The 55,233-nt window shown below is 65.5% G+C and carries 59 protein-coding genes and 1 pseudogene (2 of these 60 running past the window's edge); 30 read left to right on the top strand and 30 right to left on the bottom strand.

Features of this window, described 5'->3' with window-relative positions:
- The 6 genes from TVD_RS01600 to TVD_RS01575 form a co-directional block, all read left to right on the top strand.
- On the top strand, positions 1–94 hold the 3' portion of the coding sequence (locus TVD_RS01600) for an ISL3 family transposase (protein WP_047250638.1). It extends 1,127 nt beyond the left edge of the window; only the last 94 of its 1,221 coding nucleotides appear in the window; the start codon falls outside the window, past its left edge; its stop codon occupies positions 92–94.
- A gap of 336 nt (positions 95–430) precedes the next feature.
- Positions 431–2,647: a primosomal protein N' gene (locus TVD_RS01595; RefSeq protein WP_047250637.1), complete on the top strand. Its 2,217-nt coding sequence runs from the start codon at positions 431–433 to the stop codon at positions 2,645–2,647.
- A 99-nt stretch (positions 2,648–2,746) separates the two neighbouring features.
- Positions 2,747–4,510, top strand: coding sequence for an arginine--tRNA ligase (gene argS / locus TVD_RS01590; RefSeq protein ID WP_047250636.1), 1,764 nt, complete (start codon positions 2,747–2,749; stop codon positions 4,508–4,510).
- Positions 4,511–4,513: 3 nt separating this feature from the next.
- Positions 4,514–5,104: an SPOR domain-containing protein gene (locus TVD_RS01585; protein ID WP_047250635.1), complete on the top strand. Its 591-nt coding sequence runs from the start codon at positions 4,514–4,516 to the stop codon at positions 5,102–5,104.
- Positions 5,105–5,106: 2 nt separating this feature from the next.
- Positions 5,107–9,051 (top strand): ATP-dependent RNA helicase HrpA, encoded by a 3,945-nt coding sequence (gene hrpA, locus TVD_RS01580; RefSeq protein ID WP_047250634.1) that lies wholly within the window; start codon positions 5,107–5,109, stop codon positions 9,049–9,051.
- Between the two features lie 25 nt (positions 9,052–9,076).
- Complete coding sequence (locus TVD_RS01575; protein WP_047250633.1) at positions 9,077–10,333, top strand: FAD-dependent oxidoreductase; 1,257 nt, start codon at positions 9,077–9,079, stop codon at positions 10,331–10,333.
- A 194-nt stretch (positions 10,334–10,527) separates the two neighbouring features.
- Here TVD_RS01575 and TVD_RS01570 read toward each other — a convergent pair whose 3' ends face one another.
- Genes TVD_RS01570 through TVD_RS01560 form a run of 3 tightly spaced genes read right to left on the bottom strand, consistent with a single transcriptional unit; the run spans position 10,528 to position 12,930 of the window.
- Positions 10,528–11,862 (bottom strand): ATP-binding protein, encoded by a 1,335-nt coding sequence (locus tag TVD_RS01570; protein WP_047250632.1) that lies wholly within the window; start codon positions 11,860–11,862, stop codon positions 10,528–10,530.
- 25 nt (positions 11,863–11,887) lie between these two features.
- The gene (locus tag TVD_RS01565; protein WP_047250631.1) at positions 11,888–12,604 is read right to left on the bottom strand and encodes a response regulator transcription factor; all 717 of its coding nucleotides are present in this window, start codon (positions 12,602–12,604) and stop codon (positions 11,888–11,890) included.
- A complete protein-coding gene (locus TVD_RS01560) occupies positions 12,601–12,930 on the bottom strand; it encodes a PepSY domain-containing protein (protein ID WP_018938253.1) in 330 nt (109 codons plus the stop codon). Before TVD_RS01560 ends, TVD_RS01565 begins: the two co-directional genes overlap by 4 nt.
- A 95-nt stretch (positions 12,931–13,025) precedes the next feature.
- Here TVD_RS01560 and TVD_RS01555 point away from each other — a divergent pair, with 95 nt between their 5' ends.
- Both TVD_RS01555 and TVD_RS01550 read left to right on the top strand, forming a co-directional pair.
- Positions 13,026–13,337 carry a DUF2288 family protein gene (locus TVD_RS01555; protein WP_019593424.1) on the top strand — a complete coding sequence of 104 codons (312 nt, stop codon included), beginning with the start codon at positions 13,026–13,028 and terminating at the stop codon, positions 13,335–13,337.
- A complete protein-coding gene (locus TVD_RS01550) occupies positions 13,338–13,730 on the top strand; it encodes a DUF3775 domain-containing protein (RefSeq protein ID WP_047250630.1) in 393 nt (130 codons plus the stop codon).
- A gap of 16 nt (positions 13,731–13,746) precedes the next feature.
- Here the strand turns inward: TVD_RS01550 and TVD_RS01545 are convergent, their stop codons facing one another.
- A complete protein-coding gene (locus TVD_RS01545; RefSeq protein ID WP_019593426.1) occupies positions 13,747–14,019 on the bottom strand; it encodes a PilZ domain-containing protein in 273 nt (90 codons plus the stop codon).
- Positions 14,020–14,279: 260 nt separating this feature from the next.
- Between TVD_RS01545 and TVD_RS01540 the strand changes: the two genes are divergently transcribed.
- Entirely contained in the window at positions 14,280–14,591 is a 312-nt protein-coding gene (locus TVD_RS01540; protein ID WP_047250629.1) for a c-type cytochrome, read from the top strand.
- Between the two features lie 17 nt (positions 14,592–14,608).
- Complete coding sequence (locus tag TVD_RS01535) at positions 14,609–15,904, top strand: FCSD flavin-binding domain-containing protein (protein ID WP_047250628.1); 1,296 nt, start codon at positions 14,609–14,611, stop codon at positions 15,902–15,904.
- Positions 15,905–16,204: 300 nt separating this feature from the next.
- On the opposite strand, the gene TVD_RS01530 is transcribed toward TVD_RS01535, so the two are convergent.
- A complete protein-coding gene (locus tag TVD_RS01530) occupies positions 16,205–16,405 on the bottom strand; it encodes a YdcH family protein (RefSeq protein WP_018168326.1) in 201 nt (66 codons plus the stop codon).
- Between the two features lie 139 nt (positions 16,406–16,544).
- Here TVD_RS01530 and TVD_RS01525 point away from each other — a divergent pair, with 139 nt between their 5' ends.
- The gene (locus TVD_RS01525) at positions 16,545–17,315 is read left to right on the top strand and encodes an alpha/beta hydrolase family protein (RefSeq protein ID WP_047250627.1); all 771 of its coding nucleotides are present in this window, start codon (positions 16,545–16,547) and stop codon (positions 17,313–17,315) included.
- 115 nt (positions 17,316–17,430) lie between these two features.
- Here TVD_RS01525 and TVD_RS01520 read toward each other — a convergent pair whose 3' ends face one another.
- Positions 17,431–18,171 (bottom strand): ferredoxin--NADP reductase, encoded by a 741-nt coding sequence (locus tag TVD_RS01520; protein ID WP_018168328.1) that lies wholly within the window; start codon positions 18,169–18,171, stop codon positions 17,431–17,433.
- 115 nt (positions 18,172–18,286) lie between these two features.
- Between TVD_RS01520 and TVD_RS01515 the strand changes: the two genes are divergently transcribed.
- Both TVD_RS01515 and TVD_RS01510 read left to right on the top strand, forming a co-directional pair.
- Positions 18,287–18,868 (top strand): thioredoxin family protein, encoded by a 582-nt coding sequence (locus tag TVD_RS01515; RefSeq protein WP_047250626.1) that lies wholly within the window; start codon positions 18,287–18,289, stop codon positions 18,866–18,868.
- A gap of 175 nt (positions 18,869–19,043) precedes the next feature.
- Complete coding sequence (locus TVD_RS01510) at positions 19,044–19,574, top strand: hypothetical protein (RefSeq protein WP_018168330.1); 531 nt, start codon at positions 19,044–19,046, stop codon at positions 19,572–19,574.
- 303 nt (positions 19,575–19,877) lie between these two features.
- Here the strand turns inward: TVD_RS01510 and TVD_RS01505 are convergent, their stop codons facing one another.
- Complete coding sequence (locus tag TVD_RS01505) at positions 19,878–20,234, bottom strand: hypothetical protein (RefSeq protein ID WP_047250625.1); 357 nt, start codon at positions 20,232–20,234, stop codon at positions 19,878–19,880.
- A gap of 98 nt (positions 20,235–20,332) precedes the next feature.
- On the opposite strand from TVD_RS01505, the gene TVD_RS01500 reads away from it, so the two are divergent.
- The gene (locus TVD_RS01500; RefSeq protein WP_047250624.1) at positions 20,333–20,539 is read left to right on the top strand and encodes a hypothetical protein; all 207 of its coding nucleotides are present in this window, start codon (positions 20,333–20,335) and stop codon (positions 20,537–20,539) included.
- A gap of 76 nt (positions 20,540–20,615) precedes the next feature.
- Here TVD_RS01500 and TVD_RS01495 read toward each other — a convergent pair whose 3' ends face one another.
- From TVD_RS01495 to nadA, 3 genes are read right to left on the bottom strand one after another with little or no spacing between them, the layout of a single operon-like run.
- The gene (locus tag TVD_RS01495; protein ID WP_047251879.1) at positions 20,616–20,957 is read right to left on the bottom strand and encodes a HepT-like ribonuclease domain-containing protein; all 342 of its coding nucleotides are present in this window, start codon (positions 20,955–20,957) and stop codon (positions 20,616–20,618) included.
- A gap of 4 nt (positions 20,958–20,961) precedes the next feature.
- Positions 20,962–21,273: a nucleotidyltransferase family protein gene (locus tag TVD_RS01490; RefSeq protein ID WP_018144604.1), complete on the bottom strand. Its 312-nt coding sequence runs from the start codon at positions 21,271–21,273 to the stop codon at positions 20,962–20,964.
- Between the two features lie 43 nt (positions 21,274–21,316).
- Positions 21,317–22,399, bottom strand: coding sequence for a quinolinate synthase NadA (gene nadA / locus TVD_RS01485; RefSeq protein WP_047250623.1), 1,083 nt, complete (start codon positions 22,397–22,399; stop codon positions 21,317–21,319).
- A gap of 134 nt (positions 22,400–22,533) precedes the next feature.
- Here nadA and TVD_RS01480 point away from each other — a divergent pair, with 134 nt between their 5' ends.
- Positions 22,534–22,965 carry a hypothetical protein gene (locus tag TVD_RS01480; RefSeq protein ID WP_047250622.1) on the top strand — a complete coding sequence of 144 codons (432 nt, stop codon included), beginning with the start codon at positions 22,534–22,536 and terminating at the stop codon, positions 22,963–22,965.
- On the top strand, positions 22,962–23,501 hold the full coding sequence (locus tag TVD_RS01475) for a protein disulfide oxidoreductase (protein WP_047250621.1): 540 nt from the start codon (positions 22,962–22,964) through the stop codon (positions 23,499–23,501). Before TVD_RS01480 ends, TVD_RS01475 begins: the two co-directional genes overlap by 4 nt.
- A 58-nt stretch (positions 23,502–23,559) precedes the next feature.
- Here the strand turns inward: TVD_RS01475 and TVD_RS01470 are convergent, their stop codons facing one another.
- Positions 23,560–23,859: a HigA family addiction module antitoxin gene (locus tag TVD_RS01470; RefSeq protein ID WP_018144608.1), complete on the bottom strand. Its 300-nt coding sequence runs from the start codon at positions 23,857–23,859 to the stop codon at positions 23,560–23,562.
- A 24-nt stretch (positions 23,860–23,883) separates the two neighbouring features.
- Positions 23,884–24,162 carry a type II toxin-antitoxin system RelE/ParE family toxin gene (locus TVD_RS01465; protein WP_082119055.1) on the bottom strand — a complete coding sequence of 93 codons (279 nt, stop codon included), beginning with the start codon at positions 24,160–24,162 and terminating at the stop codon, positions 23,884–23,886.
- Between the two features lie 203 nt (positions 24,163–24,365).
- Here TVD_RS01465 and TVD_RS01460 point away from each other — a divergent pair, with 203 nt between their 5' ends.
- On the top strand, positions 24,366–24,608 hold the full coding sequence (locus tag TVD_RS01460; protein WP_047250620.1) for a type II toxin-antitoxin system Phd/YefM family antitoxin: 243 nt from the start codon (positions 24,366–24,368) through the stop codon (positions 24,606–24,608).
- Positions 24,608–24,988: a type II toxin-antitoxin system VapC family toxin gene (locus TVD_RS01455; protein WP_047250619.1), complete on the top strand. Its 381-nt coding sequence runs from the start codon at positions 24,608–24,610 to the stop codon at positions 24,986–24,988. The genes TVD_RS01460 and TVD_RS01455 overlap by 1 nt, the downstream gene beginning before the upstream one ends.
- Before the next feature lie 106 nt (positions 24,989–25,094).
- On the opposite strand, the gene TVD_RS01450 is transcribed toward TVD_RS01455, so the two are convergent.
- Positions 25,095–25,961, bottom strand: a complete 867-nt coding sequence (locus TVD_RS01450; protein ID WP_047250618.1) for a formylglycine-generating enzyme family protein — start codon at positions 25,959–25,961, stop codon at positions 25,095–25,097.
- A 305-nt stretch (positions 25,962–26,266) separates the two neighbouring features.
- Here TVD_RS01450 and TVD_RS01445 point away from each other — a divergent pair, with 305 nt between their 5' ends.
- From TVD_RS01445 to TVD_RS01415, 8 genes are all read left to right on the top strand, one after another.
- Complete coding sequence (locus TVD_RS01445) at positions 26,267–26,791, top strand: GspH/FimT family pseudopilin (protein ID WP_047250617.1); 525 nt, start codon at positions 26,267–26,269, stop codon at positions 26,789–26,791.
- Between the two features lie 141 nt (positions 26,792–26,932).
- Positions 26,933–27,427 (top strand): GspH/FimT family pseudopilin, encoded by a 495-nt coding sequence (locus TVD_RS13890; RefSeq protein WP_082119054.1) that lies wholly within the window; start codon positions 26,933–26,935, stop codon positions 27,425–27,427.
- Between the two features lie 111 nt (positions 27,428–27,538).
- On the top strand, positions 27,539–27,925 hold the full coding sequence (gene pilV / locus TVD_RS01440) for a type IV pilus modification protein PilV (protein WP_240472284.1): 387 nt from the start codon (positions 27,539–27,541) through the stop codon (positions 27,923–27,925).
- Between the two features lie 9 nt (positions 27,926–27,934).
- The gene (locus TVD_RS01435) at positions 27,935–29,005 is read left to right on the top strand and encodes a PilW family protein (RefSeq protein ID WP_047251878.1); all 1,071 of its coding nucleotides are present in this window, start codon (positions 27,935–27,937) and stop codon (positions 29,003–29,005) included.
- Positions 29,006–29,011: 6 nt separating this feature from the next.
- Entirely contained in the window at positions 29,012–29,578 is a 567-nt protein-coding gene (locus tag TVD_RS01430) for a pilus assembly PilX family protein (RefSeq protein ID WP_052772668.1), read from the top strand.
- Positions 29,579–29,681: 103 nt separating this feature from the next.
- Positions 29,682–30,050, top strand: a complete 369-nt coding sequence (locus TVD_RS01425) for a hypothetical protein (protein ID WP_047250615.1) — start codon at positions 29,682–29,684, stop codon at positions 30,048–30,050.
- A gap of 47 nt (positions 30,051–30,097) precedes the next feature.
- On the top strand, positions 30,098–33,601 hold the full coding sequence (locus tag TVD_RS14865; RefSeq protein ID WP_052772667.1) for a pilus assembly protein: 3,504 nt from the start codon (positions 30,098–30,100) through the stop codon (positions 33,599–33,601).
- Positions 33,602–33,643: 42 nt separating this feature from the next.
- Entirely contained in the window at positions 33,644–34,051 is a 408-nt protein-coding gene (locus tag TVD_RS01415) for a type IV pilin protein (protein ID WP_047250614.1), read from the top strand.
- Between the two features lie 265 nt (positions 34,052–34,316).
- On the opposite strand, the pseudogene TVD_RS13810 reads toward TVD_RS01415, so the two are convergent.
- A pseudogene (locus TVD_RS13810) lies at positions 34,317–34,592 on the bottom strand (translational GTPase TypA); the annotation flags it as partial.
- A gap of 339 nt (positions 34,593–34,931) precedes the next feature.
- Here TVD_RS13810 and TVD_RS01405 point away from each other — a divergent pair.
- Positions 34,932–35,738, top strand: a complete 807-nt coding sequence (locus TVD_RS01405; RefSeq protein WP_019568124.1) for an NF038132 family protein — start codon at positions 34,932–34,934, stop codon at positions 35,736–35,738.
- Between the two features lie 380 nt (positions 35,739–36,118).
- Here TVD_RS01405 and typA read toward each other — a convergent pair whose 3' ends face one another.
- The 3 genes from typA to speA all read right to left on the bottom strand — a co-directional run bounded on the left by typA (position 36,119) and on the right by speA (position 40,540).
- Positions 36,119–37,936: a translational GTPase TypA gene (gene typA, locus TVD_RS01400; protein ID WP_018650563.1), complete on the bottom strand. Its 1,818-nt coding sequence runs from the start codon at positions 37,934–37,936 to the stop codon at positions 36,119–36,121.
- A 452-nt stretch (positions 37,937–38,388) separates the two neighbouring features.
- Entirely contained in the window at positions 38,389–38,631 is a 243-nt protein-coding gene (locus tag TVD_RS01395) for a YcgL domain-containing protein (RefSeq protein ID WP_018144623.1), read from the bottom strand.
- A 4-nt stretch (positions 38,632–38,635) separates the two neighbouring features.
- Complete coding sequence (gene speA / locus TVD_RS01390) at positions 38,636–40,540, bottom strand: biosynthetic arginine decarboxylase (RefSeq protein ID WP_047250612.1); 1,905 nt, start codon at positions 40,538–40,540, stop codon at positions 38,636–38,638.
- Positions 40,541–40,857: 317 nt separating this feature from the next.
- Between speA and speE the strand changes: the two genes are divergently transcribed.
- The gene (gene speE, locus TVD_RS01385; protein WP_047250611.1) at positions 40,858–41,709 is read left to right on the top strand and encodes a polyamine aminopropyltransferase; all 852 of its coding nucleotides are present in this window, start codon (positions 40,858–40,860) and stop codon (positions 41,707–41,709) included.
- A 157-nt stretch (positions 41,710–41,866) separates the two neighbouring features.
- Here the strand turns inward: speE and TVD_RS01380 are convergent, their stop codons facing one another.
- From TVD_RS01380 to folB, 6 genes are all read right to left on the bottom strand, one after another.
- Entirely contained in the window at positions 41,867–42,673 is an 807-nt protein-coding gene (locus tag TVD_RS01380) for an ABC transporter permease (protein ID WP_018168345.1), read from the bottom strand.
- Positions 42,664–43,284, bottom strand: coding sequence for an ABC transporter ATP-binding protein (locus tag TVD_RS01375; protein WP_018144630.1), 621 nt, complete (start codon positions 43,282–43,284; stop codon positions 42,664–42,666). The genes TVD_RS01380 and TVD_RS01375 overlap by 10 nt, the downstream gene beginning before the upstream one ends.
- A gap of 333 nt (positions 43,285–43,617) precedes the next feature.
- Positions 43,618–44,871 carry an ammonium transporter gene (locus TVD_RS01370; protein WP_018938931.1) on the bottom strand — a complete coding sequence of 418 codons (1,254 nt, stop codon included), beginning with the start codon at positions 44,869–44,871 and terminating at the stop codon, positions 43,618–43,620.
- Positions 44,872–44,905: 34 nt separating this feature from the next.
- On the bottom strand, positions 44,906–45,244 hold the full coding sequence (locus TVD_RS01365; RefSeq protein WP_012981610.1) for a P-II family nitrogen regulator: 339 nt from the start codon (positions 45,242–45,244) through the stop codon (positions 44,906–44,908).
- A gap of 68 nt (positions 45,245–45,312) precedes the next feature.
- Positions 45,313–46,053 (bottom strand): TorF family putative porin, encoded by a 741-nt coding sequence (locus TVD_RS01360; RefSeq protein ID WP_047251875.1) that lies wholly within the window; start codon positions 46,051–46,053, stop codon positions 45,313–45,315.
- Positions 46,054–46,333: 280 nt separating this feature from the next.
- Positions 46,334–46,699, bottom strand: a complete 366-nt coding sequence (gene folB, locus TVD_RS01355) for a dihydroneopterin aldolase (protein WP_019627534.1) — start codon at positions 46,697–46,699, stop codon at positions 46,334–46,336.
- Positions 46,700–46,772: 73 nt separating this feature from the next.
- Here folB and TVD_RS01350 point away from each other — a divergent pair, with 73 nt between their 5' ends.
- Both TVD_RS01350 and TVD_RS01345 read left to right on the top strand, forming a co-directional pair.
- Positions 46,773–47,798 (top strand): amidoligase family protein, encoded by a 1,026-nt coding sequence (locus TVD_RS01350; protein ID WP_018650569.1) that lies wholly within the window; start codon positions 46,773–46,775, stop codon positions 47,796–47,798.
- 49 nt (positions 47,799–47,847) lie between these two features.
- Entirely contained in the window at positions 47,848–48,615 is a 768-nt protein-coding gene (locus tag TVD_RS01345) for a gamma-glutamyl-gamma-aminobutyrate hydrolase family protein (protein WP_205622092.1), read from the top strand.
- Between the two features lie 39 nt (positions 48,616–48,654).
- Here the strand turns inward: TVD_RS01345 and msrA are convergent, their stop codons facing one another.
- The 7 genes from msrA to trkA form a co-directional block, all read right to left on the bottom strand.
- The gene (gene msrA / locus TVD_RS01340; protein ID WP_047250609.1) at positions 48,655–49,287 is read right to left on the bottom strand and encodes a peptide-methionine (S)-S-oxide reductase MsrA; all 633 of its coding nucleotides are present in this window, start codon (positions 49,285–49,287) and stop codon (positions 48,655–48,657) included.
- A gap of 11 nt (positions 49,288–49,298) precedes the next feature.
- On the bottom strand, positions 49,299–50,459 hold the full coding sequence (locus TVD_RS01335; RefSeq protein ID WP_047250608.1) for a PQQ-dependent sugar dehydrogenase: 1,161 nt from the start codon (positions 50,457–50,459) through the stop codon (positions 49,299–49,301).
- Positions 50,460–50,501: 42 nt separating this feature from the next.
- Positions 50,502–51,329 (bottom strand): DNA-formamidopyrimidine glycosylase family protein, encoded by an 828-nt coding sequence (locus tag TVD_RS01330; RefSeq protein ID WP_047250607.1) that lies wholly within the window; start codon positions 51,327–51,329, stop codon positions 50,502–50,504.
- Positions 51,330–51,339: 10 nt separating this feature from the next.
- On the bottom strand, positions 51,340–52,317 hold the full coding sequence (locus TVD_RS01325) for an LpxL/LpxP family acyltransferase (protein ID WP_047250606.1): 978 nt from the start codon (positions 52,315–52,317) through the stop codon (positions 51,340–51,342).
- Positions 52,314–52,673: a tetratricopeptide repeat protein gene (locus TVD_RS01320; RefSeq protein ID WP_047250605.1), complete on the bottom strand. Its 360-nt coding sequence runs from the start codon at positions 52,671–52,673 to the stop codon at positions 52,314–52,316. Before TVD_RS01320 ends, TVD_RS01325 begins: the two co-directional genes overlap by 4 nt.
- Positions 52,674–52,713: 40 nt before the next feature.
- Positions 52,714–54,168 carry a TrkH family potassium uptake protein gene (locus TVD_RS01315; protein ID WP_018168356.1) on the bottom strand — a complete coding sequence of 485 codons (1,455 nt, stop codon included), beginning with the start codon at positions 54,166–54,168 and terminating at the stop codon, positions 52,714–52,716.
- 282 nt (positions 54,169–54,450) lie between these two features.
- A protein-coding gene (gene trkA, locus TVD_RS01310; RefSeq protein ID WP_018144642.1) for a Trk system potassium transporter TrkA crosses the window boundary here: on the bottom strand, positions 54,451–55,233 show its 3' portion. 597 nt of this gene lie beyond the right edge of the window; the window shows 783 of its 1,380 coding nt (coding positions 598–1,380); its start codon lies beyond the right edge, outside the window; its stop codon occupies positions 54,451–54,453.

Below are 55,233 nucleotides of genomic sequence, written 5' to 3'. Positions count from 1 at the left end.
GATCAAGGTCATCAAGCGTCGGGCCTATGGCTATCGCGACCAGGAATACTTCTTCCTCAAAATCCGCGCAGCCTTCCCCGGTAATGCTCGATGAACCTTTTTTTTGTTGCTCACCCACCGGGCCAGGATTGAAACCCGAAATCTGTACGTTTCCTGTACAAACTACCCACAAGGGCCGGGGTCAAACCCCGGTTAGCACACACAGCGCGCACTCGGTTTCACATAGCGATCATAACTCGCTGTTTTCCCTATATTAAATGGATATGGTCGATTTTTGCCCAATCCAAGTAGCCCTTAGCAGTAACAAGCATTTAGGGATGTTCATACCGATTCACCCACAGAGTTATCCACAGCTTTTGTGGATAACCCCCCCTCCCGAAGTGCGGCGGCCACTCCCCCTCCTCGGGGTCCGACACAGTAGACTGTGCGCATGCCTGCCGCGCCCCGAATCGCCTGCATCGCGCTGGATCGCCCTCTGGACCGGCTGTTCGACTACAGCATCCCCGAGGACCTGACGCTTGCACCCGGCCAGCGGGTGCGCGTGCCCTTCGGGCGCGGGTCGACCATCGGGGTCGTGGTCGAGCTGGCATCCACCAGCGAGGTTGCACCCGGCCGCCTGCGTGCGATCCAGGAAGCACCCGAGGCAGAACCGATCCTGGGGCCCCGCCTGCTGGAGTTGCTGCAGTTCGGAGCCCGGTACTACCACCACCCCCTGGGCGAAGCCCTGCTGGGGGCACTTCCCCCGGCCCTGCGCCATGGCGACCCGCTCCCCGCCCTGACCCCGGAGACCCTGTGGCGGATGACACCCGCGGGCAGCCAGGCGCTGGCCGACGGTGACGCCCGCGGGCGACGCCAGCAGGCCGTCCTCCGCGCGCTGGCCCACCCGGGTTCCACACCGCATGACTCACCGGCCCTGGATCGCGCCACCCTGGCCGCCGCCACCGGGCTGCAACTCGCCCCGCGCGAACTGCGCGCGTTTGCGGAACGCGGCTGGCTGGAGGCGATCACGCCCGACCCGAAACAGCCACCGCCCCCGAACACCAGCGACCACACCCTGACCGCCGAACAACGCGCCGCCGTCGACGCCCTGACCCCGGATACCGGCGTACCCCTCCTGCTGGAGGGTGTCACCGGCAGCGGCAAGACCGAGGTCTACCTGCAAATGGCCGAACGCGTGCTGGCACGCGGGCGCCAGGTCCTGTTCCTGATCCCCGAGATCGCCCTGACGCCACAGCTGAGCGCGCGCATCCAGCAGCGCTTCCCCGGGCAGGTCGCCCTCCTCCACTCCGGGCTGTCCGAGGGCGAGCGCCTGCGCGCCTGGGAGTCGGCCCGTCAGGGGCAGCGACGCATCGTCGTCGGCACCCGTTCGGCGCTGTTCACGCCCCTGCCCGATCTCGGCCTGATCATCGTTGACGAGGAGCACGACAGCGCCTTCAAGCAGCAGGACGGCTTTCGCTACAACGCCCGCGACCTGGCCATCAAGCGCGGCCAGCTGGAACAGGCCGCGGTGGTCCTGGGCTCGGCCACGCCGACCCTGGAGACCCTGCATGCGGCGACCACTGGCCGCTACGCCCATGCCCGACTGGCGACGCGCCCGGACGGCTCTCAACCGCCCGCCGTCGAGGCCATCGACACGCGTGTGCACACCCCGGACGAGGGCCTCACCGCCCCGCTTCTGGATGCCATGCAACAGACCCTCGCCGCCGGCCACCAGTGCTTCCTGTTACTGAACCGGCGCGGCTTCGCCCGCGTGCTGGCCTGCGACGCCTGCGGCTGGGTCGCCGAATGCCCGGACTGCGATGCGCGCCTGACCATCCACGCGCACAACCCGCGTGCCGTCTGCCACCTCTGCGGTCACCAGGAACCGCGCCCCCAGCGCTGCCCGCAATGCGGCGAGGCCCTGGCCCAGCGCGGTCTCGGCACCCAGCGCCTGGAACAGGCCCTGGCCCGCCACTACCCGACCACTCCGCTGATCCGCCTGGACCGCGACAGCATCCGCCACAAGGGGGCGCTCGAGGAGGCGCTGGACCGTATCCGCCAGCTGGATGCCGCCATCGTCGTCGGGACCCAGATGCTGGCCAAGGGCCACGACTTCCCGCAGGTCGGACTGGTCGGCGTGATTGACGTCGACCAGGGCCTGTTCAGCGTCGACCTGCGCGCGACCGAAACCACCCTGCAGCTGATCGTGCAGGCCGCCGGGCGCGCCGGACGCGGTTCCGGCGGCGGCCGCGTCCTGCTGCAGACTGGCCACCCGGACCATCCCCTGATCCGCGGCCTGAACGCCGCGAACTACCCGGCAATGGTCGCGCCCCTGCTGGAGGAGCGCGCTGCCGCCGAGATGCCGCCCCACGGCCACCTGGCCCTGGTCCGCGTCGAGGCGGGCGATGCCGAGACCACCCGCCGCCACGCCGAGCGCGTCGCCACCCACCTGCGCAACGCGGCTGCCGAAGGCCTGCGCGTGCTCGGCCCGGCCCCCGCACCGCGCCACCGCGTCAATCGCCGCTTCCGCGAACAGATCCTGCTGCAGTCCACCCAGCGCGGCCCACTCCATCGGGCCCTGACCCGCGCCCGCCACGCCTGGCAGACCGACGACCTTCCGCGCGGCACCCGCATCGCCATCGACATCGACCCGGTCTCGCTGGCGTAAACCGCCGCCCGGTTCCCTTCGAGCGCCCCGTCCGGGGCGGCACGACCAGCGCTTCCGGGTTAGAATGCGGCCCTTTTTACCCGACGGATCGAGCTTCCCTTGAAAGACACCCTGACCGAGGCCCTGGCGGCCGCACTGGAGACCCTGGTGGCCGAAGGCCGCGTACCCGCCGACCACGGTGTCGAGGTACAGGTCACGCGTGCGCGCGACCGCGAACACGGCGACTTCGCTGCCAACCTGGCGATGCAGCTCGCGCGCCCGGCGAAATCCAAGCCGCGCGATCTGGCCGAGGCCCTGTGCGCCGCCATGCCCGAGGTGCCCGGCCTCGCCGGCACCGAGATCGCCGGCCCCGGTTTCATCAACTTCCGCCTGGCCGCGGATGCCCGCACGCTGGTGCTGGGCCGCGTCGCGACCCAAGGTGACGACTTCGGCCGCTCCAGCGTAGGCGGCGGACGCCCGGTGCAGGTGGAATTCGTCTCCGCCAATCCCACCGGGCCGCTGCATGTCGGCCATGGCCGCGGCGCGGCCTTTGGCGCCACAGTAGCCGACCTGCTGGATTTCTGCGGCTTCGATGTCACCCGCGAGTACTACGTGAACGACGCCGGGCGGCAGATGAACATCCTCGCTGCCAGTGTGTGGCTACGCTACCTGGAGCAGCACGGTGTCCAGGTGCCGTTCCCGGCCAATGGCTACAAGGGCGACTACATCCACCCGGTCGCCGAGACCCTGACCGCGCAGATCGGCGAACAGGGCGTGCACCCGGCCGAGGCCGTCACCCGCGACCTTCCGGCGGACGAACCGGACGGCGGCGACAAGGAAACCTTCATCGACGCGGTGATCGCCCGCGCCCGCGAGCTCCTGGGCGAGACGCTCTACCGCAAGGTGTTCGACTGCGGCCTGAACGCAATCCTCGACGACATCCGCGATGACCTGCGCGCATTCGGCGTGGAGTACCAGTGCTGGTTCTCCGAACGCAGCCTGGCCGACTCCGGCGCGATCGACGCCGCGGTGGAGGATCTTCAGGCGCGCGGGGCGCTATACGAGCAGGACGGGGCCCTGTGGTTCCGCTCCACCGACTACGGCGACGACAAGGACCGTGTGGTGCGCCGCGAGAACGGCGACTACACCTACTTCGCCTCCGACATCGCCTACCACCGCGAGAAATTCCAGCGCGGCTTCGAGCGTGTCATCAACATCTGGGGCGCCGACCACCACGGCTACGTCCCGCGCGTGCGCGCCGCCCTGCAGGCCCTGGGCCTGGACCCCGGCCGCCTCGACGTGCTGCTGGTGCAGTTCGCGATCCTCTACCGCGGTGGCGAGCGCCTGCCCATGTCCACCCGCGCCGGACAGTTCGTCACCCTGCGCGAACTGCGCGACGAGGTCGGCTCGGATGCCGCGCGCTTCTTCTACGTGCAGCGCCGCTGCGACCAGCACCTGGACTTCGACCTCGACCTCGCCAAGTCGCAGTCCAACGACAACCCGATGTACTACATCCAGTACGCGCACGCGCGCATCGCCAGCGTGCTGCGCACCGCTGCCGAGCGCGGGCATGCCCCGGCCGCCGCCGACGCCGCAGGCCTCAGCACGCGCCTGACCGAACCGCAGGAGGATGACCTGCTGGACCGCCTGGACCGTTTCCCGGAGGTGATCGCGGCGGCCGCCGAGGCCTGCGAACCGCATCAGATCGCCCAGTACCTGCGCGAGCTGGCCGCCGGCTTCCACGCCTACTACAACGCGGTACCCTTCCTCAACGCGGACGACCCCGACGTGATCGGTGCGCGTCTCGCGCTGCTGACCGGCGCCAGGCAGGTGCTGCACAACGGCCTGCGCCTGCTGGGCGTGACCGCCCCGGAACGGATGTAGACCATGGCCCAGGCGCGCAAGACCCGTCGCAAGTCCGCCCCACAGAAGGCCTCGCGGCCGATCCCCGGCTGGGTATGGATGTTGCTCGGCCTGCTGATCGGCCTGGGGCTTGCCGCCGTGCTGTACCTGCAGGGTGCCGACCGATCGCCGGATCTGGGCGCGTTGTTCGGTGACCCGGATCCCGCGACCGAGACGGCCGCCCCGACCCCGGCACCGGTGGAGCGGGACACCGTTCCCTCGGACGACGAGCCCCGCTTCCGCTACTACGAGCTGCTGCCCGAGGACGAGATCCGGGTGCCGGAGTCCGAGCGCGACGCGCCCGCCCCGGCTGTGCCACCGGCCGCATCGCCCAGTGAAGGCGATCCGGTCGTCCTGCAGACCGGCTCGTTCCGCCGCTTTGCCCAGGCCGACGAGATGAAGGCACGACTGACCCTGCTCGGTCTGGACCCGAAAGTGCACGAGGTCAAGATCCAGGGCGAGACCTGGTACCGCGTCTACCTCGGCCCGTTCAGTGACGAGGACCGCGTGCGCCAGGCGCTGGAGCGCCTGCGCACGGAGAATATCGAGGCCCTGCGTCTGCGCTACCAGGGCTGAGCGTGAAACCGGCCCCCGCACCGGATCTCGACGCCCTCGCGGCCCGCATCGAGGCGTTGCCCTCCGGCGGCGAACGCAAGGATCTCACGGACCTGCTGCGCCGGGCCCTCCAGCGCCAGCGGCGCGGACAGCCGTGCGACCGCATGGCCCGCACCCTCGCCGAACGCCTGGCCACCACCGAGGGGGCCGCCCCCCAGGTAGGCAGCGACGAGCGCGCCCGCCTGCGCCCGCAACCCGTCTACGCCGGCGACCTGCCGATCCACGCCGAGCGCGAACGCATCGTCGCCGCCATCCGCGAGCACCCGGTGCTCGTGCTGTGCGGCGAGACCGGCTCCGGCAAGACCACTCAGCTGCCCAAGCTGTGCCTGGAGGCCGGGCGCGGCGAGGCCGGGCTGATCGGTCACACCCAGCCGCGCCGGATCGCCGCGCGCTCGGTGGCCAGCCGCATCGCCGAGGAACTGGGCACCACCCTGGGCGGCAACCGGGACTCCACGGTCGGCTTCAAGGTGCGTTTCTCCGACCAGACCGGGCCAAACAACTGGATCAAGCTGATGACCGACGGGATCCTGCTGGCGGAAATGGCGCATGACCCAGAACTACGCGCCTACGACACCATCATCGTCGACGAGGCGCACGAACGCAGCCTGAACATCGACTTCCTGATGGGCGTGCTCAAACGCCTGTCGCACAAGCGCCCCGAGCTGCGCATCATCATCACCTCGGCCACCCTCGACCCCGAACGGCTGTCGGCGTTCTTCGACGACGCCCCAATCCTGACGGTGGCCGGACGCACCTATCCGGTGGAGGTCCGCTACCGACCGATCGAGCCGGAAGATACTGGAGACGAGAGCGACGAACAGGGACGTGGTGAACGCGACCTGTTCGACGGCATCCGCGACGCGGTGGCCGAGTGCGAGCGCGCTGGACCCGGCGACGTACTGGTATTCCTGCCCGGCGAACGCGAGATCCGCGACGCCCACCAGGCCCTGCGCGGCCAGGTCCGCGCCGACACCGAGATCCTGGCGCTGTACGCGCGGCTGTCCGCGCGCGAGCAATCGCGGGTATTCCAGTCACACAGCGGCCGTCGCATCGTGCTCGCGACCAACGTCGCCGAGACTGCGCTGACCGTGCCCGGCATCCGCTTCGTGATCGACTCGGGGCTCGCGCGCATCTCGCGCTACTCCTGGCGCTCGCGGGTGCAGCGCCTGAGCCTGGAGGCCATCTCGCAGGCCGCCTGTAACCAGCGCGCCGGGCGCTGCGGCCGGCTGGGCCCCGGCATCTGCATCCGGCTGTTCGCGGAAGACGACTTCAACCTGCGCCCGCCCTTCACCGACCCGGAGATCCAGCGCTCTAACCTCGCCTCGGTAATCCTGCAGATGGCCGCGCTCAAGCTCGGCCAGCCGCGCCAGTTCCCGTTCCTCGACCCGCCCGACCCGCGCCTGGTCAAGGATGGCTACCACCTGCTGGACGAATTGGGCGCAGTAGACGACCGTGGCCGGATCACCCGGCGCGGGCGGCAGCTCGCGCGCATGCCCATCGACCCGCGCCACGCGGCGATGCTGCTGGCCGGCACCGAGCACGACTGTGTCACCGAAACCGCCACCATCGCCGCGTCCCTGTCGCTGCAGGACCCGCGCGAGCGCCCGGCCGAGGCCACCCAGGCGGCGGACCAGGCCCACCGCGAGTTCCAGGTCGAGGGCTCCGACTTCATGGGCATGCTGCGGCTGTGGGACGCCTGGCACACCGCCCGCGAGGACCTCGGGTCCAGTGCCCTGAAGCGCTGGTGCCGCGAACACTTCCTGAATTTCCTGCGCATGCGCGAATGGCAGGAGCTGCGCGTACAACTCCTGCGCCTGGCGCGCGAGATGGACCTGCACCCGAACCACCAACCGGCGGACGCCGAGGCGGTGCACCGGGCGCTGCTGACCGGGCTGGTCAGTCAGGTCGGGCAGAAGACCGAGCGCGGCGACTACCTGGGCGCGCGCAACCGCCGCTTCCAGATCCACCCCGGCTCGGTGCTGGCGAAGAAGAAGCCGGCCTGGGTGATGAGCGCGGAGATCGCCGAGACCACGCGTGTCTACGCCCGCGACAACGCACGCATCGAGCCCGACTGGATCCTGACCGCCGCCCCGCATCTGCTTAAGCACCACATCTTCGAGCCGCACTTCCAGGGCCGCAGCGGGCGCGTCGGGGCCTTCGACCGCATCACCCTGTACGGCCTGGTCGTGGCACCGAAAAAGCCAGTGGACTTCGCCAAGCACGACCCGGCCGAGGCACGGCGCATCCTGATCCGCGAGGGCCTGGTCGGTGGCGAGCTGCGCTCGCGCTCCAACGGCGTGCGCGCCAACCGCGAGGCGGTGGCCGAAATCGCCGAACAGGAGGCGCGCGGGCGCCGCCGCGATCTGCTGGTGGAAGAGGAGCGCCTGTTCGACTTCTACGACGCCCGTCTGCCGGCCGAGATCACAGACGGCACGACCTTCGAGACCTGGGCGCGCAAGACCGAAAAACACGATCCGGAGGCGCTGAAGATCGACCGCGCCGAGCTCCTGAACGAGCCAGAGGCCACGCTCCCGGAAGGCGCCTATCCCGACCATCTGGAGCTCGAGGGGCTACGCCTGCCACTGGCCTACCGCTTCGAACCCGGCCAACCGGACGACGGCGTGACCGTCACCATCCCCATCGCCGCGCTGAACGCGGTGCCCGACTGGCTGGGCGACTGGCTGGTGCCGGGGCTGCTGGAGGATCGCGTGACCGCCCTGCTGCGGAGCCTGCCGAAGGCCCTGCGCCGCCAGTTCGTGCCCGCCCCGGACTTCGCCCAGGCCGCCCTGGCCCGCATCGAACACCGCCAGGGCCCATTGATTCCCGCACTGGCCGCAGCCCTGCGCGCCATGACCGGCACCGACATCCCGCTGGATGCCTGGCGCCCGGAGACCCTGGAGCCGCACCTGGTGATGCGCTTTCGCATCCTCGACCCGGAAGGGAAGGAAGAGACCAGCGGCCGCGACCTGCCCGCGCTCAAGGCACGGCTGGGCGGGAGCGCCGAGGCCCACTTCGACGCCAGCCGCCCGGACGAGATCACCCGCGAGGGCATCACCGAATGGGATTTCGGTGCGCTGCCCGTGAGTGTCGAATTCGACCACCAGGGGGCACAGCTGCGAGCCTTCCCGATCCTGGTCGATCGCGGCGATTCGGTCTCGCTGGAGCTGGAACCCGACCCGGCCAAGGCCGAACGCGCCCACCGCGCGGGCCTGCGCCGGCTGTTCCTGCTCGGCGCCCGCAAGACCGCGCGCAATCTGCGCCGCCAGCTCCCGGAGATCGAACGCGCCTGCCTGAATTACTCGACGCTGGGCAGCTGCGAGGCCCTGCGCGACCAGATCCTGGAGGCCGCTGCGGACCGCGTGTTCCTGGCCGAGCCCTGGCCACGCGCCGCCGAGGCGTTCGCCCAACGACTCAACGAGTCCCTGCCGGCGTTCTCGCCCACCGTAATGGAGCTCTCGCGCCTGACCGCCGAGATCCTGCGCCGCTGGCACGACCTGCGCACCCGGCTGCAGGGCGACCTGCCGCTGTCCTGGATCGAGGCCGCGCGCGACATCCGCGGGCAGCTGGACGCGCTGGTCCCGGCGGATTTCCTGCTGCGCATCCCGCATGATGTCCTGCCGGAACTGCCGCGCTACCTCGAGGCGATCGACAAGCGCCTGGAGCGCCTGAGCCAGGCCCCGGACAAGGACCGCGCCCGCCGCGTCGCCGTGGAGCCGCTGTGGCAGCAGGCGCAGGAACTGATCGCCCGCGCCCCGGACCACCCGGACGTCCTGGCCTTTCGCTACCGCATCGAGGAATTCCGCGTCTCGCAGTTCGCCCAGGAACTGGGCACCCGCGAGAAGGTTTCGCCCAAACGCCTGGAACGCGAATACGCGACACTGATCCAACGACTGGCCAGTGGCACATGAGCCACGACAACGGAAGGACCAACGGATGCGCGTAGTGGTCATCGGCGCCGGGGTGATCGGTGTCACCACAGCCTGGTACCTGCAGGAGGCCGGAGCCGAGGTCGTGCTGCTGGACGCCGCTGCGGCGCCGGCCAGCGGATCCAGTTTCGCCAATGGCGGCATGCTGCATGCCAGCCATGCCGAACCCTGGAACGCCCCGGGCGTGGGTCTCGACCTGCTGCGCTATCTCGGGCGGCGCGATTCCCCACTGCTGGTGCGCCCGTACGCCATACCGGGACTGATCGGCTGGGGCCTGCGCTTTCTCGGCAACAGCCGCCGCGGGCGCTTCGAGGAACACACCCGGCTCAATGCGCGCCTGGCGGCCTTCTCCCTGAAGGAGATCGACCGCCTGCAGCGCGAGCTGGCACCCGAGGGGCTGGACTTCGACTTCCGCCGCAGCGGCATCCTCAAGCTATTCCAGGACCCGGCCAGCCAGGCCCGCAATCGCACCGCCAGCGAGGACATGGCGGATGCCGGCGTGCGCTTCGAGGACTGGACCGTGGAACGCATCATCGCCGAAGAGCCGGCGCTGGCCCCCGTGCGCGATCAATTGTGCGGCGGGCTCTACTTTCCCGACGATGCCATCGGCGATGCCGCCCGCTTTACCGCGGGCCTGCTGGCCATCGCCCGCCGCCGCGGACTGACCTATTGCCCGGGCGTGGCGGTGCGCCGCCTGCGCACCTTCCGCGGCCGCCTCGATGCGCTGGAGACCTCGGAAGGCCCGATCGCCGCGGATGCCTGTGTCGTTGCCAACGGCTACCACGCGCCCGATCTGCTGCGCCCACTCGGGATCCGGCTGCCCGTGGCACCGGTCAAGGGCTACTCGCTGACCCTGCCGATGAACGCCGGAACCCGGATTCACCTGCCGCTGATCGACGACGCCAACAAGGTCGTGATGACCCCGCTGGGCGATCGCCTGCGCCTGGCCGGCACCGCGGAGTTCGCGGGTCGCGACGGCAGCCTGAACCCGCAACGGGCCGCCAGCGTACTGGATCATTGCCGGCGCACCCTGGCCAGCCTGCCCGAGCAAATGGATGCCGAGACCATGGCCCCGTGGACCGGCCTGCGTCCGATGAGCGCACGCGGCACCCCGATCCTCGGGGCGACCGCGGTACCCGGCCTTTATCTCAACACCGGCTCCGGCCACCTCGGCTGGACCTTCGCCTGCGGCGCGGCCGCGCTGGTGCGCGACAGCGTGCTGGGCGACCCCCCGGCGTTGCCGATGGACGGCCTGACACTCTGACTTCGAAGGGTTTGGGGCGCGACACGACCTGGTTGATGCGTTTCGCGGTGCTCAACGCATCCTACGGGGGCGATGTCCAGCCGCGCTACGGTGCACGATGCCAAGCGGCGGGGTGCCATTAGGGATCCTCGTAGGATGCGTTGAGCACCGCGAAACGCATCATGGAGCAACCCCCGACCCCGCCCGCACCGGTTTCAGGACGCGGAAAACACCATGCGGATGCGCGCGCCGTGGAGCTCCGGGGCCTGCTCGATGAACAGCGTCCCGCCGTGGTCGGTCACCAGGGTGTGGATGATGCTGAGCCCCAGCCCCTGCCCCTCGGCGCGACCATCATCCTGGTCGCCGCGGGTATCCGCGCGCTGGCCGCGTTCCAGCACCCGGGCGCGGTCGGCCGGCGGGATGCCAGGCCCATCATCGTCGATGATTAGCATCACCTCGCCGGGCTGGCAGCGAGTGGTAATGCGCACCCGCGTGGTCGCATGGCGGATGGCATTGTCCAGGGTATTGCCGAGGAGCTCGAAGATCGCCCCGCTGTCCATGCGCAGGACGCAGCCCGCAGCCAGATCGGTCTCCAGCGCCACCCCTTCCTGGGCCGCAAGCCGTCCCAATGCCTGTCCGGTACGCTCGATGATCGGCCCCAGCGGCTCGGCAGCCTGGAACGGGGCCGGCCCAAGCCGCTGGGCCTGATTGAGCTGATGCTGGACGATGCCCTGCAGCCGGTCGACCTGGCGCTGCATGTCGTCATTATCCGGTCGCGCGCTCTCGAGGTTCAGGCGCAGGGCGGAGATCGGGGTCTTCAGGCTGTGAGCCAGATCCGCGAGGGCATTTTGCTGGCGCGCCAGGCGGGCGCGTTCGAACTCGACCAGGTCGTTGATGCTGCCGGTCAGGGCGCGGACCTCGGTGGGATAATCGCCCGCCAGATGCGCATGGTCGCCGTGGCGCAGGGCATCGAGGTCACGCCGGACCTGGCGCAGCGGGCGCAAGCCCCAGAACCACAACGCCAGCGAGAGGACCAGGATCATGGAGAGGGTCATGGTCATCAGCCCCTGCCAGAGGCTGGTGCGGTACTGCTCGACCTGTTCGCTGAAGGCCTCGCGGTCCTCCAGCATCTGGAAGGTCAGGCCGACCTGACCGCCGTCCAGCTCCCACTGCACCGGCAGGCTGAAGCTGAAGTACTCGTCTTCCGTCCAGCCGCGCAGGGAGACGCCGACCGCCGACGGCGAGCGCCACAGGGTCTGCCCCTCCTCGCCCAGGATGCGCGCGTAGAGCCCGCTGACTGGCAACTGCAAACGGCTCTCGGGAAGCATCTCGGGGACGCGCACATCGGCCGGGCCGACCACCTCGGCCAGCCCCATCAGCAGCAGGACTTGCGCCTCGAGGCGGGTTTCTACCGCATCCGCCGCATTGTCGCGGAAGGCGGCCTCCAGCACCCAGGCGGTCAGCAACGAGAAGATCAGCACGGTGATCGCCGTGACCCCCGCCAGGCGCAGGACCAGACTCCCACGCAGCTTGCGCAGGGCCGCTGTCATGCGGACCCGGCAGCCTCGCGGCAGGTCATCGGGTGCTTTCCGACTCGTTTTCGGGCGCAGCGTCAGGTTCGCGGGCGAAGCGGTAGCCGCGTCCGCGCAGGGTCTCGATCAAGCCCAGGCTGCCGTCGGCATCCAGCTTGCGCCGCAGGCGCCCGATCAGGACCTCGATCACGTTGCTTTCGCGGTCCTCGTCGTGATCGTAGAGGTAATCCGCCAGCGCATCCTTGCTAAGCACCCGGCCCGGCTGGCGGACCAATGTCATCAGCAGGCGGTATTCGAATGTGGTCAGGGTGACCGGCTCGTCATTCAGCCAGACCTCGTCACCCGCGGTGTCGATCACCAGCGGCCCGAACGCCAGCCGCTCCTGGCCCGACTGCAGGCTGCGGCGTGCCAGGGCGCGCAGCCGCGCCAGCAATTCCTCGATGTGGAACGGCTTGGCCAGGTAGTCGTCAGCCCCGGCCTCCAGGCCCTCGACCTTGTCCTGCCAGCGGTCGCGCGCGGTCAGGATCAGGATCGGCAGGCGCGGCTTGGACTCGCGCGCCTTGCGGATCACATCCAGCCCATCCATGCCCGGCAGGCCCAGATCCACCACCGCGATGTCGCAGTGGTACTCGGTCAGCAGGTAAAGCCCGGTCTCGCCGTCCGAGGCGGTATCCACGCGGCAGCCACTGCGGTCCAGCTCCTCGCCAATCTGGTTGCGCAGCGCGACGTCGTCTTCAATCAGTACCACGCGCAGGTTCATTCCGGGAGCTCCACTTCGGTGCCTTCCTCGATCCGGAGGGTACGCACTTGTTGATCGTTGGTCAGGATACGGATGATGAACAGACGCGCCCCGAACTGGCTCACATCCTCGCGCGCGTGGAGCACCCGGCCCGGGTAGTGCGCCTCGATCTGGGCAACGGCCTCGTCGAGATCCCAGACGGCGGCCTCGGGGTCATCCGTGTTGAACTGGCCTTGCGCCGGAAGCGCCACGAACAGCAGCGTCGCCAGCACCAGTGCGTGGCCCGCGCGGGGCCGCGTCAGGTCCCGCCCGCGGTGTCCGGGCTGGAGATCCGGCGTGGGTCGCATATCGGTGCATTCTCCGGACGCGTGCGTGGGCAGATGTTGAAGATACAAGGGTATCGGCCTAGCCTGAACGATATCTGAAACCGACTGGAACCGTCATGCACGAGGCCTCTGCCGAACAACCCGAAGTCCCACTGGAAGAACAGGCCGGCCCGCTGCCGTGGAAAGACCTGATGCCGCATTTCGCGCGCGGCGTGGTGATCCGCGTGGCGCCGGAGCTGGATCTGATCGAGGTCGCCCGCGCCATCCGCGACGATGCGACCCATCAGGTCAGCGAATGGCTGGCCAACGACCAGGTCGCGCGGGCCTCGGATGACGATGCCCGCCGCTGGGCCGCGAACGACCCGATCTTCACTGCGATCGTGGCCGCCCCCTGGGTCCTGGCCCAGGAACGGACGCCGGCCCACTAGATGGCCATCTCCCTCGGCATCACCGGCGAGACGATGGAGCGGTTAATCCAGGCCGCACGGGAATTCCATGCCAAAGAGGATGTGGTCTTCCCGGATACCGGAAGCGAGGGTAGCGACAACGACTGGGCGATGCAGATCCTGGCTGATCACGCCAGCGACCTGACCCTGCAGGAACTGGAGGGCACGCTGCGCGACCTGGGTCCGGACCAACAGGCGGAGCTGCAGGCCCTCAGCACCCTTGGGCGCGGGGATTACACGGCAGCAGACTGGGAGATCGCCCTGCAGGACGCGCAGGATGACTGGAGCCCGGACACCGTGAACTGGCTGCTGACCAACCCGCTGATCGCCGACGAATGGGCCGCGGGGCTGGAACAGATCGAGCGCGAGGCGTAACGCCGGTTCCCGGTGGCTATTCCAGCTCTTCGGGGTCAAAGCGCACCGCAATACCCCCATCCATCACCCGCACCACCTGGGCCTTGACCCGCGGCGCCTCGCCGCCGTCCCCCAGCATGCCGAATACCTGCAGCATCAGTTCGTCGTCCGAGGCGAGCTTCATCAGGTGCCCCACGCAGGCATTTTCCGGGTCTTCCCACTCGAGGAAGGCCCCCCCGCCGGAGATATCGTTCGTGGTCAGGGTGACCGTATCCCCGCTCTCGCACTCGGCCACGACCTCGACCGTCATCGGGATCCTTGGATGACGACGTCGTTCTCCTGTCATGGCACTCCTCCTGGCGGCATATGCCTTTGCAATGCATCGAAAAGGCGTTTTTTCTGTGCTATACGAGGTTCATGATCGTTGGTTTTCGCGATCAGGCGCAACTACCGGGCTCGAACCCGGTGGCGCAACCACAACCCGGATCTTCACACCGGGCCAAAGGATGAAGGCAGTACGTCACAGCTGTCGCTCGCTAAAAGCCACTTCTTACGGAGGAGTCCGTTTCAATGAAGAAATCGCACTTGTACCTGGTGGGGCTTGCCGCCTCGCTGGCGATGGCGGGCACTGCTACCCAGGCCCTTGCCGACGACGAAATCACCCGGGGCCAGCTGATGGCCGCGTCCTGCAAGGCCTGCCACAACGCAGCCGCTGCAGGCGACGGCGTACCGGAACTGAACCGCATTCCCGCTGAAGTCATCGAGAGCCAAATGAAGGCATTCCGCGACGGTGACCGCGACGCGACGATCATGGATCGTCACGCCAAGGGCTACACCGACGAGGAAATCGAATCGATGGCCGGCTACTTCAGCCGCTTCTGATCAGGGGGAAACGAATCATGCATGACTTTAATCGACGTAATTTCCTGAAGGTCGCGGGCATCAGCAGCGCTGCGGCCCTCACCGGTATCGGCTGTGCCGCCAATGGCATGCGCGGGGCCGAAAAGGCCCACATCGTGGTCGTCGGCGGCGGCTCTGGCGGCGCGACCACCGCGAAATACATCAAGCAGTTCTCGCCCGACATGCGCGTAACGCTGATCGAGCCCAACGCCACCTACTACACCTGCTACGGCAGTAACTGGGTGATCGGCGGCTTCGCCGGCATGGACGACATCGCCCAGGGCTACGACACCCTGCGCGATGAATACGGCATCGAGATCATCGAGGACCGCGTCACCGCGGTGGACGCCGATGCGCGCAGCGTGCGCCTGAGCGGAGGCGACCGCGTGAGCTACGACAAGCTCGTGATGTCACCGGGCATCGACTTCCGCTACGACGACATGCCGGGCATCTCCGAGTCCGATGCCGAGCGCATCCCGCATGCCTGGAAGGCCGGTTCGCAGACCGAACTGCTGCGCTCCCAGCTGCAGGACATGCCGAACGGCGGCGTATTCGTCATGGTCGCCCCGCCCAACCCGTTCCGCTGCCCGCCGGGGCCGTACGAACGGGTATCCCTGGTCGCGAACTACTTCAAGCAGGAGAAGCCACGTTCCAAGATCATCATCCTCGACCCGAAGGATGGCTTCTCCAAGCAGGGCCTGTTCGAGGAAGGCTGGGCCGAGCATTATGGCGACATGATCGAGTGGCGGGCCGGCTCATCGGGCGGGCGCGCCGAGGAGATCGACGTCTCCAACATGACCGTACTGGCCGACAGCGGCTTCGAACGCGTCCGCGCCGACGTACTGAACTTCATCCCGGCCCAGCGCGCCGGTCAGATCGCCCATGACGTCGGCCTGACCAACGACGCCGGTTGGGTGCCAGTAGACCAGCTGACCTTCAAGTCGGAGATGGACGACAACATCTACGTCCTGGGGGATGCCAGCGTGGCGGGCGCCATGCCGAAGTCCGGCCACTCGGCCAACAACCAGGGCAAGATCGTGGCGGCCGCCATCGTCCGCGAACTGGCGGGGCAGGAGCCCATCAACCCCTCGTCCGCCAACACCTGCTACAGCCTGGTGACCCCCGATTACGCGGTCAGCGTAGCGGCGGTCTACCAGTACCAGGACGGTGCGATGGCCGGGGTATCCGGTGCCGGTGGGGTCAGCCCGTCGGGTGCCAGCACCAGCTTCCGTCGCCGCGAGGCGGAATACACCCGCGCCTGGTACAACGGCATCACCCACGACATCTGGGGCTAAACCCCGGCGTTCCACTATGGAACACACTTAAACGGCGCCTCCGGGCGCCGTTTTTTGTTGGCCACCGCGAAGTACACGAAGAAGGCCAAGAGCGTGTGCACCACAGAGGTCAGCAATGAAACCGGGGATAACATACAGGAAGGGTAGGATGCCGATGAGCACAGCGAATCGCATCGGTTCCGCGGAACTGCCGCCCCCCGGATGCGTTTCGCAACGCTCAACGCATCCTACTCGCCTGACAACCGCCGGATCCCCCCCCTTCTCCGTGCCTTCATCCGCTTCGTGGTGAATACACCCGGGTCAGGCGTTGAGGTCGGGGATCAGGCGGCTGCGCAGGCGCTGGATAGAGTCCTTCAACTGCAGCTTGCGCTTCTTCAGGCGCTGAATGGCGAAGATGTCCGGTGCGGCCTGCTCGTGCATCACGCCGATCGCGGAATCCAGAGCCCGGTGCTCGGCCTCCAGCTCGGCCAGGCGTGCGCGAATCTGACTCTCGGTTTCCAAGCCGTCCCCCAGTGGTCCCGTGAAGTGGTGGCCGTATACCGGGAGACACCCCGCGTGGCCATTCGGATCATCAAACCCGTATGATCGCAGACCGTCCCCGGTGGGACCATAGCGAATACCCTTCATCCGGAGCCCCCCGATGGCGACCCACAACACGCCGCTGACCATTCAGACCCCGCGCGGCGTCCGCCTCGGCGGCGTGATCGTCGCGCCCGAGGCGGATGCCATCCGCGGCCAGGCCTGCATTGCCCACTGTTTCGCCTGCTCCAAGGACTTCCCCGCCACGGTGCGCCTGGCGCGCGCCCTGGCCGCGGAAGGCATCGCCACCCTGCGCTTCGACTTCATGGGGCTGGGCGACTCCGAAGGGGAGTTTCGCGACAGCACGCTTGCGACCTACTGCGAGGATCTGCACTCCGCCATCGAGGCGCTGGAGACCTACACGGGGCGGCATACCAACCTGCTTATCGGCCATAGCTTCGGCGGCGCCATGGCGATCTATGTGGGGGCGCAGCGCGAGTCACTGGATGGCATCGTGACCATCGCCGCCCCCAGCCGCCCCGGCCATGTCGCCCACCTGTTCGGCGATACCGCGGAGGAGATTCGGCGCGAGGGTTCGGCCCGCATCAGCATCGGCGGGCGCCCGGTGGAAATCGGCCACGCCTTTATCGAGTCGATCGAGGAGCCGACCCTGGATGTCACGCTGGAGACCCTGGAACAGCCACTCCTGCTGCTGCATGCACCGGGCGACACCGTGGTCAGCGTCGACCACGCCCGCAAGATTTTTCAGCAGGCCCATCACCCGAAGAGCTTCGTCGCCCTGCACCAGACCGACCACCTGCTCTCGCGCCCGGAACACACCCGCTATGTCGCCGGCCTGATCCGCGCCTGGTCGGCGAACCTGCTGGACTAGACCCGGAACGGCAGAAGCTCCCCCGTAGGAGCCTGCTTGCAGGCGAACGCCCCTGCCCCATATCGAGCGTTGGCAGGCGCTTCGCCTGCAAGCAGGCTCCTACATATTCCTGGGCCTACCAGTAGTTCTCGGTCGTGATCTGCCCCGGCTTGCGTCGGCGGTTCTTCTCCAGCCCGCGCTCGCGCAGGATCGCGGCGGTATCCTTCACCATGTCCGGGTTGCCGCACAGCATGACCTGGGAGTGCTCCGGCGTGATCTTCAGGCCCGCGTGATGCTCCAGGCGGCCCTCGGCAATCGCGGCCGGTACCCGGCCCTCGAGCCCACCCGGGAACGGCTCGCGGCTGACAAACGGGATGTACTGGAACCGCTTCGCGTCACGTTCCTGGAACTGCCGGATCGTGTCCTGATAGGTCAGTTCTTCGGCCTTGCGCGCCGCGTGGATCAGGCGGATGTTCTCGAAGCGTTCCCAGGGGGTATCGGTCTTCAGCATGGACAGGAACGGCCCCAGCGCAGTGCCCGTGGAAAGCAGCCACAGGTCGCGGCTGTCCGGTAGCTCATCCAGGGTAAAAAAGCCGGTCGCGCGCGGCATCAGCTCCACCGTGTCGCCCGGCCCCAGTTGCGCCAGACGATTGGACAGCGGTCCATCCGGAACGGTGATCAAATAGAAGTCCAGCGGCGTTTCGCCCGGCGCATTCACATAGGAATACGGCCGCGCCACCGGCTCGCCGTCGATCTCCAGACGCAGGCGGTTGAACTGCCCGGCCTTGAACAGCTCAACCTCGGCATCCACCCGCAGCGAGAACAGTCGATCCGTCCACTGCTTGCGCTCCTGTACGACACCGGTCACCCAGCCCATATTCCTTACTCCATTGCTCGGGTATTATCTCGAAGAGTGCTGGCGGGGCCGGAAGGTTTCAAGCACCCCCGGCCAACGCCGTATAATTGTCGCAAATCCGAACACTGGAGCAGTCATGGCCCGCACCCCCTCGCAGATGATCGAACTCGGCACCGAGGCACCCAGCTTTTCCCTTCCGGACGTCGTCTCCGGCGAGACCATCAGCCTCGACAGCTTCCCCGACGCGAAAGGCTACATCATCGCCTTTATCTGCAATCACTGCCCGTTCGTGCAGCTCATCCGTCACGAATTCGCCCGCTACGGCCGCGAGTATACGAACAAGGGCATCGCGGTCATCGCGATCAACTCCAACGACATCCAGGCCGTACCGGACGACGCACCGGACAAAATGAAGGACGATGCCCGCCGCTTCGGCTACAACTTCCCCTACTGCCTGGACGAGGACCAGTCCGTCGCCAAGGCCTATCACGCCGCCTGCACCCCGGACTTCTATCTGTTCGACGCCGAACGCAAGCTCTACTATCGCGGCCAGTTCGACGAGACCCGCCCGGGATCCGACGTCCCGGTGACCGGACGTGACCTGCGCGCCGCCAGCGACGCACTCCTGGCCGGCAAGCCGGCACCCGAGCCCCAGCACCCGAGCCTCGGCTGCAACATCAAGTGGCGCCCGGGAAACGAGCCCGACTACTTCGGCTGAACCGGGCACTCCTGTTCAAACAAGGCTTTGTGGAAACAGCCCTGTGGGAGCGAGCCTGCCCGCGAATGCCCCTGCCCGCGCCCGATCCTGGCCGGGGCATTCGCCCGCGGGCCATCCCCAACAAGCCCCTCGCCGCGCCGTATACTGACCCCATCTATTTTCCGGGGAGCGCCGCATGCCGCCCAATAACGTAATCGACGGCCCGCGAGTCTCAACATGGCGCTGCCCCTCCTGCCAGGAGTCGGTCCCGCGCCTGCTTCCGAACGGCAAGACCAACCGCATCCCGGTCGCCCCGGAGCGCATGGCGCTGCCAGACGGAACGGTGCGTCAAGCCTGTGCGCGCGTGCAGGGCCTGCGTGCACCGGAAATCTGCTATGCCTGTGACCAGGCCTATCAGGAGCTGTTGGGCACACTGGTGCGCCCCCCCGCCGAGCTGGGCGATGCCCGCGGCGACCCCGGGCTGAACGACACCGGCCTCATCGGCGCCCTGCTGCCCATCGCCGACCAGGGTACGCAGATCCTCATCTTCAACGTGATCAACGAGGAACTGCGCTGCACCGAGATCGAGCGCCTGATCAGCTTCAACCCCGACCGCCTCACCTACCCCGGCTCGCGCGGCGCCATCGCCCCACGCATCTGGGCGCTCTACGAAGACCACCTGGCCCAGCTCCACGCCCGCGCACCCGTCCCCTACCACCCCGAGTAGAAGCACCTCAGCCCCCGGTGGAGCCTCCCCACTACGGATTGATGAGCACGTCATCGCGAGACGTGCGGCGCCGTGGCGACCTCCGCAGACAGCCCGAACGCCACCCCCTCACCCGCGAGGCAAGCATCGGGATTTCGGATGGATATTGCCACGCCCCCTCGCGGGCCTCGCAATGACGGAGGATATCGTCATCCCGGCCGAAGCGAAGCGTAGAGCCGGGATCTCGCCGGAACGGTGACAGGGTCAGGAGATCCCGGATAACCGCTACCCGGTTTCCGGGATGACGAACGTGGAGAGGATGCGTCAGGCGTCGTCTTCAGCGTCCGCGCGCGCGAGCATGCGCATCCCCCCAACCATGCAACGCAGCGCCTCCAGGGTCTGCAGGTCGAGCGCCGCCCCGGTCTCGCCCGGCAGCGTCCAGTACTTCGGACGGCAGGTGGCCGGGCGTTCGGCGGGCATCGCGCGGGCGGCCGCCGCGTCGACCGCCACGAGCAGATCGGCCCACGCCAAATCCTCGGCAGTGACCCCGCCCATGATCCGCGCCGGGCGCACCTCGATCCAGTCCTCGAACTCCGCCGCTGCGCCCAGCTCCGCCACGCGCGCGGCCCGCCCGTCGGCCCGCTCGGCCGCCACCAGCAGGCGCGCCCGCCGCTTAAACATGTCCGATACCCCGCAAGCCCATTTGTCCAGCCACCGAGGTCAACGCCAAGCTATATTCAGAGACACGAATTACCCACCCCATATGGAGAACGGACACCATGGCCCACCTCGACTGGTCGCATTATCCGGTGAATGAACTGAAGCTCGTCTACAGCACGCTGCACGCGCAACTGACGCTGGAGCCCGAGCTGATGGATTCCGAACTGATGTCCGACCTGCAGACCCACCTGCAGCAGGCGGCCAAGGCTGCCGGCGTGGACGCCTCCACCCACTCGCAGTGGGCCGCGTGGCTTAACGACCGATAGAAACCTATGGAACACATGTCCCACGCAGCTAGCGGCGGACGTCGAAGCCCGACAGGCGGCCAAAAAACCCTAGCCCCTACAACTCCTGGCGCATTTTCTCGAGACCGCTGACCAAATCTGGAAGGTGCTCGTCCACCAAATTCCAGATTGTGTCGCTGTCGATACCCAGATAGGCGTGGATCAGCCGATTGCGGGTAGCAACGATCATGCGCCAGGGAATATCCGGATGTGCCTCCCGGACCTCGGAGGGCACATGACTGGCAGCCTCGCCGATTAGCTCGAGGTTACGGAGTACGGCGTCGAAGACGAGCTCATTCTGTACGAACATGTCGCGATCAAGACCATCCGTATAGGCCATCGCCTTGCGAGCGAACCGAACCATGTCGTCCAGATAGAAACGCCACTCGCGCCCGGCCATGGACTCAGACACGGATCGCCTCGCGCTCGACGAACGGACGAAGCTCGGCGCGCAGAGCTTTTTCCGAGACCAGATCCACCGGATACCCCAGAAGATCCTCGAGGTAAAACTGCACACCGAAATACTGTTGTGCGGAGGCCGGGCCGTCGTAACCCACCAGGATATCGACGTCACTCTGCTCTCCGGCCTCGTCGCGGGCCAGCGAGCCAAACAGCGCCAGGCCGCACACGCCGAATTCGCGTTCGAGATACGCACGGTGATCTCTGAGCGCCTTCAAGACGGCGGTACGGTCCAGCCTGCGAGACATTTGGCCCATTACATCGTCCTGTTAATGCCCGTCGGTCATCCCGGCAAAGTGCTCAGGCGTCGCCTTCGGTGGCCTTGCGGTGTTCGGCGGCGAAGTCGAGCATGCGCTGGGTGGCGACCAGGGCCTTCTGGCGCGCGGTCTCGTCGACGAAGATCTCGTTCTTCGCCGGCTCGTTGGTGTCTTCCAGCGTCTCGGCCAGCGAGACCAGGTCGTTCATCGCCATCCACGGGCAGTGCGCGCAACTGGTGCAGGTGGCGCTGTGGCCACCAGTGGGCGCCTCGATCAACTTCTTGTCCGGCGCGGCCTGCTGCATCTTGTAGAAGATACCCTTGTCCGTCGCGACGATGAATTCCTGTTCCGGGCGGTCCTTCACCGCCGCGATCAGCTGGCTGGTGGAGCCCACCACATCCGCCTGGTGGATCACCTCGCGCGGGGATTCCGGGTGGACCAGCACGGCGGCGCCGGGATGGCGCCCGCGCAGATCTTCCAGCGCCCAGGAGCGGAACTCGTCGTGCACCACGCAGGAGCCGTCCCAAAGCACCATGTCGGCGCCGGTGGTACGGCGGATGTAATCGCCCAGGTGCTTGTCCGGGGCCCAGAGAACCTTCTTGCCCTGGTCGCGCAGGTGCTCGACCAGCGGCACGGCGATGCTGGAGGTAACGACGTAATCGGCCTGCGCCTTCACGTCCACCGAGGTATTCGAATACACGACCACGGTGTGGTCCGGATACTGCGCGCGGAACTTCGCGAACTCGTCCGCCGGACAGCCGAGATCCAGCGAGCACTCCGCCTCCAGCGTCGGCATCAGCACGCGCTTTTCCGGGCTCAGGATCTTGGCGGTCTCGCCCATGAAGCGCACGCCAGCCACCACCAGCGTCGCGGCCGGGTGCTCCTTGCCGAAGCGCGCCATCTCCAGGGAGTCGGACACACAGCCGCCGGTCTCGTCCGCCAGGCGCTGCAGGGATTCGTCCACGTAGTAATGCGCAACCAGCACCGCGTTGCGCTCGATCAGCAAGCGCTTGATGCGGCGCACCAGCTCGTCGCGCTGGGTGTCGGTCAACGCGTGCAGCGAGGCCGTCACATGGTCCGTGCGCGGCACGTGGAAAATCGGTTTTTCGGCCACCGGTGCGTTCATCTGCCCTCTCACCCCAGGATCCGGGGTAGATCATCGTCTTCTAATAGTACGACAGGGCCCCGGCCGCTGTCGTTCCTGCACATTGTGGGGTCGTATCCGCGCATCCCAACCGGCCCGCCTATAATGTTGCGGCCATGACCGAGCTGAAGCAGCAATACAAGGCGATGACGTTCGAGGAACGCATGGACCTGGCCCTGTCCGCGGACCTCGAGGCGCACTGGCGCCCGCTTCTGGTGCGCGACCAGCACGCCCAGGTGAAGGCGTATTTCTCGCGGCGCATGGACCTGACGCCGGAAGAGGTCGTCCTCCTGCTGGCCGACCCGAACCAGACCGTGCGCCTCAACTGCGCCAAGCGCGCGGACCTGACCCCGGAACAGGTGGAGGCCTGCGTAAACGACCGCGACCCCAACCTGCGCTACTTCGTCGCGCGCAATCCGCTGTTGACCGAGGCACAGAGGGAACGCCTGATGAAAGACGAGGACGAACTGGTACGCATCGCCGTGCGCAAGGGCCCGAAGACCCGCGGCACCCGCGCACGCCCAGGACAAGCCGAGATGATCCGTTGACCGAGACCCAGCCAGAAAAGTCGAAACGCCCCAAGCCCTCGCGGCGCCGCCGCGCGCTCAGCTGGGGCATCCAGATCGGGCTCGCTCTGGTGATCTTCCTGGCGGTGCGCGCCTGGATGGCGCGCGACATGGTCGAGGGCCCGGCGCCTCAATTCGAGGCCCAACTTCTGGATGGAACGCCCGTTTCGCTCGCGGACTACGCGGACGAACCCATGCTGCTGCACTTCTGGGCCACCTGGTGCCCGATCTGCCGCCTGGAGGAAGGCGAGATCGTGCGCCTGTCGCAAGGCCACCCGGTGCTGACAGTCGCCATGCAGTCCGGCGTCAAGGAAGAGGTGCTCGACCACCTGAACGAACGCGAGCGCGAACTGGCCGTGATCAACGACCCGGAGGGCGCCCTCGCCGCGCGCTACAACGTACGCGGCGTCCCGGCCAGCTTCATCATCAACCCCGACGGCGAAATCGTCTTCCGCAAGCAGGGCTACGCCCCGCCGCTCGAACTGCGCCTGCGCCTCTGGCTCGCCCGCTGGCTGTAGCCCCTTCCTGCAAACGGTGCAATTCGCTTCGCTCAGTGCACCCTACATCCAACCGTTATCACGCGGCGCGGGGTTCGATCTCGCTACGCACGCGGTCGGCGAGTTCGATCTGGGCACGCCGCAATTCGTATTCAACCTGCAGGTTCAGCCAGAAACGCTCGGAAGTACCGAAATAACGCGCCAGCCTCATGGCCGTGTCGGCGGAGACGCCCCGGCGCTCGCGCACAATGTCATTCATCCGCGTCGTCGGTACATGCAATGCCCCGGCAAGCGCGTTCACACTAAGCCCTAACGGAGCAAGAAACTCCTCGCGCAGGACCTCGCCTGGATGGATGGGCCGCATACCGTTTGTAGTCATGCTCTAACCTCCTTCGGGAACCCTTCAGTGGTAATCGACGATCTCCACGTCCTCGGCACCCTCGTCCGTCCACCGGAAACAAATGCGCCACTGGGCATTGATGCGAATGCTGTGCTGTCCCACGCGGTCACCAGACAGGGCCTCCAGCCGGTTCCCCGGCGGTGACCGCAAATCCTGCAGCGTCTCCGCCGCTTGAAGCTGAATCAGCTTGCGTTCCGCGATCGCTCGGACGCTCGACCAACGTCGACTTCTGCCCGTTTCGAACAGCGCCCGGGTTTCCCTACACCGAAAGCTTCTGATCATGGACACATGATATAACGCTTAACGGTAAGCAGCAAACCAATGGCGCAGCTCGCTTCGCTCAGTGCACCCTACACCCAGCCAGCCCCGCGTAGGATGCTGTTGAGCGCAGCGAAACGCATCAAAATGGCCGTGGCCAGCAACCCAGCTTCTTGACCCCCAACGCGCACAAGTTACACTTCAAAGTGTAACCAAGGGAGGCCGCCATGGAAGCCACCACCAAGGACATGCGCCTGCACAGCCGCGAACTGCTCGCCGCCGTGGACCGGGGCGAGGAGATCGAGATCACGTATCGAGGCCGCTTGCGCGCCAAATTAGTCCCATACCGGAGCGCCGCGGCCCCGCAAGCACGCGCCGCCCACAATCCACTGTTTGGACTCTGGCGGGACCAGCAAGGCTCGGTTGACGACTACATCCGACGAATCCGGCAACCGAGGAAATTCAAGTAATGCTAGCGGACACGGATGTCCTGATCTGGAATCTGCGCGGGAATCAGAAAGCCGGCGAATGGCTCGACCGCTCGCCCGGATTCACGGTGTCCGCCGTAACCTACATGGAGCTCATCCAGGGCCTGCGCGACCAGACCGAATTCCGCGCGCTGCGCCAAGCCGTCCAGTACTGGGATGCCCGCATCCAACCGGTAAGCGAAGCCATCTCGAACCGCGCAACCTTCCTTGTCGAGACCTACGCCCTCAGCCACAACATGCAGATGACCGATGCCCTGATCGCAGCCACCGCCACACAGCTGGGCCTGCCCCTCGTCACGGCCAACGATCGGCACTATCGGCACATTGAGGGTTTGGAAATACACCTGTTTCGACCCAAATAACGGATCGGTGCAGTTCGCTTCGCTCAGTACCCCCGGCGCTCGATCATTACCCGAACCCGTAGGATGCGTTGAGCGCAGCGAAACGCATCGCCCCCGGGCGAAGCGACTAATCGTCCAACTCGCGCAGGACGCGGAAGCCCAGATTGGTGTCCATCTCGTCGATGTTGCGGCGGCGCCGGGCGGCGCTGCGCGTGTTCACGGCGGCATCGAACCAGGAGCCGCCCTTGGTCACCACCCACTCGTTTTCCGGGTCTCGGCGATAGACGCCGTCACGCGGCAGCGACTGGTGTCCGTCGTGCCAGGGGGTGGAGGTGAATTCCTGCACGTTCCCGTGCATGTCGTACAGCCCCCAGAGGTTCGGCTGGAAGTTGCCCACATCCAGCGGGCGCGACAACGGGAAACACGCCGGGATATACCACCTGCGCCGCTGGCGCCGCTCCTCGTATGGAAACAGCGAATTGAAGTGCACGTCGCGGCACCCCACCACCTCGCCAAAGGCGAACGGCGTGCGCGTGCCCGCCCGACAGGCGTATTCCCACTCCGCCTCGGTCGGCAGACGATAGCGCTTGCCCGTCTCCTCGCTCAGCCAGTCGAGATACTGCTGGATGCTGTCCGGCTTGATGTTAAAGATCGGCATGCGCGGGGTGCTGGGCCACACCAGCCACTCCCAGGGTTCCCAGCCGGTCGCGGCCTGGAAGGCCTCCCACTCCTCGCGGGTAACTTGATAACGCCCCAGGGCAAACGGCCGCTCCAACGCCACGAAGCGCCGCGGTGCCTCGTGTGGCTGATGGCCGTACTCCGAGGCATCCGAACCCATCTCGAACTCCCCGGCCGGGATCACCTGCAGCTCCGGCGTCGGCACACCGGAGCGCGCCTCATCGCGAAAGCCGACCGATCCGCCCACCTTGCGCGCCGCCTGCTGCTGCAGATCCAGCAGATCCGCCTGATCCATCCGCTGCACGTCCGTCACCATGGGCCCACTCACCTCCAAAATCCTTCACCACCCCCGCACGCGCCAGCCAAAACCCCGTCATTGCGAGCGCAGCGAAGCAATCGCCAACCCGAACCCGGGCACGTCGCCATCCAGCCTCACAAGCCGGGCTCAACAAACCCGCCCGCGGCCACACTGCTACGACGAGCCAGAATCAAGCCCGCCGGAGAACGCATCCTGTAGGCAAGCGTTAACGCCCAAGGTTCGCCCGGGCGCGTCGTCGCTTGCGCACGCTGCAAAGCCATTTTACGCTCCGAATCTTGTTTGGACTCAGGGAGGAGTCGAACATGCCACACACGCGTGGATTCACGCTGGTGGAACTGCTGGTCACCCTGCTGGTGGCGTCGATCCTGCTCGGCATCGGCGCGCCCGCCTTCGGTCACCTGATCGAACAAACCCGCCTCACCACCACGACCAACCAGTTCCTCACCACCCTGCACATGACCCGCAGCGAGGCCATCCGCCGCGGCGCCCTGGTCACGCTGTGCACCTCCACCGACGGTGCCACCTGCACCGGCACAAGCTGGGATGCCGGCTGGATTCTCTTCGCCAACCCAAGCCGAGCCAACCAGCCATCCGGCCCCGACAGCATCCTGCGTATCGGCAGCGCCTGGACCAACCCGAGCATCGCGGTAACCGGAAATCAGCCCGTAAGCCAACGCGTTTCCTACAACGCCCTCGGCCAGACTGAACGTCTCTCGGGCGCCCTGCTCATGGGCACCATCACTATCTGCGCCACAGGCGACGAAGGCCGTGCCGTTGTCATTAGTAGCACCGGCCGGCCCCGCGTCGAAACGACCGACTGCACCTGAGCCCGCCCCCAGGGCCTCCTCGAGCCGCGTCTCCCGAACCGCTCGTCGGCGCGATTCGACCACTAAGCCGACCAACCCTTGCGGTGCAGCGGCCGCATGCTTATCACTAAGGTTACGGAAACTCCGAACGGCTGACGCCTAATGACCCGACCCCACGGATTCACCCTCGTCGAACTGATGGTCACCCTCGCCGTTCTCGCGATACTGGCCTCGGTCGCCGTGCCAAGCTTCCACGCTCTCGTCCAGAACAATCGCGCCACGACCCTAGCCAACCAACTGACAACCGCCATTAACTTGGCACGAAGCGAGGCCATCAGACGCGGTGTCGTAGCATCGGTCTGCTCCGACGACTGGGAAGCCGGTTGGCGGGTTGAGCTTGGAGCTGGATGCGACGCAGACGACGGCGACGTACTCCGAATATGGGATGCGCCGCACGCCAGCTCAGTCATTGATTCAGGGGGGGACGATGCCGTTAGCTTCGAGCCTACAGGTGAGAAACGCATCCCCTTGGGCACAGCAAATCCCGAGGCTACCGTCTTTCAGGTACATGCCGAGAACTGCTCCGGCCTTCGGGCTAGGACCTTGAACGTGGCACCCGGGGGACGTGTCGGTGTCGAGCGTGTCAATTGTCCTTGAAGGATTCAGCCCAAGAGCAAGCCAATGTCAATTAAGCAACCATCAATGCGCGCTCCTTTGGCCTCAAGGTCTCGCGTGAGGACGCACCAAACTGGAGTAACGCTTATCGAAGTGCTCGTCACTGTGCTAGTGCTTTCGATCGGGCTCATTGGGCTGGCGAGCTTGCAGGGCAACTCCCTAAAAGCCAACCACAGCGCATATATGCGCGCCCAGGCGACAATTCTCGCGCACGAGATGTTCGATGTTATGCGCATCGACCGTGAAAATGCCCGGGCGCAAGAATACGACGGTGACTACAGCGCACCCCCGGCCGCAACCGGCCAGCTCCCCCAGGATGAATTGAATCGCTGGATCACCAACCTGCAGAACACCCTCCCCGCGCCCGAAGCCGAAATCCAGACTACGCCGGCTACAGGTGTAGTCCGCATCTCGGTCACCTGGGATGACACGCGAGGACAAGAACCGCCCCAGGTATTCACGCTTCGAACCCGACTCTAGGTCATGCGCATGAACCGTTCGACAAAACCACTCAGCTTCTCGCCATTCCCCCGCTTCGGAACCGTCCGCGGGCTGACCTTGGTTGAACTCATGATTGCCATGGTTCTCGGGATTCTGCTCATTGGTGCCGTCATCAGCGTTTTCGTCGGGACCAGCCAGACCTACCGAACTCAGGAGGCGATGAGCAAGGTCCAGGAATCCGGCCGGTTTGCCATCGAACTGCTCACTCGGGATATCCGGCAGGTCGGGTTTCGCGGGGCTTGCACCCCTTCAGCCACCGTCGAGTCACTCCTGAATCCCAGCGGGACCGGATATGACGACGCCGTTCTCGAATTCGAGACAGGCTCCCTCAGGGGGTGGCACCAGGAGGCGGGGCCCCACGACACTAACATGACCGGCTACGTCAACGGAACGGACACCATTCTCATAAAGAAAGCCTCAAGCATGGATGCACGCCCCAACGGCAATACCCCGAGCAACGCGGCGACCGTCAACCTCAACGGTCCCAGCGGGATCGCCCGGGGGCAACTGGTCATCCTCAGCGATGCCGAGTCCTGCGACATCTTCCAGAACACGGCAAACGACAACGCCAGTACTGTCACTCGCGGCGCCGCAGGTGGCCCTGGGATGAACCCCGGCAACGTTACTCCCAATAATAACAACCAGCTTTCCAAGAGCTACGACCAGAACGCGGAAATGTTCCGGTTCGAATCCCGAATCTACTATGTCGGCGCAAGCGCTGCTTCCCCGGGCCAACAATCGCTGCGGCGGCTCGACTTTGGTCTCGGATCCCCCCGAGATCAGGAACTTGTCACCGGGGTTGAAGACTTCCGTGTCCGTTATGGCGAAGACACCAATAACGATGGCCGGATAAACGAGTTCCGGAACGCGGGCGACGTCAACGACTGGGAAGCCGTGCGAGCAGTACGGATCAACATCATCACCAACAGCACCAACACCGAAAACGTTGTCGAAACGCCTCAGCAACTGGCCATCGAAGGCACCGCCTGGACTGCTACGGATCGCCGGCTATACCAGGTCTTCTCCTCCACGATCGGCCTACGCAACCGCCTGGATTGAACAATCATGCGCTTATCGACCCGAAATTCCGCCCCACGGCTAGCGCGCCACCGGCCAATTCGGCCCAAACGCCAAGAGGGCTCTGCCCTGATCGTCGGTTTGGTCCTGTTACTGGTCGTGACCATCCTTGCGATTACCGGCATGCAGGACACGCTGCTACAGGAGCGCATGTCGGGCAACTGGCACGACCGAAACCTCGCTTTCCAGGCAAGCGAGGCTGCACTTCGCGAAGGCGAACACTGGATCAACCAACGTACGCTAAGCGAGCTTGACGCGATCGACCAATCCTCCGCACACGAACCCCTGACCCAGCCAGCCGCATGGGAAGGCGCGGGGCAACATGGCTCGATCAATCTCGACGGCATTGCCGATGAAGCATCCTTTTACGTCGTCCACCCTTCTTACAGCCGCATGCGACCGGACATGGACCTCGCCCAACCAAAATGTGATCGCTATTTTCCAGTTTACGCGCACGGCGTGGGGGGCACCGTGAATGCCCGGGCCACGCTCCAAAGTTCGGTCATGCCCACGACTGCGCCACCCGCGGACTGTCCAGCGGACTGGGGCGGTTAAGTGACCCTATGAATTCCCTAGACACCGGCCCACACCGAGGCCGAGGCCTAGCAGCACAGATCTGCAGCGAACGCTGCCCCAATAGTCGCAGGAGCATGCCAACATGCTGAAAACAACACACCAGCTTAGACGCTTCATGGCCGCTACCGTAATCGCCCTCGGCGCCATCGGACTCTTGGCATTTTCAGCCCATGGGCATGCCGCGCCACCGACCTACACGCTCGGCTACGTCACAGACGTCTCTCGCGCCACTGCGACCATCACCATCGACGGAAACCCCTTCCAAGTATCGCACCGCACCACATTGGAAGGCTCCACGCATCACATCTCGGGCGCGGCCGCCCTGGATCAACTTCCGCGCGGAACCCTTATCTTGTACTCCGCCGAAAGAGATCAGCTGCGGTCCATCCAGATCAAGAATCCTGAAGACGTCGACCTACCCAACCAATCCGCACCACGTCGCACACCCTGAGCTCGACCTCAAGGCCCGCCGACATACAAAGCTGGACGGAAAAGACCATGTCAAAACTCAACGAAGTGACGCTTCAAAACCGGTTCGGAAGAACCTGGGGGCGGTGGGCCGCTGTGACATTGGCCAGCGCAATGATGGTGGGTATGGGGTCGGCACACTCCAGCCAGGTCGCTCAGACTCCGCTCTTTCTGACGAGCTCCGTAGACCCCAATGTAATGTTCATCCTCGATGATTCCGGGTCGATGCACTGGGATATTCTCCCCGATGACAGCATTTACTCGTATTACACGTTCCCTCGGCCATCGGGCGTTTATGGAAGCTCGAACTACAGCCACTTCGTGGTAAATTTTAACGACAACATTTACTCCGCGTTCCTGCGAAGCGCCGAGACAAACGCCCAGTATTACAATCCGCGCGTTACCTACAAACCGTGGGTGGAGTCAGACGGCACCCCCATGGATGATGCACCCATTGACGCCGCCCCGCACAACCCGATGCTACCGGGCCTCGGCTCACGCGACCTGACTGCGGACAACACCAACACAGCCGGCTGGGACAATTGCCTGGTATCGAGCCAGGGGAACTTCTCGGGCTGCACATACAATGCAGAATCCAGGACGTTTTTCCCTTCGATCTATTATCGATTCGACGGGGGGGACATCTCCGACCTGGGCAACTACGAGCGTGTGGAAATCCGTCCCTCTACCAGCACCTACACATTCTCGCAGGCCGGGGATCCTCCTGATATGGACTATAGCGAGCTGCGCAGCGACTGCAGCGCGGGAAATGGCACCTGCACATACAGCGAGGAGATTCAGAACTTTGCCAACTGGTATACCTATCACCGCTCGCGCATTCTGACTTCGCGAGGAGCGATTGGGACCGCTTTCGCCGAACAGGGAGATTCCTTTCGCGTTGGATATGGGGCCATCAATGCGGGTACCTCGAACGTGGATGACGTCGACACGGACCGCATCATCCGCGGCGTTCGGGCATTCTCGGGGTCGGACCGTGATGCCTGGTTCGACCTGTTGTATGAACGGCCTATCCCAGCTGCGGGTACCCCGCTGCGTACGGCCCTTCAAAGCGCGGGCGAATATTTCAGCCGGTCGGATAGTCAGGGCCCGTGGAGCAGCACTCCGGGACAAACTGGCGGGGAAGACCTTGAATGCCGCCAGAGCTTCACGATCCTCATGTCCGACGGATACTGGAACGGCGCCTCTCCAGCTGTCGGCAACACAGACGGATCTGCCGGTCCCGAGATCGAGTCTCCCGATGGCGACACGGTCCAGTACCAACCCAGCGCCCCATTCGAGGATGACTACTCCAATACGCTTGCCGACGTGGCAATGCACTACTGGAAACGCGACCTGCAGCCGGGCCTGGCGAATCGAGTGCCCGATACCGAATTCAACCCGGCATTCTGGCAACACATGGTCACATACACGGTGGGCCTGGGCGTTTACGGCGATATCGACCCGGACGCAGCGTTCGCGGCCATTGAAACTGGGGATAACATCGACTGGCCCAACCCCACTTCCAGCAACGAGGCAAAGATCGATGACATGTTGCACGCCGCGGTCAATAGTCGTGGTGGCTTCTTCTCGACCGACGACCCCGATGTGTTTGCGTCCGAGCTAAGTGAGGTGCTGCAAGACATCATCGGGCGGGTAGAAACATCCGCAACGTCGGCGGCCGTCAGTTCGGCCGTTCTCGAGACGCAAACCCGAGCGTTTCTGGCTGGATTCCGGAGTACTGACTGGTCGGGCACGCTGGAAGGTCGCCCAATTGGCGCTGGTGGCACTGTAGCCGAATCAGGCTGTGCCGAATGCTGGGACGCCGAGGAAGAGCTCGCGGCGCAGGCAGCTAGTGGCAACCGCAACATCTTCACCCGGGCGACAAATGCAGCCGGAGTTTCTGGAACTGGCGGCGGAGTCCAATTTCAGGCTTCAAATCTTCACGCAGATCAACTAGCCGCGCTGGATCACAATTCGACCGGGGCCAACGACGGTCGCGGACCCGACCGCGTGGCCTGGCTTGGTGGCGAAGAGCTAAGCGGCTTTCGCAGCCGTACGGAATCCGGCGAACCGCGCCTTCTTGGGGACATCATCAATTCGGACCCGGTGTTCGAAGACGGCGTCATTTATGTCGGCGCCAATGACGGCATGCTTCATGCCTTTGACGGCGAGACCGGGAAAGAGCTCTTCGCGTTCATTCCCAGCCGGCTCCTCCTTCCGGAGGACGGAGCAGACTTCGCGCCTCTCTCGAGACTCACAGACGAGAATTACGCTGATAATCACCGCTACTTCGTCGACGGGAAGCTTGCCGTTCGGCGGGTAGTCGATGGCGATGGCGACCTGCGCACCGTTTTGGTCGGGTCTCTGGGTGCAGGCGGGCGCCAGGTATTTGCGCTGGATGTTTCCGACCCCGGAAACTTCTCTTCCGATGACGTGTTGTGGGAGTTCTCGCACGCCGAACTGGGCGTGTCGATCGGGGCTCCGCAGGTTGCCCGGACGCGACCGAATGGCGAATGGGCGGCGTTCTTTGGCAACGGCTACAACAGCGCCTCGCACGAGGCAAGCCTGTTCGTGGTGGACCTGTTCACCGGCGACCTAGAGACCAACATTTCGACGGGGGTCGGTGACGATACGACACCTAACGGGCTGGCCACACCGTTTGTGACCGACTGGCCGTCGGGAGACTTCCGGGCGGACCGCGTGTACGCCGGCGACCGGCTGGGCAACCTGTGGGTATTCGACCTATCCAGCGACACACATCGTTTGCTGGCCAACGCGACGGATCCATCCGGCAACCCACAGCCGATCACGACCCGGCCCGTTGGGCAAATCCTGGACAGCGGCGAGGCCATGATCTCTTTCGGCACTGGATCCTTTCTCTTCAATGCCGATGGCACGGATAACCAGGTTCAGAGCCTGTATGGCGTCCTGGACACGCAGAGCCCTGCAGGCCAGGCTGCGGAACGGTCCGACCTCGTGACCCAGGAAATTGTCTTCCAGGGTACTGTCGACACTGCGAGTGGTCCCCAGGAAGTGCGTGTCATCTCCGACAACCCGGTTGACCTAACCACGGACCGCGGCTGGATCCTTGACCTTGACCTGGAAGATGGAGAACGCGTGATCTCGCCACCCAGGGCCCTCGGGGTCAACCAGCAACGCGTACGCTTCTCGACCCTGGTTCCGGATGACGACCCCTGCGGGACCGGCCGGCGTGGCTTCCTGATGGACTTCGACCTGCTTACCGGTGGGCGGCTCTCCCAACCTGTCTTTGATCTTGACGGCGACGGCCAGTTTGGGGATTCGGACCTTGTCACGATTCCAGGTCTTGGCGACGTTCCAATCAGCGGTTTAGCCTTCGGCCAGGGCGAGTCGACCACGTCTGTTCTCGGCGGCAATGGCAATGGCAATGGCAATGGCAATGGCGACCCTGACGAGTGCGATGGTGTCTGGCTATTCACCGGACAGGGGGAGAAGGTCTGCGTCGATGATGAAGACCGACTAACGGGCCGCCAGAGCTGGCAGCAACTGCGTTAACGTTTTCGGACGTTTGCCGATCCACCTGTAAAGGACTTCGTGATGAACGAAAAAGATGCGATCCCAGAGGCACGGGGCACGTCAAAGAACAGCGGCTTCACCCTCATTGAACTGATGATAGTGGTGGCCATCATTGCGATCTTGGCGGCCATCGCGTTCCCGTCCTACGCGCGGCATGTCGAGCGCACCCAAATTTCGGACGGCAAGGCGGGCTTGACTCAGGCCGCCCAACGGATGGAACGCTGCTTCACCGCCGAGATGAGCTACGACGGGTGCATCATAGAGAGCGAATCTCCGGAGGGTTACTACAGCCAGGTGATCACTTCTGCGGACGACTCCGGATTTAAGCTGACCGCCAATGGCCAGGATGGCCGGGTAACTTCAGGATCCTGTGCCGAACTGACCATCAACGAGCGCGGCGAACGGACTCCACCGAACGACTGCTGGTAGCGCCCGGAACCGGGCGAATCTTGGGGCATCGGAAGCCTGCTTAGGGGGCGGGTCCAACCCTTGCCTTGTGCACCGCATCGCGCGGACCGCATGGTTGCCGACTGCGCCAAGGTCAGGTCTTATCCCTTGCCCCCCCAGCACGCTAGCTGCGAGCGTCCTGGATAACAGGAGTTCGGCCATCTTAGCCGCCATAGCTCGATGCGCAACCTAAAAGCGCCCGGCGGATGAACTGACCGGGCGCTTCTTTTTGCGTTGACGCTGGCGATTACGCCGAGGCGCGGGAGGCCTTCTTGCGCTCGTGTTCCACCAGGAACTTCTTGCGGATGCGCAGGCTCTCCGGGGTAACCTCGACCAGTTCGTCTTCGTCGATGAACTCGATCGCCTGCTCCAGCGTCATGCGGATCGGCGGGGTGAGCTGGATGTTCTCGTCGGTACCGGACGCGCGGACCTTGGTGAGCTGCTTGGCCTTGAGCGCGTTCACGACCAGGTCGTTCTCGCGCGAGTGCAGCCCGATCACCATGCCCTCGTAGACCTCTTCGCCGCGCAGCTACGGGGTCAAACCTTGCCCTTTGCCCCATTACCTCTGCGCTGCACATACCAGTCCGCCGGATCCCCGTTCGGCCTTAACACGCCCCTTGAGCGTCAACACGCTTCGCAAGGACCAAAGCGAGTTCATCTCTCCCATTCCCCGGGCGGGCAGCGCCGGAACAGCTTGTCAGGTTTTTTTACACTCGACCGATGCCAAATCACCCCCGGAACAATAAACGTCTTTCTTTTCATTGGGCTACGAGTTCTGGCGCCAAAATTGCTGGGGCCTCAAGTAGCGGGACCAACCCGTTCGTGGACCGAGGTTCTAGCAACGTCAAAGGGAGAGACGGTAATGAAACGATCAATAAAGTACCTGGCTTTGGTTAGCGCCCTGGGTGCGTTTGGCTGGATGCAACCAGCACACAGCGCGCCAATCGACATTTCCAGCTGGACCTGTGTCGGGTCATGCGGCACGTCCACTGCGGATGGGGACGTAACGCTTTCGCCCTTCGGTAGTTCCGAATATGGGTGGATATCGACCAGCAATGGCCCGTCGATCGACGGCCTGGATGTCGGATCGGAAACGACCGGATCCACGATTACCTCGCCCCTGTTCAGCGCCAACGAAGGCGACGAGTTGAGCTTCTTCTTCAATTACGTCACATCGGATGGAGGCACCTTCACCGACTATGCCTGGGCATTGCTTCTGGATAGCAACCTGAACCCGGCGCTCCAGCTTTTTACGGCCCGCACGACGCCAGATGGTGACACCGTGCCGGGTTTCAACCTTCCTGAACCGGATGCCGAAGTATCGCTCGACCCATCCGAAACCCCCGTCATTGCCGGCGCCCCGGACTGGTCTCCTCTGGGAGACAGCTCAGGGACTTGCTGGTCGGGTGGCTGTGGCTACACCGGCTGGATCAACAGCAGCTTTAGTTTCCTGGAGACCGGGAACTACGCCCTGCAGTTCGGCGTAGTGAACTGGTCGGATACGGCATACCAGTCGGGACTGGCGTTCGACGGCGCAACGATTGCGGGAGAGGCGATTGGTGGTAACGGACCGCCGAACGAAATCCCTGTTCCGGCGACACTCGCTCTGTTCTTCACTGGCCTGGTCGCGCTGGTTGGAATTCGTCGGAAGGATCTCCAGGCATCGTAACCACACCACATATCAATTCATGTGCACCACACGGCTCGGCTACAGGGTCAAACCTTGCCTTTTGCTCCGAGCGACTGCTAGCCGGACAGCGCGAGTCAGAAGGCATATTGTCGGTGACGTGACGCTGGATCCCGCGCGCTGCACTCCCTCATCCCCGGGCCGCGAAACGGTGAACCGGGGTCTCTTTCAGTAGGACGCCTTTCCTGCCCTGCCCCCGGGCCGGGCGCCCTATGGAGATCCCGGATAATCGCGCTGCGATTTCCGGGATGACGTAGGCCGTCATTCCAGCGGCTCGACGCACAAACAAAAAGCGCCCGGCGGATGAACCGACCGGGCGCTTTTTGTTGCCTTGGCCCCTGAAGGGGCATCGGCGCTAGCGGTTACGCCGAGGCGCGGGAGGCCTTCTTGCGCTCGTGTTCCACCAGGAACTTCTTGCGGATGCGGAGGCTCTCCGGGGTGACCTCGACCAGCTCATCTTCGTCGATGAACTCGATGGCCTGTTCCAGCGTCATGCGGATCGGCGGGGTGAGCTGGATGTTCTCGTCGGTGCCGGACGCGCGGACGTTGGTGAGCTGCTTGGCCTTGAGCGCGTTCACGACCAGGTCGTTTTCGCGCGAGTGCAGCCCGATGACCATGCCCTCGTAGACCTCTTCTCCGGGGCCGATGAACATCTTGCCGCGATCCTGCAGGTTAAACAGGGCAAAGCCCAGCGCCTTTCCGGTGGCGTTGGCGATCAGCACGCCGTTCTGGCGCGAGGCGACCGAACCGGGCTGGTACGGACCGTAGTGGTCGAAGATGTGATGCAGGATGCCGGTGCCGGAGGTCGCGGTCATGAACTCGGTCTGGAAGCCGATCAGTCCGCGCGACGGGATGATGAAGTCCAGGCGCACGCGGCCCTTGCCGTCGGGGACCATGTTGGTCATGTCGCCGCGGCGTTCGCCGAGCTTCTCCATGATCGTGCCCTGGTGCTGCTCCTCGATGTCCACAGTGACGGCTTCGTAGGGCTCCTGCCGCACGCCGTCGACTTCCTTGATGACCACCTCGGGGCGCGCAACGGAGAGCTCGTAGCCCTCGCGACGCATGTTCTCGATCAGGATGCCGAGGTGCAGCTCGCCGCGGCCGGAGACCTTGAACTTGTCCGGGTCCTCGCCCTCTTCGACGCGCAGCGCCACGTTGTGCTTGAGCTCTTCCTGCAGGCGATCGCGCAGCACGCGCGAGGTGACGTACTTGCCTTCGCGCCCGGCGAACGGCGAGGAGTTAACCTGGAAGGTCATGCTCACGGTCGGCTCGTCGACGGTGAGCGGTTCCATCGCCTCGACGTGGTTCGGATCACACAGGGTGTCGGAGATGAACAGCTTGTCCATCCCGGTGAAGGTGATGATGTCGCCGGCGCGGGCCTCTTCGACCTCCACGCGCTCCAGGCCGTGGAAGCCCATGATCTGCAGCATGCGGCCATTGCGCACGCCGCCTTCGCGGTCGACCACTTTCACCGGGCTGTTCGGCTTGATGTGCCCGCGCTTCACGCGGCCGATGCCGATCAGGCCCTGGTAGCTGTTGTAGTCCAGCGAGGAGACCTGCATCTGGAACGGGCCTTCCGCATCGACGTTCGGCGGAGACACATGCTCGACGATGGTCTCCAGCAGGCAGGTCATGTCGCCTTCGGTGACGCTGGAATCCATGCCGGCAAAGCCGTTCAGCGCGGAGGCGAACACGATCGGGAAGTCCAGCTGCTCGTCGGTCGCGCCCAGGCGATCGAACAGGTCGAAGACCTGATCCACGGCCCAGTCGGGGCGCGCGCCGGGGCGGTCCACCTTGTTGATCACCACGATCGGCTTGAAGCCCATGGCGAAGGCCTTCTGGGTGACAAAGCGGGTCTGCGGCATCGGGCCGTCCACCGCGTCCACCAGCAGCAGCACCGAGTCGACCATCGACAGCACGCGCTCGACCTCGCCACCGAAGTCGGCGTGTCCGGGGGTGTCGACGATGTTGATGCGGTAGTCCTTCCATTCGATGGAAGTGTTCTTGGCGAGAATGGTGATCCCGCGTTCCTTCTCGATGGCGTTGGAGTCCATGATCCGCTCGCCGTGATCGCCACGCTTGTCGAGGGTGCCGGACTGGCGCAGGAGCTGGTCGACCAGCGTGGTCTTGCCATGATCAACGTGGGCGATGATGGCGATATTGCGAAGCTTCTCGGTCATGGAATGCAAACTCTAGATACTGGCAAAAGGGCCGACACTATACAGAGTTATGCGTTGGCGCGCTGAGACTTCCACGTTTTCAGCGCAGGCTCCGCACGCTTGCGCCCGCCATCCCGACCAAAGCGCAGCGCAGTTCGCCCCGACAATGCCGAGCGACCTCGTCATTCCGGCCGCAGCTCGCCGCGACCATGTGGTGCTCCCACGTCGTCATCCCGGCCGCAGCGCAGCGAAGAGCCGGGATCTCCCACGCCGGATACCCCCAAGGCCTGGCCAGACCACGGCGCACAAGATCCCGGATCACCGCTGCGCGGTGTCCGGGATGACGGGGGAGAGGCCGGTGCCCAGGACGCCGAAGAGGGCGCCAGCGGCAGGGTGACGACGATATGCAACGATCCGGGGTGACGGAGAGCCCCCCCAGGTCGACGGCAAGGGCCCAAGCGGCTAGGTCAGGGCTAGCGGTCTTCTTCCGGAGGCGGGAACTGGAGGTGGAAGCCCTGCTCATCGAGGTTGGCGAGGACCTTCTGCGGGTCTTCCTGGGCCAGGGTGCGTTCCGGGGTCAGCTCGAACTCCAGCGCGAACTCCAGGCGACCGAGCGCCCGAACCACGCCCTCGGGGAGTTCGGAGAAATCGTCCTTCTCCGGGAGATACACATAGGTATCGGCACGCTTGGTCGCGCGGTAGACGTAACACTGCATGGGTTCAGTCCTCGAGATAGGTGTAGCCGGTCAGGCCGTGTTCCAGTTCCGCCAGCAGGCGCCCGGCGGCCTCGCCGCGCAGGCCGATGGCATCGATCTTGGCGCGGAAGGCGCGGCGCAGGTCGTCCGGGGCAAAGTGCACGTAGGAGAGCAACTCATCCACGGTGTCGCCGCGTTCGGGGTTCAGCAGGCGGTAGCCGCCCTGCTCGGTCAGTTCCACGTTCACCGTGTCGGTGTCGCCGAACAGGTTGTGCAGGTCGCCGAGGATCTCCTGGTAGGCCCCGACCAGGAAGATGCCGAGATAGTAGGCCTCGCCCGTTTTCCACGGGTGCAGCGCCAGGGTGGTGTGCGTGCCCTCCCGCTCCACGTAGTGCTCGATGTGGCCGTCGGAGTCACAGGTCAGATCCTGCAGCACGGCGCGGCGGGTCGGGGCCTCGTCCAGGCGGTGCAGCGGCATGATGGGGAAGATCTGGTTGATCGCCCAGGTATCCGGGATCGACTGGAACACGGAGAAATTGCAGAAAACCTTGTCCGCCAGCTTGTCCGTCAGCTCCGCATGGATCTCGGCCGGCAGCGCATCCGACTGTGCCAGCAGCCGCTGGCACAGGGCGAAATAGATCGCCTCGGCGCGCGCCCGGTCCGCCAGCGACAGCATCCCGCGGGCGAAACGCGCCTGCAGGTCGGACAGGCCGAAGGCCGCATCGTGGTAGATCTCGGACGCCGGGCGCTCGCGCTCGTCCAGCAGGGCGCGCATCGCGGCGATCTCGGGCAGCTCGTCATCCGGCGCGGGCGGCACATCGCCGTCCCCTGGGGCCGGCTCGCAGTCGATCACGTTGGTGATCAACACCGCGTGATGCGCGGTCAGGGCCCGCCCGGACTCGCTGAACACCTCGGGCATGGCGAGATCATGCTCCTCGCAGATGCGCTTGAGCGGGCGCAGGATGTTCAGCGCGTACTCCTCCACCGAGTAGTTGATGGAGCATTCGTTGCGCGAGCGCGATCCCTCGTAGTCGATACCCAGGCCGCCGCCGACATCCACCACCTGAAGCGCGGCACCCGCTTCGGTCAGCGCGGCGAAGTAGCTGGCCGCCTCGCCCATGCCGTTCTGGATGTCGCGGATGTTCGCGATCTGCGACCCCATGTGGAAGTGCAGCAGCTGCAGCCGATCCAGCCAGCCGAGGCCACGCAGGCGCTCGAGGATGCCCAGCACATCCGCCGCGGACAGGCCGAACTTGGCCTTCTCGCCTCCGGTGTTCTGCCACTTGCCCTTGCCGATCGACGCCAGGCGCACGCGCAGCCCAAGCAGGGGCGCGATATCCATATGCTCGGTCTGGCGGATGACCTCCTCCAGCTCCGAGGGCTTCTCGATCACGATGTACACGCGATGCCCGAGCTGGCGCCCGATTAGCGCCAGGCGCACGTATTCGCGGTCCTTGTAGCCGTTGCAGATGATCGCGGCGCCCGGGCGCGACTGCGCGAGCACGGCCATCAGTTCCGGCTTGCTGCCCGCCTCCAGCCCCACCCGTGGGGTAAAGCCATCGGCATCCGGCGTGTCGCCCGCCGCCAGGATCTGATCCACCACGCTGCGCTGCTGGTTCACCTTGATCGGATAGATCGCCGTGAACGCGCCCTGGTAGTCCAGCTCGCGTGCGGCCGCATCGAAGGCCCGCGCCAGGCGGCGCACACGCCCGTCCAGCACGTCCTGGAAACGCACCAGCACCGGCGGCCCGATATGTTCCTCGCGCAGACGCCCGGCCAGCTCATGCAGATCGACACCCGGGTGATCCGGCCAATCCGGTCGCCGCATCACCACATGGCCAGCGTCGTTCAGATCGAAAAAGCCACCATTCCAGTGGTCGATCCCGTAGGTGGCGCGGGCCTCATCCAGATTCCAGGGCGTGACGGTCATGGCGATTCCTTGGGATCTACGAAGACATCTCGCCCGTCATTGCGAGGAGCCGCAGGCGACGAAGCACAAAAGCAGCGAAGTTGCGTTGAACGGCCGCCGGCCGGCCCGAAGGGCGAGCGTAGCGAGTAATCTCCTGAACGAGGGCCGTGCGTTTGGTTGCGCTGCTCGCCCTCGGCGTTCCGGTGGACATGGAAAGCGATTGCCGCGTCGCTTCGCTCCTCGCAATGACGGGGAGGTTCAGAGTTGCCCGCAGGATACAGGGCACTATCATAGCGGCGCATCATACCGTCCACCGCATCCGCAAGGGGAGCCGCCCAATGGCACTCGACAACAACTGGTTCAGCGAACCGCACGAAAACATGGCGCTGTCCCTGCGCATCAAGCAGAAGCTGCACGAAGAACAGACCCCCTACCAGAAGATCGAAATCTACGAGACCGAGGCCTTCGGCAACCTGATGGTGATCGACGGCTGCGTGATGCTCACCGGGCGCGACAACTTCATCTACCACGAGATGATGTCGCACCCGGTGCTCTACTCGCACAGCGCCCCGAAGAACGTGGTCATTATTGGCGGCGGCGACTGCGGCACCCTGCGCGAAGTACTCAAGCACGACGAGGTGCAAAAGGCCGTGCAGGTAGATATCGACGAGCGCGTCACCCGCTTGGCCGAGCAGTACTTCCCGGAGCTGTGCGACGCCAACGAAGACCCGCGCGCCGAGCTCCTGTTCGACGACGGCGTGCAGTACCTGCAGGACGCCACGCCCGGCTCCGTCGACGTGATCATCGTCGATTCCACCGATCCGGTGGGCCCGGCCGAGGGCCTGTTCTCCACCGCCTTCTACAAGGACTGCGTGAAGGCCCTGGGCCCGGATGGCCTGCTGGTACAGCAAAGCGAATCGCCGCTGTTGCATACCGAGAGCATCATCCGCCCGATGCACGACAGCCTGCGCGCGGCCGGCTTCATCGATGCATTGACGATGCACTTCCCACAACCCACCTACCCCTCCGGCTGGTGGACCTGCACCATCGCGGCGAAGGACGCCCCGGTGTCCTTCCTGCGCGAGGAAGCAGCCGAGGAGGCGACGTTTATCACCCACTACTACAACGCCGCCATCCACCGCGCCGCCGGGGCCACGCCCGAGTTCTTCCGCCGCAAGCTGTTCGCCTGACGGGACCAGCCGTTCCGGTGGTGTTTTGCCAGCCCAGGGGCTCCAGCCAACGCCATGTGATGCGGTTCGCTGCGCTCAGCGCATCCTACGAGGACTCCGCCGCGCGCCGCAGGGCGCATTGAGCGAATGCGAAATGCACCGTTCGTGGTGGATATGGCTACGTGTGGCGGCCCGGCTTGAGGCGGTCGAGGCGCAGGCGTTCGCGGGTGTCGAACAGGCGGCGGGAGGCGAACCAGACCGCGCCGAGGGTGCCGAAGCCGGTGCCGGCAGTGATCAGGAACATGATCAGGATCTGGTACTTGACCGCCTCCACCGGCGGGGCACCGGCGAGGATCTGGCCCGTCATCATGCCCGGCAGGCTGACGATACCGGCCGCAGCCATGGCATTGATGGTCGGCATCAGGCCGGAGCGGGCGGCCTCGCGGCGCATGGTGGCGACGGCCTCGCTCCAACCCGAGCCCAGCGCCAGCCGGGCCTCGATGGTGCGGCGCTCGCGCCAGACCGTCTGGGTCAGGCGGTCCAGCCCCAGCGCGATGCCGGTCATGGTGTTGCCCAGCAGCATCCCCAGCAGCGGGATGGCGTACTGCGGCTCCCACCAGGGCGAGGGTCCCACCATCGTGGTCAGCGCAAGCACGGTGACGGCAAAGGCCGAAACGAACATGGTGACCGCACCGATCCCGTAGCCCCACAGCCCGGCAAAACGGCGCTGCTGACGCGCCATCACCTCGTAGCCCGCGATCGACACCATGACCAGCGCCATCAGCGCCACCCAGCCCAGGTGCGCGTGGTCGAACAGCGTCTGCAACACCAGGCCGATCAGCAGCAGCTGGATCACGGTGCGCGCCCCGGCGATCAGCAGGCTGCGCCCCAGCCCCATGCGCGCCCAGATGGTCAGGCCAGCCAGGGCGACAACCAGCAGCGCCGCCAGCGTCAGATCCAGTGCGGAAAGCGAGATCAGGTCCATGCGTTGACCTCCAACTGGCCATCGCGGATGGTCAGGATGCGCCCGCCCAGACGCTGGCGCTGCAGCGTGTCATGACTGACCCATAGTGCCGCCGCCTCTTCTTCGGCCAAGTACGCCCGCACCGCGCGCTCGATGCGCTTGGTGTTCTCCAGGTCCAGGTTGGCGGTGGGCTCGTCCAGCAGCAGGACACGGGGCCGGTTCAGCAGCGCGCGCACCAGACCCAGGCGCTGTTTCTCGCCGCTGGAGAGACGCTCGACCTCCCACCCCAGCGAGGCCTCCGGCAACGCGACCTGTTCCAGCAGGTGCAGGGCCGCCTCACGCGAGAAATCGGCGGGCAGGTGTTCGTCCACGCGCTCGCCCCACCAGGCGGTCTCGGCCGGCACATAGGCCACGCGCCGGCGCCACTGGACCGGCAGCATGGCGTCGCGCGCCTCGCCGTTCAGCATCACCTCCCCCGTGCTGGGGTCGAGATCCGCCAGGGCGCGCAACAGCAGCGACTTGCCGGCACCCGAGGCGCCGGTGACCTGCACCAGTTCGCCCGGCTGAACCGCCAGGTCCAGCGGGCCCAGCTGGGCTGTTTTCAGTTGTCGGACGTCCAGCAGGCGATCCATGCGACAGGCTTCCGGTGCGGCAAAAGCGGGATCGTAACCGAAGCCGGGGTACCGGGATGAATGGCCCGACCGGGAGACCCTGCTTGCTGGGAAGAGAGCCGGCCGGGGTGTTAGTAGCCCGCGGGCATCAGTCGCAAGAACCGCCGCAGGCGGGGGCTTCGCGGTCAAGCCCGCTCCCACAGAGTGTGTCGAACAAAAAAAGGGCGCCCGATAAAGGGGCGCCCAAAGGCCAACATCCAAGTCCTGGGAGACTGTCTTGTCGGCGTCGGAGGAGACGATGTATCGGGATCGAGCCGGGTTACGGCCCGACCCCGGTTCCAGGTTAACGAAGCTTTATTGCTTCCCGGTGAACTCCGGGTAGGCCTCGAGACCGCACTCGGCGATATCGGCGCCCATGGCCTCGTCCTCTTCGCTCAGGCGGATACCCATCACCGCCTTGAGGATCGCCCAGACGATCAGGCTGGCCACGAAGACGAACACGAAGATGGCGAGCAGGCCCACGATCTGGCCGAAGAAGGTCGCATCCGGGTTGGACAGCAGGACCGCCATCACACCCCAGATACCGGCGGTACCGTGCGCGGAGATCGCACCAACCGGGTCGTCGATCTTCAGCTTGTCGAGGGCGACGATCGAGAACACCACGATCACACCACCCACGGCACCGATGATCATCGCCAGGACCGGGCTGGGCATCAGCGGCTCGGCGGTGATGGACACCAGGCCTGCAACCGCTCCGTTCAGGGCCATAGTCAGGTCGGCCTTGCCGAAGATCAGACGGGTGGTGATCAGCGCGGCCACCACACCCCCGGCCGCGGCCAGGTTGGTGTTGGCGAACACGGCGGCCACGGCATTGGCGGACTCGATGTCCGACACCTTCAGCTCCGACCCGCCATTAAAGCCGAACCAACCCAGCCACAGGATCAGCACACCCAGCGTGGCCAGCGGCATGTTGGAACCCGGAATGGCGTTGATCCTGCCATCCGCGCCGTACTTGCCCTTGCGCGCCCCGAGGAGCAACACACCGGCCAGCGCCGCAGCGGCACCCGTGAAGTGGACGATGCCGGAACCCGCGTAGTCCAGGTAGCCGATCTGGTCGAGGATACCGCCACCCCAGCTCCAGAAGCCCTGGATCGGGTAGATGAAGCCGGTCAGCACGACCGCAAAGGCCAGGAAGGCCCACAGCTTCATGCGTTCGGCCACGGCACCCGAGACGATGGACATCGCGGTGGCCACGAACACGACCTGGAAGAAAAAGTCGGCACGATCGGAGTAGTAGATGTCGCCACCGCTACCCAGCACGTCCGCGACTGCGTTGTCGCCGCTGATCAGGAAGCCCAGCCCCGGGATAATAGAGCTGAGACCATCGCTGTACATGATGTTGTAGCCGATCAGCATGTACATGATGCTGGCGATCGAATACAGGGCGATGTTCTTGGTTGCAATTTCGGCCACACTCTTGGTGCGCACCATACCGGCCTCGAGCATGGTAAAGCCCGCGGCCATCCACATCACCAGTGCACCGGCCACCAGAAAGTAAAAGGTGTCCATCGCATAGGCGAGTTCGACAACTTGCTGTTCAATTTCCATGATTGAAATTCCTCATTCGCTGGAAGGCAAAGGTTTAAAGCGCTTCCGGTCCGGTTTCGCCCGTGCGAATGCGCACGACCTGCTCCACCGGCGTAATAAAGATCTTGCCGTCGCCAATCTTGCCCGTGCTGGCGGACTTTGAAATGGCCTCGACCACCTGATCCACCAGGTTTTCGTCAACAGCCACTTCAAGCTTCACCTTGGGCAGAAAATCGACTACATACTCGGCACCGCGATACAACTCGGTATGACCGCGCTGGCGACCAAAACCCTTCACTTCGGTCATGGTCATGCCCTGCACGCCGATCTCCGAGATCGCCTCGCGAACATCATCAAGCTTGAACGGCTTGATCACGGCGGTAATCATCTTCATGTCAGACTCCTGTGGGCGGGTCCGCTGATCCACGGACCCGCCTTTGCATTAAGAGGTAATAGCCGGCTTCAGAACGTCTTGGACCAGCCCACCCAAACCTTCAGGTCATCGCCAGACCCTGCGAGCTCGGAGCGATCGTCATCCTTGATGTCGGCATACTCTAGAGTGAACGAGACCTCACCAAAGTCGCCCACATCGCGGTACATAGTCGCTCCGTAATGCAGGTAATCCAGGTCTTCCTGGCCCGCAGATCCATCGGCATCAAACGTGTAATAACCGGCAGTCAGGTCGAGACCAAAGTCATTCGGGAGCGCGACGTCGTAACCCAAGTAGTAATAGATGTCTCCCGAATCGAACGCCTCTCCACTGGACTGGTCGCTGTGCACCGTCGCCGCAAGACCACCGTAGAATCCTGCGAACGAGAGTTCACCGTAGATCTCGCCGAAGTCGATATCATCGGGGCTATCAGGATAGGCGTAATAGATATACCCGACGTCATAGCCCATCCCATTACCAAGTTCGCCTGCGAAACCGGCGTACAGATCGAGCTCGTACTTTGCCTCTCCTTCTCCGAAATCAACCGTAGACGCCCAAGTACCAGCGTAGAAGCCGGACTCATGCTCGAAATCCACACCACCCTGGATGGCAGCAGCATCATCGGTCTGAGTGACACCACGGAAGTAGTAGTTGGAAACGGCGCCGATATTCATGGACAGCTCAGCGCTCGCAGTGGAGGTAAACGCGACGCCACCGGTGGAGCCTACGGTGAGGACAGCAGCGGCCAGCGCGGAACGGGTGAACTTCTTCATATTGGTCATCTCCCAGATTGGTCAATCGAGTGTCGCGTAGTCGACACCCGGTCCTTGCACGGGCTGTGCCAAGTACCAAAAGGGAGCAAAATCGGCTTTTCACAACACGTGTTGCGGCCGAACCACGAGGTTTTGCCTCTGGATGGTGCGCACTAAAAGTGCACACGCACCAAAAGCGTGCGATCAACGAAAAGTGTGAACACGGTCCGGTCCCCGCACGGGCCAGACACGGATCAAAAGGCAGGAAAGCGGGCCGGAAGGGCCCGTAGGAGAAGAGGGGCTAGTCGGACGTCGCGAGGGTGCCGCGTTCGATCTCGATGCCGACCTCGCGCACACCGGGGACGGCTCCGGGCTTGCCCAGCTTGATGCGCACCCAGGGGGTGCCGAACTGGGCCATCAGGGTTTCGGCGATCTCTTCGGCCAGGGATTCCAGCAGCGCGTGCGGCTCGCGCGTGACGATGGCCCGCACCGCGTTGGCCACCGCCTCGTAATCGACGGTATCGCCGATCTCGCCGGAATAGGCGGCGATGCGGGTATCCGCCGCCAGTTCGATGTCGAATCGCAGGCGGCGCTGGATCCGCTGTTCCCAGTCGTAGACACCGACAACGGCATCGATTTCGAGGTCGCGCAGATAGATTCGATCCATGGGCTCGGCGGGCTCCTGTAGGTCGGCGCCTATCCTACTGCCCGGGCCGCACGAGGTACACCGAGCCGTTATCATGGAGCTCTCCTTGCACGGCTTCGAGACACGCATGAGCGAGCCCTTCCACGACCTCCCGTGGCCCGACACCCCCGAGGGCGAACCGCGCCGCATCGGGGTAGAGATCGAGATGGCCGGGGTCTCGCTGGAGATTATGGCCGAAGCAGTAAAGGCCGAATTCGGAGGGCAGATCGAACCGGACAGTGCGTTCGTCGCCCGCGTGCGCGATACCGACGTCGGCGACTTCCAGCTGGAACTGGACGCCCGGGTGCTGAAGGACCGGGCCTACCGCGAGCATCTCGCGCGCCTGGGCATCTCGCTGGACGACTCCGACAAGGCGGCGCTGGATCGCTGGCTGGCCGACGCCGCCGGCCGCCTGGTGCCGCATGAAATCGTGGCCCCGCCGATCCCGGTGGCCGACCTGCCCCGCCTGGACCGGGTACGCGCGGCCCTGCAAGAGGCCGGCGCCCAGGGCACCGAACGCTCGTTTCTGTACGCCTTCGGGTTGCAGATCAATATCGAGATCCACCGCACCGATGCCGAGTGGCTGCTGGCGATCCTGCGCAGCTTCCTGCTGATGGCCGAGGCCCTCACCGCGGCCGGCGCAATCGACCTGGCACGGCGACTGTCGCCCTACATTCGGGCATTTCCCGGGCCCTTTGTACGCCACATGCTGGACCCGGACTTCCAACCCGACCAAGCCGGCCTGATCGATGCCTACCTGGCGCACAGCCCGACCCGCAACCGACCACTGGACCTGTTGCCCTTGTTTGCCCACCTGGACCCGGAACGGGTCAACGCCGCACCGGTGGAACACGACTTGATCAAACCGCGCCCGGCCTTCCATTACCGCCTGCCGAACTGCGAGATCGACGACCCGGACTGGAGCCTGGCGCGACCGTTCAATGGCTGGGTCGAGGTGGAACGTCTGGCGGCGGATCCGGAACGCCTGGAGCGCCTGTCGCGGGAATACCTGGACCGCCCCGGCCAGGCCCTCGGCCGCTGGGCCGACGACTGGAGCCAGCGCCTCCGTGACTGGTTCTGACTCGGCTCCCCATGCAACCAGCCGGGTCACGCCCCAAGCCCGTCGCCCGGTGATCGCGATCACCGGGCCGGACCAGGGCGGGGGTCCGGCCTGGCTGTTCACCGCCCTGGCGGTGTGGCGCGCGGGAGGCCGCCCTTTGCGGTTGCGCCCGGGAAAGCCGCGCGGCCGTTGCCCGTTCGACGGACTGATCGTGGGCGGCGGGGCGGATGTCGACCCCGAGCTCTACGGCGAGACCCTGCCCGATGGGCCGGATGCGGCCGCCATCCGCCAGGCGGAGCGCCGCCTCTCGCAGCGCCTGATCGGCTACCTCTTCTACCCGGCCCTGTGGCTGCTGCGCCGGCTGTTCCAGTCGCACGGCGGCGTACTGGACGTCGACCGCGACCGCCTGGAGAAGGCCCTGATCCACCGCGCGCTGGACGATCATCGGCCGATCCTCGGCATCTGCCGCGGCATGCAGCTGGTCAACGTGGTGCGCGGCGGCACGCTGCAGCGCGATCTGGCCGAGTTCTACGTGGAAACACCACAGGCCCGCAGCCTGTTGCCGGTCAAGCCGGTGCAACTGGAGCCGCGCAGCCACCTGGCGGACATCCTGGGCGACGCCACGCTGCACGTGAACGCCCTGCACAATCAGGCGGTGGATAGCCTGGGTCGCGGGCTAAGGGTCGCCGGCCGCGAGAGCAGCGGCGTGGTACAGGCGATCGAAGCCGACCGCGGCTGGTGCATCGGCGTGCAGTGGCACCCGGAATACCTGCCCCAGAAGCGCCGCCACCAGCGTCTGTTCCACGCCCTCGTTCAGGCCGCCGCCAATACCGGCTAAAACCCGATTAACCAAGAAGACACGAAGAAGGGCAGGCGCTCAGGCCGGGTACGGCACGGAGAGGCCGCCGAGGCCGCAGTAGCCGTGGGGGACCTTGGCCAGGTATTGCTGGTGATCCTCTTCGGCGAAATAGAACGCCGGCCCTTCGACGATCTCGGTGCTGATCGTTCCGCCCCGTGCCTTGTCCACCGCGGCCTGGAAGCGTTGGCGGCTGGTCTCGGCGGCCGCCAGCTGGTCCGCATCGGTGGTGTAGATCGCGGAGCGGTACTGGGTACCGACGTCGTTGCCCTGGCGCATGCCCTGGGTCGGGTCGTGGCCTTCCCAGAAGGTGCGGAACAGCGCATCCAGGTCGACTCGCCGCGGATCGAATACCACACGCACCAGCTCGGTGTGCCCGGTCTGGCCGCTGCATACCTCGCGATAGGTTGGATTCGGGGTATAGCCCCCACCGTAACCGACGCTGGTGGAGTACACCCCGTCCAGCTGCCAGAACAGGCGCTCAGCGCCCCAGAAGCAGCCCATGCCGAACTGGATCACCTGCATGCCCTCGGGGTACGGCGGTGCCAACGGGGTTCCCAGCACCATGTGGCGCCCGGGCACCGGCATCGGCTCCTCGCGCCCGGGCAAGGCCTGCTCGGGCGCAGGCATGCGCGGCTCGGGAAATGCGAACATCGGCGACTCCATCAGTCAGCCGGGGTGAGCCGGATCAGCTCCCCCGGGTTGTGGTCGGTAAGTACGTAGATTGCGCCTTCGTGCACGCGCACGTCGCGCACACGGCGATCCAGATCCGGCAGCACCTCGGACTCATTGACCAGGTCGCGCCCGTCGAAGGTCAGGCGGCGCAGCGTCTGGTGCGCCAGTCCGCCGACCAGCAGGTCACCATCCCAGTCGGCAAAGGCCGGATCGCGCAGGATCGCCATGCCGGACGGGGCAATGGAAGGCGTCCAGTGATGCAGCGGTGACTCCATCCCCTCCTTCTCGGTCAGACCCTCGCCCACCTGGCCGCCACGGTATTCCTCGCCGTGGGTAATGACCGGCCAGCCGTAATTCAGGCCAGGTTCGATGATGTTGACCTCGTCACCCCCGCGCGGGCCATGCTCGTTCTGCCAGAAGGTGCCGGTCTCGGGGTCCATTACCATGCCCTGCGGGTTGCGCACACCCCAGGCCCAGATCTCCGGGCGGGCGTCGGGTTTATCCACCAGCGGGTTGTCATCCGGCACCGAACCATCGTCATGCAGCCGGATGATGCTGCCGATATGGGTGGAGGTGTCCTGCGCATGATCGCGATCGCCGCGGTCACCCACGCTGATGTACACGTACCCGGCCTGGTCAAACACGATGCGGCTGCCGAAGTGGCGGCCGCCGCTGACACCCGGCTCGGCGGTGAACAGGGTCTCCACGTCCTGCAGCTCGCCATCCTGGAAGCGCCCACGCGCCAGGCGGGTCGTCAGTCCGCCCTCCACGCTCGCCGAGTAGGTGAAGTACAGCCAGCGGTTGTCGGAGAAACTGGGGTGCAGCGCAAGATCCAGCAACCCGCCCTGGTTGCGCGCCTGCAGGTCGTCCGGCAACCCCGGGACCAGCGCGCCCCGCCCGTCGAAGGACTCGGCGTCCTCGAACCAGCGCAGGGTGCCCGGGCGCTCGCTGATCAGTGCACCGCCTTCGGGCAGGAAGGCGATGGCCCAGGGGTGATTCAGTTCCTCGTGCAGCACGCTGACCTGCAGATCCTGCTGCCCGCCCTCCAGGCCCTCGGCCGAGACCCCGGAGGACCCGGTGCATGCCACCAGAAGGCCCACGGTCATGGGAACCACCGTTACACGTCCCAGGATATGCTTGCGCTTGCTCATGGCTCGCTCCTTGTTCGGTCCGATGTCCATTGGTACCTGCGTTCAGGCGGAGGGTTCCCTCGGCTGGCAAACAGGGCACCAGTACGTCGAGCGGCCGTGTTCGCCCAGCAGGGCATATTCGACCGGTGCACCGCACTGCCGGCAGGGCTCGCCACGGCGGCCATAGACGTTCAGGAACGCCCCCTCCTCCGCGCGCTCGCGGGTGATGCGCGGACCCGGCTTCAGGTTGCGCCGCAGCAACCGCTCGGCATCGCGGTACAGCCCCGCCAGCACTCGCTGCGACACCTGCCCGAGAGGCCACAGCGGGTGACAGCCTTGCAGGAACAGTACCTCTGACTTGTAGATGTTTCCGATGCCTGCCGCCAGCGACTGATCCAGCAGCACATCCAGGATCGGGCGCGCCGGGTCCGCGACGGTCCGCACCCGCATGACCACGGCATCCAGGTCGATCGCCGGGTCCAGCAGATCAGGGCCGACACGGGCATCCAGACGCGGAACATCCGCCGCCCCCGCCGTGCGCGGGCGCCACTGCAGTTCGCGAGGATGAAAGCAGACCAGTACCCGCTCCGGGAGGCTGAGGATGGCCCAGGCACTCGAGGCCGGCTTGTGCCAGGCGACACCCGGGGCGTACTGGTGCCAGGTCCCGTACATGCCCAGGTGGGTGCGCAACTGCCACGGCCGGCCATCCGCAGCTGCAAGATCCAGCAACAAGTGCTTGCCCCGGGCCTGCACGGTCCCGGCGGTCATCGCGCCATGCTCGAGCAACGGATCGCCGCGCCGGGTGCGGGTCGCTACCGCAGTCAGCGTTGCGCCCTCCAGTACCGGCCGCAACGCGGCGGCCAGCTTGTGGATCGTGTCGCCCTCGGGCATGCGGGCGGGATCAGCGCTCGCGCGCGGGGTACAGGCGCGGCTCGCCCTCGGGCCGGGTGCGGAACAGGCGCATGGACCACAGGTACTGCGCCGGGGCCTGCTCGATGCCACGCTCGATGGCGGCGTTCATCTGCCGCGCATCGACGGCATCATCCCCCGAGGGATAGTCCTCCAGGGGCGGCCACAGGCGCATCACGTACTGGTCCGCCGCCGCGTCATACCAGGCGAAGCTGGGCAGGACCGCCGCCTTCGACATGCGCGCCAGGCGCGCCAGCGCGGTCAGCGTGGCCTTCTGCACACCGAAGAAATCCACGAATACCGCGCCCTCGGCGCCCAGGTCCTCGTCCGGCAGGTAATAGAAGAAGCGACCGCGCTTGAGCTGGCGAATGGCCGGGCGCAGGCCCTGGTCGCGGGCGAAGATATCGCCGGAATAGCGCGTGCGGCTGCGGTGGTTGATCCACTCCAGCACCGGGTTCTTCATCGGCTTGGCGAAGGACACGCCGTCGAACATCTGACTCATGCGCACGCCGCCGTAATCCAGCCCCAGGGAATGCGGCGCCAGGATGATCACTGGCGTCCCGCCGGAGCACAGGCGCTCGTAGTGCTCCAGACCCTCGATGCGAATGCGGGCGGCGTGCTGGCCGGGCTTGCCGAACCACAGCAGCCCGTAGTCCAGCGCCGTCTGCGCCTGGTAGCGGTAATAGGCCTCCAGGCGCTGGGCGCGCTCCGCAGCGGTCATCGCCGGGAAGCACAGCTCCAGGTTGCGCTCGACCACCGCCCGACTGCGCCCGGCCAGCCGGCGAATCAGCCGGCCCAGCCCGCCGGCGAGACCGCGCACGGCCGGGCGCGGCAACTCCTGCAGCACCCAGGCCAGGCCCAGCAACAGCCAGCTGCCCCAGTAACGCGGGGCGAAGTGCGCGGCGGTCAGCGGGGCCTGGTAGGCACCAGCGTCCTCGCGCCGCCCGGTTTCGTCGTCGACAGCGCTCATGCGCCCCCGGCACCGTCGGCGGGCCCGTCCGTGGCGGCCTGCTGCTTGCGGGCGCGCTTGGCGTAGACCTCCATCTCCTTCGCGGCCTGCAGATCACCCTTCTCGGTGGCCACGCGGATACCGTGCTCGCAGGTGGACAGGGCCGACTCGGGGCGCTCCAGCTCCACCAGCGTCTTCGCCAGCAGCTTCCAGGCCGCGGAATAACCGCCGTCCAGATCCAGCGCCCGCTGCAGATGGGGCACTGCGGCCTCCAGCTGGCCATCGGTCGCCAGGGCATTGCCCAGCGAGAAACGCAGCATGGCGGAATCCTGACCGCCGTCGAGCATATTCTGGAAGCGTTCGATCATGTCGCTCATGGGGTACCTCCCTCGGCGCGTGCCGATACGTACAGTCAGGCTAACGCCGCCAGAAGGCGGGCGACAGAAGCACCAGCACGGTAAAGATTTCCAGGCGCCCCATCAGCATCGCAACCACCAGGACCCACTTGCTGAAATCGTTGATCGACTGGAAGTTGGGCCCGACCTCGCCCAGACCGGGGCCCAGGTTGTTCAGCGAAGCGGCCACTGCCGAGAACGCGGTCACCTGATCCAGACCGGATGCCATCAGCCCCAGCATCATCACTACGAACACCATCACGTAGGCCGCCAGGAAGCCCCACACCGCCTGCACGACGCGATCCGGGGCCTCCTTCCCGTTGACCTTCACGGCGATCCGCGCGTGCGGGTGGATCAGACGCTTGATCTCGCGCAGCCCCTGCTTCACCAGCAACAGCACGCGCACCACCTTCATGCCACCACCGGTGGAACCGGTACAGCCACCGATGAACGAAAGGAGGATCAACAACACAGGCAGGAAACCGGGCCACAGGTAGAAGCTGTCTGTGGCATAGCCCGTCGTGGTCGCAATGGACACGACATGGAAGACCCCGCGGCGCAATGCATCCCCGAACTGATCGGTAAACCCGCTCCAGAGCATGAAACCGACCACCAGGACGATCGCCGAGCCGAGCACCAGGAGGTAGGCGCGTAACTCCTCGTCCCGCCGGTAAGGCTTCCAGGTCGCGCGGTGCAGCACCAGAAAGTGGAGAGCAAAGTTCATCCCGCCCAGAACCATGAACGCGATGGCGACCATCTCGATCGCCACGGAGTCGAAATGACCGATGCTGGCGTCATAGGTCGAAAAGCCACCAATCGCCACGGTGGTGAAGGAGTGCGCGATCGCATCGAAGGCATCCATGCCGGCGGCCCAGTAGGCCAGCGCGCAGGCCACGGTCAGGCCCAGGTAGATGTACCAGAGGTTGCGCGCGGTCTCGGCGATACGCGGCGTCAGCTTGTTGTCGCGGATCGGCCCCGGAGTCTCGGCCTTGAACAGCTGCATGCCGCCCACGCCCAGCAGCGGCAGGATGGCCACCGCGAGCACGATGATCCCCATGCCGCCCATCCATTGCAGCTGCTGGCGATACCACAGCAGCGCCCGCGGCAGATCATCCAGCCCGGTCAGCACCGTGGCGCCGGTCGTGGTCAGGCCGGACATCGACTCGAAGGCGGCATCGGTGAAGGACACCTGCAGGCTCGGGTCGAGGTACAGCGGTGTCGCCCCGGCGATCCCCAGCCCCAGCCAGAACAGCACCACCAGGATGAAGCCGTCGCGCGCCTGCAGCTCCTGGCGCATGCGGTACAACGGCGCCCACAGCAGCCCGCCCATCAGCAACAGGAGGGCGAAGGCCTGCAGGAACACGTACGCGGTGGACTCCCCGTACAGAAAGCCGATGGCCGCCGGCGGCAGCATCGCCAGACTGAACAGCGTCAGCAGGACACCCAGCAGCCGGGCCGTGGAGGCGAGATGGAGCATCCGCGCGCTCCGCCTAGGGAAACACTGATGAATGTACGCACTCGCGCTCGAGTCGCTTTTGCGTGCGAACAAGGCGCGGTGACTGCCGTGCAGTCATTCTGCACAAGGGAACCGCAACGCCGTGCGCGCGCAAAAGCGGCCGAGCCCCGCGGGGTTGGTAACCCAGGTTCCCCGATCCTGCGTTGCGGCCCTTGCCGGTAGAACCACTACCGGCTGCGCACCGCGCCTTGTCTCGGGGAACCTGGGATACCAACGCGAGTGTGTACATTGATCAGTGTTTCCCTAAAAGAACAGCGCCGTGGGCTGGAACAGGCGCTGCACCTGCTTCACCTTGCGCCGATCGGTCACGAATAGAATCACGTGGTCTCCGGCCTCGATGACCGTGTCGCGATGGGGGATGATGACCTCCTCGCCCCGCACCACCGCTCCGACGCGAGTGCCCTCGGGAAAGTCGATCTCGTCGATCCGGCGGCTGACCACCTGCGACGTCCGGGCATCGCCGTTGACCACGGTCTCGATCGCCTCGGCCGCACCGCGGCGCAGGGCATGCACGGTGGCGGTTCCGCCCTCGCGCACCCGCGCCAGCAGCGCACCGATGGTCGCCTGCTGTGGCGAGATCGCGACATCGATGGTCCCGCTTTGCAGCAGGTCCACGTAGCTCGGCCGATTGATCAGCGACATCACCTTGCGCACGCCCCAGCGCTTGGCCAGCATCCCGGCGAAGATGTTCGCCTGGTCGTCGTTGGTGACCGCGCAGAACACGTCGCTGTGCTCGACGTTGATGGATTCGAGGAAGCGGTCATCCGAGCTGTCCCCGTGCAGCACCAGGACATTGCTGGGTAGCGTCCGCGCCAGATGATCGGCACGTTCGGAATCGCGTTCGATCACCTTGACCCGGTAGCGCTTGCTGAGCGTCTCGGCCAGGCGCTCGCCGATGTTGCCGCCACCGGCCACCATGATTCGCTTGTAGGGCTTTTCCAGCTTGCGCAGCTCCGAGGTCACCGCGCGGATGTTCTTCTTCGCCGCGACGAAGAACACCTCGTCATCGGCCTCGATCACCGTGGA

The organism is Thioalkalivibrio versutus (genome assembly GCF_001020955.1).
GTDB lineage: Bacteria > Pseudomonadota > Gammaproteobacteria > Ectothiorhodospirales > Ectothiorhodospiraceae > Thioalkalivibrio > Thioalkalivibrio versutus.
This window is presented reverse-complemented; position numbering and strand designations above follow the sequence as displayed.

What these genes read in the sequence shown, in the direction of transcription:
- TVD_RS01335 (WP_047250608.1), bottom strand. Translation starts at nt 50,459, where the DNA reads ATGAGCAAGCGCAAGCATATCCTGGGACGTGTAACGGTGGTTCCCATG.
- TVD_RS01490 (WP_018144604.1), bottom strand. Translation starts at nt 21,273, where the DNA reads ATGGGCCAAATGTCTCGCAGGCTGGACCGTACCGCCGTCTTGAAGGCG.
- TVD_RS01450 (WP_047250618.1), bottom strand. Translation starts at nt 25,961, where the DNA reads ATGGTGACGGACGTGCAGCGGATGGATCAGGCGGATCTGCTGGATCTG.
- nadA (WP_047250623.1), bottom strand. Translation starts at nt 22,399, where the DNA reads ATGAACGCACCGGTGGCCGAAAAACCGATTTTCCACGTGCCGCGCACG.
- TVD_RS01330 (WP_047250607.1), bottom strand. Translation starts at nt 51,329, where the DNA reads ATGCCCGAGGGCGACACGATCCACAAGCTGGCCGCCGCGTTGCGGCCG.
- TVD_RS01520 (WP_018168328.1), bottom strand. Translation starts at nt 18,171, where the DNA reads ATGGGCTGGGTGACCGGTGTCGTACAGGAGCGCAAGCAGTGGACGGAT.
- TVD_RS01525 (WP_047250627.1), top strand. Translation starts at nt 16,545, where the DNA reads ATGGCGACCCACAACACGCCGCTGACCATTCAGACCCCGCGCGGCGTC.
- TVD_RS01380 (WP_018168345.1), bottom strand. Translation starts at nt 42,673, where the DNA reads ATGGACCTGATCTCGCTTTCCGCACTGGATCTGACGCTGGCGGCGCTG.
- TVD_RS01395 (WP_018144623.1), bottom strand. Translation starts at nt 38,631, where the DNA reads ATGCAGTGTTACGTCTACCGCGCGACCAAGCGTGCCGATACCTATGTG.
- TVD_RS01425 (WP_047250615.1), top strand. Translation starts at nt 29,682, where the DNA reads ATGCTGAAAACAACACACCAGCTTAGACGCTTCATGGCCGCTACCGTA.
- TVD_RS01480 (WP_047250622.1), top strand. Translation starts at nt 22,534, where the DNA reads ATGACCGAGCTGAAGCAGCAATACAAGGCGATGACGTTCGAGGAACGC.
- TVD_RS01500 (WP_047250624.1), top strand. Translation starts at nt 20,333, where the DNA reads ATGGCCCACCTCGACTGGTCGCATTATCCGGTGAATGAACTGAAGCTC.
- TVD_RS01465 (WP_082119055.1), bottom strand. Translation starts at nt 24,162, where the DNA reads ATGATCAGAAGCTTTCGGTGTAGGGAAACCCGGGCGCTGTTCGAAACG.
- TVD_RS01430 (WP_052772668.1), top strand. Translation starts at nt 29,012, where the DNA reads ATGCGCTTATCGACCCGAAATTCCGCCCCACGGCTAGCGCGCCACCGG.
- TVD_RS01570 (WP_047250632.1), bottom strand. Translation starts at nt 11,862, where the DNA reads ATGACAGCGGCCCTGCGCAAGCTGCGTGGGAGTCTGGTCCTGCGCCTG.
- TVD_RS01365 (WP_012981610.1), bottom strand. Translation starts at nt 45,244, where the DNA reads ATGAAGATGATTACCGCCGTGATCAAGCCGTTCAAGCTTGATGATGTT.
- TVD_RS01575 (WP_047250633.1), top strand. Translation starts at nt 9,077, where the DNA reads ATGCGCGTAGTGGTCATCGGCGCCGGGGTGATCGGTGTCACCACAGCC.
- TVD_RS01315 (WP_018168356.1), bottom strand. Translation starts at nt 54,168, where the DNA reads ATGCTCCATCTCGCCTCCACGGCCCGGCTGCTGGGTGTCCTGCTGACG.
- msrA (WP_047250609.1), bottom strand. Translation starts at nt 49,287, where the DNA reads ATGTTCGCATTTCCCGAGCCGCGCATGCCTGCGCCCGAGCAGGCCTTG.
- TVD_RS01470 (WP_018144608.1), bottom strand. Translation starts at nt 23,859, where the DNA reads ATGACTACAAACGGTATGCGGCCCATCCATCCAGGCGAGGTCCTGCGC.
- TVD_RS01555 (WP_019593424.1), top strand. Translation starts at nt 13,026, where the DNA reads ATGCACGAGGCCTCTGCCGAACAACCCGAAGTCCCACTGGAAGAACAG.
- TVD_RS01565 (WP_047250631.1), bottom strand. Translation starts at nt 12,604, where the DNA reads ATGAACCTGCGCGTGGTACTGATTGAAGACGACGTCGCGCTGCGCAAC.
- TVD_RS01510 (WP_018168330.1), top strand. Translation starts at nt 19,044, where the DNA reads ATGCCGCCCAATAACGTAATCGACGGCCCGCGAGTCTCAACATGGCGC.
- TVD_RS01540 (WP_047250629.1), top strand. Translation starts at nt 14,280, where the DNA reads ATGAAGAAATCGCACTTGTACCTGGTGGGGCTTGCCGCCTCGCTGGCG.
- TVD_RS01370 (WP_018938931.1), bottom strand. Translation starts at nt 44,871, where the DNA reads ATGGAAATTGAACAGCAAGTTGTCGAACTCGCCTATGCGATGGACACC.
- TVD_RS01415 (WP_047250614.1), top strand. Translation starts at nt 33,644, where the DNA reads ATGAACGAAAAAGATGCGATCCCAGAGGCACGGGGCACGTCAAAGAAC.
- TVD_RS14865 (WP_052772667.1), top strand. Translation starts at nt 30,098, where the DNA reads ATGTCAAAACTCAACGAAGTGACGCTTCAAAACCGGTTCGGAAGAACC.
- speE (WP_047250611.1), top strand. Translation starts at nt 40,858, where the DNA reads ATGGCACTCGACAACAACTGGTTCAGCGAACCGCACGAAAACATGGCG.
- TVD_RS01515 (WP_047250626.1), top strand. Translation starts at nt 18,287, where the DNA reads ATGGCCCGCACCCCCTCGCAGATGATCGAACTCGGCACCGAGGCACCC.
- TVD_RS01595 (WP_047250637.1), top strand. Translation starts at nt 431, where the DNA reads ATGCCTGCCGCGCCCCGAATCGCCTGCATCGCGCTGGATCGCCCTCTG.
- speA (WP_047250612.1), bottom strand. Translation starts at nt 40,540, where the DNA reads ATGACCGTCACGCCCTGGAATCTGGATGAGGCCCGCGCCACCTACGGG.
- TVD_RS01405 (WP_019568124.1), top strand. Translation starts at nt 34,932, where the DNA reads ATGAAACGATCAATAAAGTACCTGGCTTTGGTTAGCGCCCTGGGTGCG.
- TVD_RS01585 (WP_047250635.1), top strand. Translation starts at nt 4,514, where the DNA reads ATGGCCCAGGCGCGCAAGACCCGTCGCAAGTCCGCCCCACAGAAGGCC.
- TVD_RS01320 (WP_047250605.1), bottom strand. Translation starts at nt 52,673, where the DNA reads ATGAGCGACATGATCGAACGCTTCCAGAATATGCTCGACGGCGGTCAG.
- TVD_RS01545 (WP_019593426.1), bottom strand. Translation starts at nt 14,019, where the DNA reads ATGACGGTCGAGGTCGTGGCCGAGTGCGAGAGCGGGGATACGGTCACC.
- TVD_RS01460 (WP_047250620.1), top strand. Translation starts at nt 24,366, where the DNA reads ATGGAAGCCACCACCAAGGACATGCGCCTGCACAGCCGCGAACTGCTC.
- TVD_RS01375 (WP_018144630.1), bottom strand. Translation starts at nt 43,284, where the DNA reads ATGGATCGCCTGCTGGACGTCCGACAACTGAAAACAGCCCAGCTGGGC.
- TVD_RS01535 (WP_047250628.1), top strand. Translation starts at nt 14,609, where the DNA reads ATGCATGACTTTAATCGACGTAATTTCCTGAAGGTCGCGGGCATCAGC.
- TVD_RS01455 (WP_047250619.1), top strand. Translation starts at nt 24,608, where the DNA reads ATGCTAGCGGACACGGATGTCCTGATCTGGAATCTGCGCGGGAATCAG.
- TVD_RS01505 (WP_047250625.1), bottom strand. Translation starts at nt 20,234, where the DNA reads ATGTTTAAGCGGCGGGCGCGCCTGCTGGTGGCGGCCGAGCGGGCCGAC.
- TVD_RS01495 (WP_047251879.1), bottom strand. Translation starts at nt 20,957, where the DNA reads ATGGCCGGGCGCGAGTGGCGTTTCTATCTGGACGACATGGTTCGGTTC.
- folB (WP_019627534.1), bottom strand. Translation starts at nt 46,699, where the DNA reads ATGGATCGAATCTATCTGCGCGACCTCGAAATCGATGCCGTTGTCGGT.
- TVD_RS01325 (WP_047250606.1), bottom strand. Translation starts at nt 52,317, where the DNA reads ATGAGCGCTGTCGACGACGAAACCGGGCGGCGCGAGGACGCTGGTGCC.
- TVD_RS01350 (WP_018650569.1), top strand. Translation starts at nt 46,773, where the DNA reads ATGGAGCTCTCCTTGCACGGCTTCGAGACACGCATGAGCGAGCCCTTC.
- TVD_RS01445 (WP_047250617.1), top strand. Translation starts at nt 26,267, where the DNA reads ATGCCACACACGCGTGGATTCACGCTGGTGGAACTGCTGGTCACCCTG.
- TVD_RS13890 (WP_082119054.1), top strand. Translation starts at nt 26,933, where the DNA reads ATGACCCGACCCCACGGATTCACCCTCGTCGAACTGATGGTCACCCTC.
- TVD_RS01360 (WP_047251875.1), bottom strand. Translation starts at nt 46,053, where the DNA reads ATGAAGAAGTTCACCCGTTCCGCGCTGGCCGCTGCTGTCCTCACCGTA.
- TVD_RS01560 (WP_018938253.1), bottom strand. Translation starts at nt 12,930, where the DNA reads ATGCGACCCACGCCGGATCTCCAGCCCGGACACCGCGGGCGGGACCTG.
- typA (WP_018650563.1), bottom strand. Translation starts at nt 37,936, where the DNA reads ATGACCGAGAAGCTTCGCAATATCGCCATCATCGCCCACGTTGATCAT.
- TVD_RS01435 (WP_047251878.1), top strand. Translation starts at nt 27,935, where the DNA reads ATGAACCGTTCGACAAAACCACTCAGCTTCTCGCCATTCCCCCGCTTC.
- TVD_RS01550 (WP_047250630.1), top strand. Translation starts at nt 13,338, where the DNA reads ATGGCCATCTCCCTCGGCATCACCGGCGAGACGATGGAGCGGTTAATC.